Consider the following 52,243-nt stretch of genomic DNA (forward strand, 5'->3'; position numbering starts at 1 on the left):
TTTTAGACGAGTTTTGAAACACTCAATTCAACAAAAAGAATCAAATTCTCCAGGAATCACCATTTGTTCCAAAAACGGTCGTTTTATAGACTCCCGTGATTAGGAAAAGGCCGCGCCCTTTTTCTGGTCGCGGCCCATTTCTTGTGCTTTAAGACAATGACATCCGGAAGCAGGTCAATCTCATCATCGGGAATCTGCTAATCTTTTGCCCTTTTCCGCCCGCGTCTGGATGAAGTCCGCCAGGACGGAGCGAATCAGCGCCGAAGAAGAACCGCAGCGAATACTTCCGCATGCTCGTCCAGCGGGACGCCGAAACCCACCACACCGAACTCGTCGGCGCATGACAAGGGACTGCACCCGAACCGGCCGGATCACGGCGACCACGCATTATCGTTCCAGGATATCCGGCACTCCCCCCGCTTGATCATCCGCTGTCGAGGGAAACCCCAGCCGGCCATGTGCGCCATGATGGCCCAGCGGGTCCGCCCGATGCGGCCACCATTAAGCGGCCGTTTATTGAACCCGCATTTCTGCGTCACTTTTAATTTGCTTTTCTATGTCACTTTGATCTGACGAATTTAAGTGACTTTTCCGCACCGCTCTGACGTGACGAATTTAAGTGACTTTTCCGCACCGCTCTGACGTGACGAATTTAAGTGACTTTTCCGCGTCACTGTGCCGTGACGATTCTTTTTGTTTTTTCGGCGCCGTTTCGTGATAGTATGTGAATACACCAAAAATTGATCTGGCGTTTTTCGGAAGGTGCCCTTCAACCACCTGGTTACCCGAAAAACGGTGAAGGCCCCCGGTATCAAGCCGGGGGCCTTCTGCATGCCTTGGGGTTTAGGAGGTTTCGGACTCTTAGTCGTGGCAGACATATCTCATTGTTACCTGCCCATTGAAGCAGGCGGGCACCTTCTGGCCGTCGGTGGTTTTGTAACCGATGACCCGTCCGCCTTGGCAGTCGACTTCATATAGATTCTTGATAGCGAACCAGGCCTTTCTCTTTTTATACTGCTTCTCGTATGCCGGAGGATCGTATCCTTTCGGTGGCTGTACGCCGTTCCCATAGCCATAGGCGACAATTTCACCTACGGCCGCTTTCTTGCCTCCAGCATCAACCAGGAGGATTTCCCTGAGTTGGGGCTTGTTCTCGGCTAGCGGTGGTTTCCCGACGGTCATAAAGGTGCGTCCTCCATGACTCTGCGAGTTCTTCAGTTGGGCTTCAATGACCTCTTCCCCGCTGTAGGAACCACTGGAGGTCAGCTTGTAGGCCACGATTTCCTTACTAGAGGGGAGTGGATCGTTTTGCTGGTAGGACTGCAGCAGCTCCGGGTAATATTTGAGTTTGGCCACCGTCCGATAAGTGCGGCCGGTTTGGTCCATGACCCAGTCGCTAATGTGGGGGTTGATGTCCGACAGGACCGCGAGCATCTTATCCAGGTACTGGTCCGTTTGAATAGTTAGTACGTTCTCGCCATGGGAGACCCTGTTGCGCAGGCGACGAATCCTATCGATATCAAGCAGGAGTTTCACCCGTTGTTGATCATTGACCTTGTTATGGGTCATCCCCGGAAAGGCCTTATACAAAGCCTCTTTCCAGAGCTGTCGTGCCGCCGCCGCCCTCCTGAGGACTTTTCGGTCTTCGCTTTTGAAATCCGTAGGTCCGAGTAACCGTTGCCAACTTCCAAACGTCAATTGCGCGAATGCATCATCCCTGCTCGGGTATTGGCCATGCTTTTCGTGATTAGGATTCCTTTTCCATATCTTGTATGCCTGGCGGCATGAGGACCACATCTTCTGTATTTGGTATGCGCCCATTAGTTTCCGAATAAGAGGTGGAACCCCCCTCACAGGGGCAGGCGTACTACCTCTGAACCATTTGGGCGGCGGCGTTTCCCCAAGCCAGTCGTCGTATCCGTTATCATCAGCCCAAACTAACAGCTCCTTGTCCATTGCATTGCGCACACTCATCTCGACGAAGGAGATCTGCGTGACCGCCACCCCGGAGAATAAGGTATTCCAACGGTATAAGTCAGCTGCTTCCACTCCCGGGTGTTTCCGGGCCTCTTTCTCATAGGGCTTCAAGCGGTTCTCTGATATCGCCTGATCCATAATCGAGTGGGTTGCAGTCTGCATAAGGCCATGATAGTATATACGAGCAGTAAGTTCTTCGCCTCCACGTCGCAAGATGTGGGGGCGTCGTATTTTTAGGGATCATGGGGTTATACGCGCCAAAGCACACACATTAAGGCGGACCTGCCACAGCTATACCCATCACATATGCAAGATCCCGGCTTATCCTGCCGGGGTCTTAAGAAGAAGGGCGGAGGGGACGGGATTCGAACCCGCGGATCATTTCACCAAAAATTGATCTGGCGTTTTTCGGGCGCCTGCATTCGACCACTCTGCCACCCCTCCGTTGAGGATCCATACTGCCTAGCGGTCTTCTTTTTGGCTGGTTTCTACTATATCACGGCTCTACCACCATATGTAGTGCCTGACGTTTCAGATCCGGGAAACCGGAAGGACGGGTGGCATCCTCTGCAAGGAGGCCCATCCATCCACACATGAGGAAGAACCCTGGACATGGGGTTCAACGCCCGGCCTGGGGGCCCTCCTTGTCCATGCGCTCCTTGCACATGTCGCCCAGAAGCGTGGACATCGAGGTCTCGTGATCGAAGCCGTACAGCCTGAGCTTCCTGTAGAGGCTGACGGGCAGGTAGACGGTGACCGGCTTCTTGCGTTCCTTCCGGTAGCCGGCCACGAGTGTGCCTTCGTGCCGTCCTATCGGATGTTTAATGGTCGTTTTATAGACTTCCGTAATCAGGAAAAGGCCGCGGCCCTTTTACTGGGTTGCGGCCTGTTCCTTATGCTTTAAGACAATGACATCCGGATGCTGATCAATCTCAGCAACGGGAAGGTTGAACCTCTTTACCTTTTCCTGCCCGCTTCTGGATGAAGTCCGCCAGGACGGAGCGAACCAGCGCCGAAGAGGTATGCAGGTTCTCCTCCCGGGCGATGCGGGTCAGGGCGGCCTTCATGGTCGGCGTGACCTTCACGCGCAGTTCCACGTTGGCGGGTCGGTGCTCCTCTTCGCGGGGCCGGCCGGCGAAGATGCCCATCAAATCCTTATCCGTCAGGGCCGGGGCACCGGGGTCCCTGTACACCGCAGTCCCCGGCGCGGGCTTCAGCTCGCCCCGGTCAGCCATTGCATCAAGCTCTTCGCTTGTATAGCTCACCTGCGTTTTCCTTTCTTATTTATCGGGAGACCGCCATCCCAGGCCAAACGGTCCGAGATGGCGGGTCCTTCAGCTAACCGCCATCATTTGCGTTGCAGCAAATGCCTCCACCTGTCGGTGACGGGCATGGCGTGGAATGCATGCAGAAAGCCGTCCGCACGCTTGGCCACGATCACCTCGATGGCGTTATGGGGCGAGCCTCCTTCATGCCTGGGGCCTACGAACGCGATTGTCGGCTCTCCGGGATTGCCCAGAGTTTGTTGAAAGCCGAAGGGGTGATGGACGGCGTATCTGATCTCCTCATCCTTCAGGCCATGCTTGTGTGCAGATTCGTCGATCTTTACCAATGCGCCACTGCTCATTGTCTCTCCTCATCGGTTCGTATTGCGGGTTCATGATGACTCCTCTGTCGACTGTTTTTAGGTTTCCCGAGAGATTATTATAATTACTCCGTCTAAATACTCCGCTATTTTACTCCACAGCAGAATATTCTCTCCTGCTCTTTTTCCTCCGGATTGCTAAAGCCCGGACTCTCGGTTGCCCCGATGGCGCATATTATGCAGGCGATGGAGGCTGCTAGGCAGTGGGCCGTAGCGAACATTTCTCTTGCTACGAGACCCAGGGGTGCGCTGGTCTTGTCCCCGAACGTGGCAGTCCCGATGCCGGGCATGATCGTCGCAGCCAGGAGGAAGAGGAATAAAGGCGCTGGTTGCCGTGCTGTTTGGGAAAGCCGGTGAATTCCGCCTTGTGTTGCGTTCTCCTGGTCAGCGAAATTCCTGTAAGTCTCTGCGCCAATGCGCATTTTCCTGTTCTTCTGTCGGTTTTTGCCGTATCCCTTATCACTTGTCTGCTTATATGGATGCCATGCGGTACCCTGCCACCATATAACTATATGACTATTTAACTGCATAATTATTGCTGAATGTAATTATGTAACTATGTTCTTATTTAGTGTTTTTCTCCAGGCTTTCCCTGACGAGGCGCGAGACTATTTTGCTCATGCTCTCCCCTGTCTCGATGGACTGCAGTTTCAGCGCCTTGTGTATGCTCTTCGGGATCAGCAGGGTCGTGGTGACGGTTGGTTCCCTCTTCTCCTTCTTGCCCTGGTAATTGGTGTCTCCGATTCTCTGCTGCTTTCCGCCTGTAGCCAGCTTGACCATTGCGTCTCCTGAACTGAATATAGATATGGTTATTGATGTGCATGGACATGCACCTATGCACTTATGTATTTATGTTGTTAAGTGGTTATGCTGCTTCCACGGCCTGGATCAGCTCGCCTGTGAACTCGATGAACCCGCTGTCAGAAGGTACTTGATTGCTCCCTGCTCCTGCTCGGTGCGTGGACTCGCGTTCTGGGATGATGGTGTCGAACCGGGGGAAACCCATCGCGTCGATCTCACTGATGGTCTCCTGTGTGGTTTTCTGTCTGATGTTCGCGCAGTTGATGAGCACGGCGCGCGCCTTGGCGAAGCTCTTGAACGTCTCCCTGGTTCTTTTGCTGTCCAGGTGTCCAGGCCGGGTTACTATCACGATCACGTCTGAGACGTTTTCGACGGCGTCGCCCAGGGTGTTCTGCATCACCGGGGGAGTGTCGATCAGGATGTAGTCGTATCCCGTTGTGACTTCCTCCTCTCCAAGTTCCTCGATTTCCCCTATGGCGGCCGTCTCCACCCGGAAAGGCAGGGGGGTGCCCTTGCCGCGTGCCTTCTTCTGCCATTCCCAGCTGCCTCCGCTGGGGTCGGCGTCCTTCACCAGGACATTGAACCCTCTTTTGGCCAGGGAGAGGCCGGTGAGAATGGTTGCGGTCGTCTTTCCCACGCCGCCCTTGGTGTTTACGAAAGCAATGCGTTTCATACCACGCTCCAATCGGAAATAGAATAATTACATAATTAATTATATACAGCATTATGCAGTTATGCAACTATGTAGTAGGTATGTGTCTCCGGCGTCCCTTGTATGGTCGTTTCAAATACGTAGCGCACCGAGAGGAATATGCCGCCCGGATGCTCGCTTCCCCCTTCTACATGGATCCTCCGGCATCCCCGTTGATGATCTTCGTTGTGTATGAGCAAAGGGGGTGGTGCGCTGTAGACGGTGCAGTGGCCGTGCCTTCTGGATTGTGGATAACTCCGATGCTGCATTTGCGATATAGGAGTTATCTAGAGTCTATAGCAACTATAGCTACTAGGTGTTTTGCTCAGCCCTACTGCCGCAAGGGTTTTCAGGTTTTGTGGTGTAGGTCAATTACGTTGCTGGTGTAGGTCAATTACGTTGCTGGTGTAGGTCAATTACGTTGCTGGTGTAGGTCAATTACGTTGGGCTGGTGTAGGTCAATTACGTTGCCGGAGGACTTTTGTATTGGTGAATGTGGATAACTTCGATGCATTTAGGGGGGTCCGCATCCTCCAGGCGCCTTTGGCTGGAGAATGGCGGCGGCTGCCTGCCGTGGCTGTAGGCGGTGGGCCTTGGTTCCTGGCCCTGGTCGGATCAGTTGCCGGTCTTGCGGGGTTTGGGTTTGACGCTGAGACTGGATCTTTGCAGGATGATGCCTTCGCCTCTGATTACCTTGTAGTGCAGGCCTCCGGGCCATGGCTGGGAGATTTTCTTGAGGCTGTTCTTGAAGTATCTGGTGAATTCCTTGCGGCTTCCGTAGGCGCCGCCGAACTGCCTGCTGAGGCTGTCCCAGGTGATGATGCCCGTCTGCATGGCGTTTGAGTGGTTGAGCGCGTACAGGCGCCTGGACAGCCACATGTAGATGTCGATGATCTGGCCGTGGCTTGTCGGGTTCATCTGGACCAGGACTTCGAGCATATCGTCGTCCAGGGGGATGCCGTGCCGCATCTGCTCCCAGGTTTCGTCGGTCAGCTGGAGGTAGCCGTTGATGTGCGACTCGTCGCCGGGTTTCCTGCTCCAGGAGATGTAGCTTTCCTTGGAGATGGTCAGCGAGTCCGTGCGGCGTGCGAACTGGCCGCTGGTGCTCAGGTCCTCGGTGATTTTGATCTGCATGGCGCTGACGGCATCGAGCTGGCGTCTGAACGCCTTGTAGTCGGTCCCGGTGGGACTGCGCATGATGTGCAGTTGCTTCATGAGGTCGCCCAGGTTGTCGGGCAGGTAGATGGTCCTGGTCGGGTTGTCCGGATCGCGTTTGACCTGGGTGGTGATGTAGATGAGCAGCAGGCGGGCGTATTTGCCGTATGGCCACAGTGTGAGCAGTTTCCCGTCCAATGCGTATTGCAGCGGGGTGACCTGGTAGGTGAGTGTGCCGTTGACCCGTATCCAGGGCTCGGCCGTCTTCGGCTCACGGTAGGGGAGCGAGAACCGGCAGAAGTCGGGCATGATGTACACCCTGCTCTGGGCGTTGAGCTGCCGCCATTGTTCGCCGGTCGGATGGCCAGTCGCGTCGATTTCCATTACGATGTATACTTTCTCCTGGTATCTGCTTTTGCAACGAGCCACATCCATTTGTCGCCGGTTGCAAAAGCCTGTGCCGCTGTGTTGTAAAGCTTCGGCGTTCTGGTTTTGGGTACTTTTGCGCCGTTTAGCTTTTCAAGTCTGGGCCCCCGTCCGAAGATTGTCGGACGGGGGTAATCCTTACCTGCTTGCAAGTATACGCCAGGCCAAAATCGTCGTGTCCCGACTCTGTGGCGCGCACGGTTCTTAGGGGGGAGGGCGGTTCTGGCGATCATACTGCTTTGTCCGCTGCGTCGCGGTGGTCTCTTCTTGCTGGCGGCTCGTCTCCTGCTCGTTCAGGTGAGCCCCGGTTCTCTTTCTGTTCGTCCGTTCCGTCGTGGGGCGGGGGTATCTCTTCCTGGTGGCTCGTATCCTGCCGGTAGGCGTTCAGGGCCTGCTGCATGTGTTCGCTGAGGCGCCTGCCGCCGACAGCCTCCTTCAGCAGGTGGGCATGCGCCGGCTTCAGGTCGTAGCCGCATTTGGTGAAGATGTTCATGCACTGCTCGGTCGGATCCTTGCCGAAGTGCTCACAGACCATGGCGAATTCCGCTATGGTCAGAGGAACGCCGGTCAGGTTCATGACGCTGTACATTTTTGCGGCAGAAAAGCCCAAGAGTTCCGCCAGGTCAGTGATCGAGGTGACGGAACCCGCTTCATGGAGCCAGGTCTTGATCAGAATGACCGACTCCTTATCGGCTTGACGCCATCTGCTAGATTTCATCAGTAGCCAGTTTACGGCACTGGCAAGCCTTTTTCGGACAATGGAGATCACGTCTCGGGCCCTTCTACAACAAGCTGGAGCAATTCTCTGTTTATCTTCTGAAATATCAGAATTACAGCATAATATGATGGGAAATTTGTGAAAAATAAGAAATTTGGTGTACTCTGTCCCGAGGAAGTAGCAGCGGCTGCGATCGAAGCCTGGATTGCAGCCGGCAATGACGTGGGAATCCACGGAGCCTTGTGGATGAAAAACAAGCCGGCACGTTTCGCGCCGGCATGAGGAGAGGGGGCGCAGCGCGGGCGGCGGCCGTTGTCGTTTGCGGCCGAGAGTGTCCTGCCGAAGAAAACCGTGCTCTTGAAGCGTCAGCAGTTTGGGCGGCCGGCGCGGCACGTTGGCCAAGGGCGTGCGCCGACTCCTCGTTCCGGGGGAGGACGGCAGAAAAAAAGAAGACCCCCGGCTTAGCCGGGGGGTACATATCCAGCCCCTGCGTGAGCCGGAGACTTATCAGCCAAGATTTATCTCCGGTTTACACCGACAGGGTTCTGAGGTAAGGATGACTGGACTATGTACAGGAGAACACCTTAGCACTGCGCGGGCGGCGGCGCCGGAAGAAGGCAGCCGCAGTCCTGACGGATAAGAAGAGGGGATTTAGTCATGGCGGACCATGATGACGAGGGCATGGCCCTGCAGAGCGTGTCCGATCCCGTCGAGGACGGGGATCCGGCGCCGCCGGCGATCGTGCCGGAGAACGGGGGAGACCCGTCGGGCAGGCCGCGCCCGAAGCGGCTGGTGCCGGTGATTGTCGCCGTGGCGGCGGTGGTGGTCGTTGTGGCCGGTCTTGTGGGCTGGCATGTGGTGGAATCCCGCCGGCATGATTCGGCGTTGGACTCCTGCAACCGGGCGGTGAAGGCCCTGCGGGGGAAGACCGGCTCGGCCAGGATGGCCGGCTACCGTGAAGCGGCCGGCGTGAATGCGGGCCAGGTCAAGGATGCGGGCACCGTGCTGGCCATGGCGCGCAGTGTGAAGAACGCCGAGGGGCTCAAGCAGCCGGCGATCCGGTGCAAGGCCTCCATGTCCACCGGTGATCTGGACGCCTTGGCCGGCCAGGCCAGGAAGCTTGACGGCAGATTCGCGGCCGTGGACAGGGCTGCCAGGGGGGTTGTTGCGTCCCGGGATGCGAAGGTCCTGGAGGACGCCAGGACGGCGTTGGACGGGAAGAAAGGCGAGGCGGCGAAGCTGCTGGCTGATTCCGATGGGAAGGTGGCCGATAAGGCGACCCGTGACGGCCTGCAGCAGGCCATCGACCAGGCCGGCCAGGTCAAGTCCGACAAGGCGAAGGCCTACCAGGATGCGGCGAACGCCTTGCAGGCGGCCATCGACCAGGTGAACGCCTCCGTGCAGGCCAAGAGCCAGGCCGACCAGCAGGCAGCCGAACAAGCGGCGCAGGCCCAGGCCGCACAGCAGCAGGCCCAGCAGCAGGCGCAACGGACGGCACCCTCCTATGGCAGCGGCCGAAGCGGCTACACGCCCGCCTACCGGCCGTCCGCCAACAGTGGCGGCGGTGGAGGGGGATCCGCGCCAGCGCCCGTTCCTGCGGCTCCGCAAGGCGGCAACAGCAGTGGAGGCTTCGATTGGAACCAGTGGATGCAGAATCACAAGCCGATTGGAAATCATGGCTGCAATCCAGATGGATCTTGTGGCATCGGCTGACTGATTAGAGAATTGAAGAATTTGCCAGCGGGACCGGTTGCTTGGAAGGTCTCCCATCCCACTGGCGTTACTCGTGGGCGGCTATGAGGCCGTCCCCTTCATAGTACTGGAAGGGAAATAAATGAAGACACCAGGAAAGATCGGACGGTGGGCCGGCAGGGCTGTGGCCGTGGTCGGCGCCGCCGCCATGCTGCTGATCGGCGTCCAGCCAGCGTTCGCCGGCGGCGGCGCCGGCAGCTCAAACGGCAATGGCAACATCGCCATGGATATACAGACGGTATGGTCCTACAAGGACAATAACGACGGCGCTTTCGGCTCCTCTGCTGATTTCAACAGCATCAACCGCGCTTTCTCGGCGATGGGGGCGACCATGCTGCCGGCCGGTGTGGCACATGCGCAGGAGGCCCTGAATGAGGCCAACGGCAACTGTGTGGCCCGGTTCAACGAGGCGCACCCCGACCAGTATGGCCAGGCCCAATGCCGCCTGGTGGGCGTAGGCATCAAGGCCGGCCCGGGCAAGGTATTCAGTGGTGAGGAGCACAGTCCGCGCCAAGACTGGATACAAAAATGGGCTGAAGGCCCAGGAACGGGCACATACAGCAACCATGGGGCCCAATACAATACAGCTGATACTTTCGCGGATCAGCCTAATACAACGGTTGATTCGTTTGTTGATCAGTATGCCCACGATGCGACGTCCATAATCGCGATTGCTTTGAATCAGTATGAGCCGAAGCCTGCGAATTATCGTCTTCAGGTGTCCACGGACCAGCAGTCGCCGGCGGCCATGGTGGTCGGTGGGGTCGATGAGGTGCAGGATGTAATCCATACGGATGCATCGGGCTCCCCGATCCGGGAGGCCGTGAATGCGACGGTGGTCATGCATTACGATGGCCAGCCCGACGGGTATGTGGGCGCGAAGCAGGCGGTGAAGAACGTCACCGTGCCCAACCAGGGTGATACGCGGGTCGGGTTCACCCCGGCCGATTTCGGCCTGGCGCATTGGCAGGAGGGCTCGTATTGGTTCGATGTGCAGGTGCCGCAGCAGGGTCGCATGGACGGGGCGGTGGATACCCCGGACCGTGATCCGCGTGAGTCGTTCATCGTCTCTTCGGTCCCTCCGCCCGCCCCTGTGAAGAAGATTCAGAAGGGCACTTCGGCCGATCAGATGGTCAACCGAACGACGATCACGACGAGCACGGGCCGTGGCGGCTATGAGCTGCATTTCCGTGAGCATATCGATCCGCACGGTGTCCCGTATTCGGTGGAGAACATCAAGCTGCGGGATCTGACCGACGGCCGCGACGTGGCCGGGGAGTTCTCGGTGGTCTGGGATAAGGCCACGGGCCTGTTGACGGCCGACCGGAACCCCGACCGGGGAGAGATGCCGTTGGAGCACCAGTATGAGCTTTCGTTTGACGTGCGGGTGTCGAAGCCCGATTTCAGCAAGATCAAAGATCATGCGACGGTGGGTTGGAACAAGCGGCCGGCCGTGGACACGGGAGCCAAGGAGTTCCCGACGTGGCGCCCCCAGCCTGACAAGTCCTGGATCAAGAAGGACCCGTCGACGGGCAAGTGGGCGGCGGCCATCGACCCGTCCCGCACGAACACGACCGGCGCCGATAACGCGCAGTTCCTCGATGGCGACAAGGTGGCGTCGGTGGTGAACGCCACGGTGGCGGCCGACCTGATCGAGGCGCCCGCCCGGTTCAAGATCGGGGACGACTGGTCGCGCGCGGCCTACATCTTCAAGGCTGACGATGTGTCGAAGATCCGCGTCTACCAGGCCAAGGCCGGCACTGACCGCGCCTCCTCGGTCAGCGACATCGCCAACCGGGGCCGGGACGTCACCGACCAGTTCGACATCACCATGGATGGCACACATGCCGTGGCCAAGGCCAAGCCGGCATACCTGCGCGGCCTGAAGGGCATGGCGGACCCCCTGCAGGTGACGATGCTCGTTCCCGGGTCGATCAGCTTCGCCCGTGGCAAGGGCGCGGCCCAGGTGCGCAAGGACTTCGGCAAACAGCCCGGCGACGAGCTGACCTTCTGCAAGGCGCCCGGTGCCACCGGCGCGGACCTGACCAACAGCGCCTACGAGCAGGTCAACACCCACAAGATAGACACCAACGAGCCGAAGATCTGCGGCTATGTGCCGCCGGTGCGCAAGGACGTCATTTCGGAGGCCGGCCAGGGCGGCGACCAGGACAGCGTGGACGGCAAGGTCGTCTACCCCGGCCAGAAGGTCGAATACCAGCTGCTCACCCAGCCCAAACTCCCCGCCGACCTGGCCTACGGGGTGTCCCGTGTGATCTTCACGGACACCTACGACCAGTGGCTGAACGTGGACAAGCAGACCCTTGAGATGATGGACCTGAACGCGGGCCGGGTGATCCCCAAGAGCAGGTACAGCACGAAGTGGGACGACGGGCACCATCTGGTGCAGGTCGCCATCACCGACCAGGCGTTGATCGGCCAGTGGCGCGCAGGCCGGAACCCGCGCATCCAGCTGCGGTTCGAGGGCACCGTCGGCGGGAAGGCCCCTGCAGGGCACAGGGTCAACAACCAGTGGATGCTGACCCTGAACAACAGCCTGACCCCGTCCAACGAGGTGTTCAACACCCCGCCGGACTTCAACCCGCTGAAGAAGGACGTCAGCTCCAAGGACCAGAGCGTCAGCATCGACGGGAAGACCCTCCTGCTGGGCGACGCCGGCTACTACCGGGTCACCCTGGACGCCCGGCAGACCAGCCAGGCGTACGCCGTGTGGCGGCTGGGCCTGGTGGACGACTTCGACGACGAGTACCTGTCCATCGATCCCTCCGGTGTCGAGGTGCAGGGTTCGGATGGCAAGGACTACACCAAGGCGTTCAACATCCAGGTCAAGGAAGGCGTGGTCTACGCCTTCGCCAGGACCGTGGACACCAGGGTGCCGGCGACCGGGGAGACCCTCAAGGGCGACCCGCAGCCGTCCGACCTGGCCGCCTACGCCGCCGCCAAGGGCCACAACCCGCTGCGCGAGCCGGCCATCGACCAGGGTCTGCTGGGGCGCGCCTATGACCTGGTGCTGCCCTACAAGGTCATCAAGGTCAAGGACGGATACACGGTCAGGAACAAGGCCACGCAGATCGTCAACGACCTGCGCAAGCAGACCGACCAGGTGTCCAACCCGCTCAAGCCGATCAACCCGTCCAAGGATGTGGTGGTCAAGGTCAACGGGGAGAGCGTGAACGGCAAGAGCATCTACAAGGACCGGCTCTTCCTCTACCAGCTGGACAGCAGCATCCTGCCGGCGGGCCGCGCCTATCCGCAGGCCGACCGGTGGCTGATCGAGGACCAGCTGGACCCGAAGGTGGACCAGTACTCGGGGCAGTGGGCCGTGTACGCCACCCGCGACCTGTACAAGGACGGGAAGGTGCTGGCCGGCAAGGGCGAGCGGATCGCCGGCTCCGGGTTCGAGTCCCCGAAGCTGGGCAGGCTGTTCGACCTTGAGCAGGACCAGTCGGGCAGGGTGACCATCGCGGCCACGCCCGACTATCTGGCGCTGGTGTCCGCGTCCGGCGACCGTGAGGCCGGCTGGCGCGCCTACATCCAGTGCAAGCGTCTGGCCGTCACCAAGCATCATGAGAACCGGTTCACCGAGCGCTACAACGGCAAGGCGATGCCCTCGAACGTGGTGTGGACCAGGACCCCGGACATGACCCCCAGGCTGCGGATCGTCAAGTTCGACACGAAGAGCGGCCTGCCCCAGGGTGACCGCAACGACCCCAAGGAGGCCCTGACGGTGGACGGCGACACCGACATCACGGTGCGCATCTACAACGATTCGGGCGTCGATCCCGACACGGGCACGGGCTACGTGTTCCTTGGCCGGGACCTGAAGCTGGAGGACCAGACCGTGGCCGGCGACGGCCAGGTCGCGGACTGGAAGTATCCGGACGGATGGGCCGAGTACCAGCTCAAGCCGGGCAAGTATGTGGATGTGCATGGCACCCTCAAGGGCGTCACCGAGCATCACACCAACCGCGCCAAGGTGACCGGCCGTCCGCTGGCTCCCTGCGTGGTTCCCGGCAACGACAAGCCCTTCGACCCGAAGGATCCCGACGCCAAGCCCGGCCAGGGGAAGCCGAAGGATGCGGTCATGGTCGACGGGGTGGCCCTGTGCGGGGACACCACCGTGGAGTCCAATACGGACGACTGGAACGGCGTGATGAAGCCTCCGGCCCTGCCCGCCACCGGCTCCCAGATCGCCCTGGTCGTCCTGGCCGCCGGTCTGCTGCTCATGGGCGGCTATGTGGCCGTCCAGGGCGGAGGCTGGATGCGCCGCCGGAGTGCGGAGAACCACGAGGCCGCCCTCGCGTTCAGCGAGCGGGTCATGGCCCAGGCCGGAGTGCCGGAGCCTGACGGTCGGCAGGACGAGCAGCCCCGCTGATGGTATACGAGCCGCGCCCCTTCAGGGGGTGCGGCCCCTTCCTTGCAAATGCTTCCCTGCCGGGCTTCTTTGGCGGCCAGCTGCCTCTTTTGGTTGCCTCTGTTTTCTCGGCCTGGCTGGGTGGTCGTCCCTTGTCGGGGATGATTCTGATGCGGTGGCTGACGGGCTGCCTTCCCGCCGCCGTCTGCATCCTCAATCCTCCGGTCCTGCAACGGGACCGGCAATGATTCTTCCCGTCTGCGTTCGGGCTGATGCGGATGGGATGGTGCGCGGAGGAGCCGACTGGTCCCCTCTTCTCGGTACCTCCGCCGTTACGCCGTCACGGATCCTCGTGGCGGAAAAACCGGGGCGGATTTTCCCTTCCCGCCTCGGTACATACTTTCGTAGGCGGTTGGGCGGCATGGCATTACAGATGGTCGGGCAGCGTGTTGTCGTCGCTGGTGGCCGGCGGCACGCTCCAGCCGCCTTGCGGCGCGGATGGGGCTGCCGGTCGGCTGGTCTGCGGGGATGCTGGTCTGCCGCCCGCACCTGCCGAATGCCGTGCTGGCGCGCGGCCGCTGCCATAGGAGGGTGCCTGCTGGGTCGCCGGCCGTTGCACGGCCTGCGCCTGGGCCTGCGCCGCTTGTTCGGCGGCCTGCTGGTCGGCCTGGCTCTTGGCCTGCACGGAGGCGTTCACCCGGTCGATGGCCGCCTGCAACGCATTCGCCGCATCCTGGTAGGCCTTCGCCTTATCCCCCTTGACCCGGCCGGCCTGGTCGATGGCCTGCTGCAGGCCGTCACGGGTCGCGTTGTCGGCCACCTTCCCGTCAGAATCGGACAGCAGCTTCGACGCCTCGTCCTTCTTCCCGCCCAGGGCCGCCTTCGCATCATCCAGGACCTTCGCATCCCGGGAGGCAAACACCGCCGTCGCGCCGGCTGCCATCCTGCCGTTGAGTCTGGTGCGGCTTGCTGCGGCCTCGCGCATTTTGTCGGCAATGCCGTTCAGAGCATCTTTTCCGTCGCCGGACTTGCAGGCGAGCAGCGGAGCCGGGCCCTTGTCCTTGCTGGCAAGGGCGTGCAGGTTCTGCACGGTCTTCGGGTTCTTCACTTGTCCGGCTTCTATGGACAGCGCGGCCTGGTAGGCCTTGGCGTATGGGGTCCGGTATGCCGATTCGACGTCCTGTCTGGCCTGGTTGCAGGATTCGATGGCGGAATGGTAGGCTCTCCGGCTCATGTAGGAGTGTGCGCCGCACGCCGTGAATGCGGCGGCTGCGGCTGCAAGAAGGATGCAGCAGGTGACGGCGGCCGGCTTGGCCCAGCTCTGCGTTCGGATGCCCCCGGCGTCCGCTTCGGCTTGTTCGATGGGCTCTGCGGCCCTGTCCTGCTTGGCTATTCTCGGCAGGGGGCGAGTGGGCGCATCGTCCAGGTCCGGCGACTGCCGAACGGCAGGCCGGTTTCTGGTCTTCGCGTCCGCTGGCTCTGGTGCCGCAGCCTTCCGCGGAAGGGGCACCGGCGAGGATGTGCCGAGGATCGCCGCCTGTATGCGGCGCAACGCCTCTTGCCTGTTTGTCATCCGCGGGTACTCCGTCCAGCTGTCGTCCCAGCCTTCCGGCGCGCTCATAGCTTGGCTCCGGTCTCAGGCCTTGCGGTATGCCTTGATGGCCCGCTCGATCCAGTCCTGCGCCTGCTCCTGGGTGAGCCCTTCGGGCAGGGAGGACATGGGGATGCGCACGAATTCGTGTTCGTTGTCCTTCGCGTGAGGACGTTCCAGGACGTGCTCGATGCCTTTGCGGTCAAGTCTGACTCCCTCCAGCTGGGCCTTGATGAGCCGGCGCGCGTGACGCGAGCCTATTTTTCTGTCCGGGTTCTGGTCCAGCCATCGCGCCACCCGCCGCTGTGTGCCTGGAGAGAGGCCGACGAGCGTGTTGGCGGCCGGAAGGTTTATGCGCCCGGCCACGAAAGCGTCTTGCAGGGTCGCATCCAGGTTTTCGAGACGGGAGAATCTCGGATCCGCTTGTTTCTTTCCATTGGCAGCCATTGCAGTAGATTCTACAGCCCGGTCCAAATGCGGAAGAAAAAACGATTATAACCCAAGTATATCAATGATAATATAAAAATTTGTATGAAAATAGGTATAAAATGGCGGAAATAATAGGAAAACCCGATTTAAAAAAGACTATAAGCGTTCACAGGGTGGATTCCTTGAGAAGGGCTCTGAATCTGACCGAGCAGGAGCTGGGCGACATCATGGGCATCTCTGGGTCGTCGGTGAGCCGTCGACTGCGTGGCGCGGTCCCGTTCAGCAGGGAGGAGCTGCGCAGGTTCGCCGCGCAGGCGCATACCGAGGAGGGATGGTTCGATGCGTAGAGGGCATGCCTTGGCCCGTGGTCGGGCATTCCGGCCGTATCTGCCGGAGTGGCTCGGCATGACCGTGCGGGCGTGGGCTCCGGTGCGCGGGTCGGGGATCCTGATGGCCCGCCGCCGCTTCTGGCCCGTGGTGGCCGTGCTGGTGCTGATAGGCCTGCCGGTCAACATTGCTTGCATGTTCTGCGGTTCCATGGCAGGCGAGTGGGTGCTTGGCGCATGGACTCTGGCCGTGGGGGTCCTGCTGGTCGTCGCGGCCATGCGCCGCGCCAGTGATGCCGGCCTCAGGCGGATCTTCATGGCGTGCCTGCTGGCGCCGCTGGCCGTGTCGGCGTGCCTGTGCCTGCTGGTGCCGCTGGTGTGCCTGGACGGCAATCAGTCCGACACGGCCGCAGCCGCCGTCACCAGCCTGTCCTCCTACCTGTACTTCGGTCTTCCTCTGGTTTTCGGTGGGTGCCTGCCCTCCAGGCGCAGCAGGGTGGTGCGGCTGTGAGCTGGACGCGGATGAGCGCGGGGAGGCGGGGCGCGCATGGGCGGGACTAAGTCGCACCGCGTGGCTGCGGTCATCGTGTCGGTCTTCGTGATGCTGTCGCTGTTCCTGGTGGTGCCCCTGTTCGGAACGGCGGTCACTGCCGCTGCCTGCGAGAACGGCGCGGACGGAGGAGAGGAATCCTCCTCGAAGGCGGCCGGGCCAGTGGACAATTCTTCATACAAGGCGCCCGAGCATTCGGACGATCCCGTGGCGGAGAAAATGGCCTCGTTCATGGAGGGCATCGCACTGGACGACTCCCACGGATACTCGCAGCCCCGCCGCATGGGCGACCCCGATTTCGATTGCAGTTCGGCCGTGTTCAGCAGCGGCCAGGCCGCCGGCCTGCCCCTGTCCGGATACCCGTTCACCACCTGGAACGAAGGGCCGGCCCTGCAGCGGGTCGGATTCCAGCACTTCACCTGGAGCGGGAACTACCGGGACGCGAAGGCCAGGCTGAAGCGGGGCGACGTGGTGGTCAACCCGCAGCAGCATACGGAGATCTACGTCGGCGGAGGCCTGTTCGCAGGGGCGCGGCATGCGTACCCCTCCGGCGTGGACGACGGGCATCCGGGCGACCAGGGCAAGGGCGACAAGCAGGAGATCATCATCAGCGGGTATCTGAGCCCCGGACTGACCGATGTGTACCGGCATGATCCGTCCTCGCATGTCACTTCCTCCGGCGATGTCACGACTCCCGGCGCGGCGGCTCCCGCCGTCTGCAGGCCGGAGGATCAGCCGGATGCGGGCGATGCGGGCGACGGCGTGAATGCGTCCGCAGGCCAGGCCAAGGCCATCGCCAAGCGGATGATCCCCGGCTATTTCCCGGGGGCTGACACGGAGAAGGAATACGGGTGCCTGGTGAGCATGTGGACCAGGGAGTCCGGATGGAGGATCCATGCGGAGAACGCCTCGTCGGGGGCGTACGGGATCCCGCAGGCGCTTCCCGGCAGCAAGATGGCGTCCGCCGGCCCCGACTGGAAGGACAACGCCACTACGCAGGTCAAATGGGGCCTGCAGTACATCAGGGCCCGGTATTCGACGCCGTGCGGCGCCTGGTCACGCTGGCAGGCAAAGGGATGGTACTGATGATTGCGTTAGCGGATGCCACGATCAACCCGAAGCTCGACGACTCGTGGATGCCGGACGGGCTTCCGGGCGTGGTCTCTTCCGTCTTGGGGACGGTCCTGATTGCGCTGACGATCCTGTTCATCGTGTTCGTCCTGGTGTTTGCCGCCAACAAGGTGTTCCCGTCGATGCGTTCCTCCTGGTCGTCGGATGGGCTCTACAGGATCTTGGGGGTCATCCTGGTGGCCATGCTGACGGTGGGCGTAGGGCCTGGCATCTATTGGGCGGACCACCATGTGGATCCGTTCCCTGGAGGGGTCAGCGCATCGTCCAGCAGCTGGGAAGCCGTGAGGATCGATCCGAGCATGGTCGAAAAATACGGCGTTGACGGCGCCACGGCGATAGCCAACGCCGGGAACGACTTTCACAATGCCGGCAGGAAGCTGGGCGAGGCCGGCAGGAAGCTTTCCAAGGGCAACGTGCCCGGGGCCATAGGCTCGGCCGCCTCCTCTGGAAGCTCCGTGATTTCGGGCCTCGTCAATGGTGCCCATGCGGTGGTCTCCAGCGTCAGGCACAGGGGCATCGCGCAAACCGTGTCCGACGGATGGAAGGTCCTGAAGAACAAGGCCGGTCAGGTCGGATCCTCCATCGCCTCATGGCTCAGGGATAGGAGGCGCCGGTGAAGTACCCGTGACAGGTTTCCGGCCTGCCCGTCAGCGCGGCCGGAGAGCCGACCTACAGCAACAATCAACCAATCAGCCAAGGAGTAGCAACAAATGCGTGTTCCATTCATCGTAACGGCCGGGGCCCCGCCCCTGCCCTCCGCAGCAAGCCTGCTGAAGCTGGCCGAAAGCGACAGCCCGCTGCACGACGTCAAGCCCAAGTACGACTTCCCCTTCAACCTGACCCTGCTGAAATGGCTGGCCAACATCCAGGGCACGGCACTGGTGGTTCTGGCCATCCTTTTCATCCTCGCGGCCGTGCTTGCCATAGTAGGCAAGTTCTCAGTCCACTCTCCCGTAATGCGCAACATCGGTATCGGCTTGCTGCTGGTGATCGTGGTTCTGGCCATACTGGTCGCGAATGCACCCAGAATCATCGAATGGGCCGGACAGCAGGACGTCCTGGAAGCGACCACGTCCATGGGCTCCATGCTAGTGTCCGGCCTGCTGTGACGGCCGGCTTAAGCGGCTGAGGGCATGAGCGAGGAAGGAGGCAGGCATTGGGTCCGTTGATTTCCGCGGCTATCAACGCCCTGCTCGACTGGATGATCGACGGGGCGGTGAAGGCCTGGGAGACGGCTTGCAAGTTCGCCCTGCAGGCTGGCTCCATGGACGACAACCAATGGCAGGTCGTGTCCGAGACCGTGGGCAAGGTGTCCATGCCTATGCTGCTGCTTACGGTGATCTTCGCGGCGATCGCCATGATCAGAGAGCTGATAGCCGGCAACATCGGCAATGTGTGGATTGTCTTCTTCCGGTCCGTCCTGGCCTGGCCGCTCACCCTGTTCTCCATCTGGATCGCGGTGATGACGTGCAATCTTGCCACGTCCATGACTGGCAAGATACTGCACGTCGACATGACCGGAGGCAGCGGGGTGATCTCGCTGCCGACGGTCGACAAGCCCAACCTGTCCTCCCTGATGACGCTCATGGGCGGCCTGCTCATGCTGTTCATGATCCTGCTGATGATCGTAGGGGCCTGCTCGATCATCCTGTGCATGGCGGCGAGGACGTTCATGCTTATCGTCATCCTGTCCTTTGCCGGGGTTGCGTTCATGTACCTGAACGACGCCAGCAACAAGATCGCTCGCCGGTACCTCAAGTACGTCATCGGCATCATCCTGTACCAGCCGTTGTGCGCGGTGTTCATCAACATAACCGGCAGGCTCATGTCCCTTGACGGCATGAGCAATCCCATCAGCTTCTTCACGGGCGTTGTGGGGATGATCCTGGCATCGGTCATGCCATGGGTGCTTGTCTCAATGGTGGCCAAGGCCGGCATCCCCGTCTCGGAAGGGACCAAGGGCGTCGCCTCGGCAGGCGCCAAGACCGTGGGCGCTGCCGAGAGTGCGGTCAAGGCTGCGGTCAAGGTGGCTGTGCAGGCTCTGCTGCACGGCGGCGGCGCTGTCGGCAAAGGCGGCGCGGCTGCGGGAGGCGGCGCCGGTTCAGCATCGAAGATCAGGGGACCCGCAGGCGCTGGAGGGTCATCCTCGGCAGCCCCCGCAGGGATCGGCGCGAAGCAGCAGCATCAGCCCGAGACTGCATACGGGGCAGCCGGGCCACAGCCGTCGGAAGGGGACGACAGCCGGCGGCAGCATACCGGCCCGGCAGCATCCCGGTCTTCCGGAAAGGGCGCTGCCGGAGGCGGCGTTCTCCCTGCCAAGGACCATGCTCCATCCCAGGGCGGCGACGAGGAAGAATCCGATAAGAAGGGGACCTCTTCAAGCAAGGCCCCGCGTCCGAAGTCCCAGCAGTCTCCGCTGCCTCGGCCCAAAGGCCAGGACGCTGCGCCCGATCCCGATACGGATTCCGGTACGGTTCAGCCTCCAGCCCCGGCGATGGGGCCGCGCACGGACTCGAACGCTGGCTCAGCGCCTGCCGCACCCCCCGCCCCAGGTTCGCCTCCCGTTCCGGCTCCCGCGGACGGCGGCGGATCATCGGGCGGCAGCTCAGCAAGCAGGAATGCCGGTGAGGGAAGCTATGGGCGACTGGCGGGACCGAACCACAACGGCGGGTAGCTGCGCATTGGACAAGACTTCAGACAGCCAGATAAGCAGGCGGGGCTTCCGCCCCGTCCGTGAACCATGAAGCGATATTGAAGACGGAAGAGGGGAAATGAGCGACGACAACAAAGGGGCTGAGCCTTACAGCGCGGCTTTCGCGCCTATGGTGCGGCAGAAGCTCCTATGGCATTGGGCGAAGCATCAGGTGGTGGTGGCGGCCGTATGCCTGGCAATCATCATGTTCAATGTCTCCTTGGCGCGCGTGGACATGTTCGCGCCGGTGAACCTCGTATGCCTGGCCTTGCTGGGCGTGGACCTGCCCATTGTGAAACGCATGAGCCTGTGGCAGCTTGCCGCTCTGCAGGCGGGATTCCTGCTGAGGCGGGCCACGGGGGCGAGCCGGTCGACCATCAGCCCCATCACTGCCGGCGATACTGTGGCCCTGCTTGACGTGCCCGGCCCGGAGGGGAAGATCGTCAAGCCGTACGAGCTCGTCAACGCGGGCGAGATGAACGGATCCTGCTGGATATGGGATGCGGAAAGCTGCGAGGCCACCAGCATAATCAGATTCCGTTCGGCAGGCTCGGAGCTGGCCAAGAACACGGTGAAGAACAGCCATGCTGAATCCTTCTCGATGGCCTTGCACTCCCTGGTGGATCATCCCGAGGTCGAAAGGGTCACCTTCCAGACCAGGTCACTGATAAGGCCAACCGACGTGACTGCTCCGGCCGGTGGAGGCTCGGAGGCGGAACGAGATGTGCGGGCTTTGGAGACGGGTGCCCTGCGGACGGCCATGTACCACGACTACACGGTGACGGTCACTATCTCGCCCGCGAAGCGGCTGGGCCGACGGCCAACCGTTCAGGACACCGGCGATGCGCTGTTCGACGTGACCAGCAGGTTCATCGACATGCTTTCACCCATCGTCGGCCAGGCGGGGCCTTTCAGGTGGCTTGATGCCCAGCAGGTGCGGGGCGACATGAAGTGCCTCACCGACCCGGATGCGTATACGCTCCTCGATAAGGACGGCAGGCTCGATGATGACCAGCCGGTTTGGACCTCCTATGAGGAGTTCGCCGACTACATCAGGGTCGGCTCGACTTATGCCAGGACGTACTGGATCGACCGCTGGCCGGAAGCCGAAAGCCCGGTCATCGCGGACTGGCTCGCCCAGATGGGCAGCTCTCCCGACACCCGCATGATCTTCACCCAGGCCTTCCACGCCCGCGATCAGAAGGAGGCAAAGACGGCTCTTGACATGGCCAGCAACGAAACCGGCGTCATGGACAGGTTCAACCAGATGCTGAACCGGCAGCCCGATACGCAGACTCTCGACGAGGCCCGCCTCATGGAGCGGCGCAAGCAGGAGAATACGAAGGAGCACGGGGATGTCGAATTCCAGGGGTTCGTCACCGTGCTCGCCAATTCACAGGACGACCTGGATCAGGCCTGCCAGAACCTGCATGCCCGAACGGGCGGGTATGCGATGCACCTGGACAAGCAGATCAACCAGCAGCTGGCCCGCTGGGTGGGCGCGCTGCCGCTGGGCATGGAGGGGCGCAGATGATCCGCGGGAGGAAAGGGAAGCCGCTGAACAGCGGTACCTATGGGTGCGTGCCCGTCAGGCCCATCCTCCCGGTGAGGACCTTGGCCGGCATCGATGCCGAAGGCGTAGTCGGCAGCGCAGGCATCACGACCCGATCGGGACGGCGCCTGCACAGGAAGGCGCTGCGCGCGGCGGAGCGCGAACGGATTTCATGGGATTCCGAGCTCGGGGAAAAGGGGCCCAGGCCTGCCGGCAATACGGAGGGCGGGGAGCGGCTGCCCATGACGACGTCCGCCACCCTGGGCCTGACGCGGTACTCCCCGAGGATCCCCTGGCACATGGCCAGCGTATCCGAGTCGGGCATGCTCAGCCCCCTGGGTGTCTCCGGCTGGTCGAGGCTTGACGGCCCAATCATAGGGCACAGCGTCATCAACGGAAACGTGTGGAGGTTCGACGCCTGGTCCCCGTACCGGTTTGACGGAACAAGCGTGAACGGCTGGATCATCGGCACCATGGGCTCGGGGAAGTCCACGCTGCTGAAGGCCTTCACCACGCGGGAGACCACACCGCCCTGGAACCGGCAGATACTCATAGAGGGAGACCCCAAGGGAGAATGGGCGGCCGTGGCCCTGGCCAACGGCGGGCAGGTGGTCGAAGTGGGCAACGGCAGGTACCTCAACCCGCTGGACGTTGCGGAGAAGCCGGCAGCCGTGACGGACGAGGACTGGGAGAGCACGGTCTTCGGCCTGCGCGTGGGGGCCTTGGAGTCCATAGCCTCCGTGCTCAGAAAGGGCCGTGTCTTCGACCCGGCAGAGCGGGCCGTGGTCTCGGCGGCGTTGGAGGAGCTGCAGCGCAGGACGGCCGTGCCGACGGTGGCCGGGCTGACGGATCTGCTGGACAGCGAGTGGAAACGGCGTGTGACCGTCAGAGGGATGCAGCGCAGCCAGGTGGAGAGGACGGCCAGCAACCTGACCATCATCTACAACACCCTTGTCGAAGGCGATCTGAAAGGCGGGTTCGAAAAGGAGTCCACCGTGGACCTGGACCCTTCCGCCCCGATGATCGTGTTCAACACCGGAAGCGTGGGAAGCGGCGAGGATCTGCGCAAGCGGCTCTACAACGCCTGCATGAACTCGGCCGTGGACCGGCTCTGCTACAGCCATGACGGCAGGTTCAGGATCATCGTCGCCGAGGAGGGCTACGAGCTCTTGCAGGATCCGGCGCTGGTGAAGGCATGGCAGAAGAGGATGCGCCTGTGCGGGGATCTCGGCACGTCAAGCTGGATGCTCATGCACGAGCTTCAGGACATCGAAAAATTCGCTCCGGAGGGGTCCGACCATCTCAAACAGATCAAGTCGATCCTCACCCTGTCGGGCGTTCAGATCATCTACAGCCAAAGCCCGGCCAGCCTGAAGGCCATGGGGTCGATCCTGGGAGACGACCTGTCGGAGACCGAGCTGCTGACAATAGAGGAGCTTCCGGCGCATTGGGGCCTGTGGCGGGTCGGCAAGCAGATAAGGGACATCATCCAGGCTGACATGGGCTTGGAGGCATTCCAGCTGTTCAGGACGGACGCGAATCGTGCGGGATAGGAGCAGGAATATGAACGGTAACGGCATTGCCCGCGGGGCCACCCGTCCCGACGACGGGCCTGGGTCGATGGACCGGAAGACGAGTGTCGTCGGCGTGTGGACGGGCTTCCTGGAGACGAAAGCAGGCCGCTGGGTCAAGGAGCGCACCGGATTCGTGGAGAATCTCGGCTCCGGCTCTCCCAAGGGCTCAAGGGCGCTGATCTTCTGGACGCTGGCCTTGCCTTCCCCCATAATGTTCCTGCTGCTCTTCGCTGCGCCAGGAGCAGCATTCACGGCGTATCTGCTGCTGGCCGCGGCCCTTGGGCTGCTGTTCATCATGTTCTGGCAGGCCTACAACGGCAGCGAGCAGCAGGACAGGGATGCGTTCGACACGAACCGGCATCTCATGGACCGGCGCGAAGCCGGATACCGGCTGAGCGGATGGTCGCTGTCCCGGAAAGCCGACAACGCCCTTCCCGCCACGAGGGCAGCGCTGGACGGGGACAAGCGCACCAGGGGGGAAAGCATTAGTCCGAGAAGGCTGGGCGTCCGCATAGGTGAATGCCATGGCAGGGATGCGTGGATCTCCACCGAGACGCCGCTGTATGTGCTTGCCTCCACCAGGACCGGCAAGACCACCAGCGTCATCATCCCGATAGTGATGGAGGCTCCAGGGCCGGTCATCACCACATCCTCCAGGATGGACGTGATAGAAGCGACCCTCGCCATGAGGCGCGACGGTTTCCGGACCAGCGGGCGCGAGGACTATGCAGGAGGATCCCCTCGGCATGAGCCGTCCGAAGTCTGGATATTCGACCCGACAGGCATATGCACGGATCCCGCCTACGCCCCCTATGCCATCAACTGGGACCCGGTGGCGGCCTGCATCGATGACCGAAAGGCGCTCAACCTGGCCAGCGCCATCGTCGGCACCGCCGATCTCAAGGGCGACAATGCGAACTGGGCGCACATCGCCACAACCATAGTGCGCAGCCTGCTGACGGCAGGGGCCGTAAGCGGCAAGGGGCTGGATGATGTCTACTTCTGGTCGCAGAGCATGGATGGCATCAACATCGCCGCGAACATTCTGAAGAATTCGCCGGACGCCGATCTGCGGAGCCTGGCGGCCCCCCTCCGGGCGCTGAGCGAGGACGACCAGCGCACGCGAAGCAACAAGATGCTCTCGGTGTCCACTTCCTTTGAGGCGCTGGGGATCAAGTCCATCCGGCAGTGGCTGCGCCCAAACCCCGGCAAGGAGCGGTTCGATATGAGAAGGTTCCTGTCCGGGCGGGGCACCGTGTACATGCTTTCTCCCCTGCGCAGCACCCAGGGCGAGGCGGCGGCGAACGAGGCTGTGTTCGCCAGCATGTTCCTGAGCGAGGCCAGGGACACAGCCAGGGAGATGGCTGCGGAGAGCGGGTTCGGCAAACTGGAGCCGCCGCTGTCGCTGGTCCTGGACGAAGTGGCCAACATCACCCCATGGGAGGGCCTGCCCCAGCTGTTCACCGCCGGGTCTGGCGACGGGATCTGGTCCGTGGCCGTGGTCCAGGCGCGCAATGCCGCCCGCGCCGCTTTCGGCGACGGCGAGGAGAAGCAGATGTGGGACAATTCGCAGAAGCTGATAGGCCCAGGACAGTCCACGTCTGAAGTCCTGCAGGGCATCAGCGACCTGGTAGGCGAGTACGACGAGAACCGCAGCGATCTGTCCTTCAACGGCTTCAGCGGTGCCGGTCTGCTCTCCAACCTCGGCATCCTGCCCAGGACGGAGCGCCGGAAGGCCCTCCCGGTGGATTCTGTGCGGAGGATCCCGATGGGCAGGTTCCTGCTTGTCTCGTCGAACGCCCGGCCGGCTGCAGTGACGACAGTGCCTTACTGGCGCAGGGGCTGGCATCGATGCAGCGACGAGGATGCTCGGTCGATCGGCCGCGGCCATGCAGAAAGCGTGTTGCGATGAACAAACGGGAAGCGCCCCGCTTCGGAATAGGCGCAGGACTTCATGAATTCGAACAGCAGCACAGGGTGCTGGCAGCATTGGCGTACACAGCTGGAGCCGCCATTCTTGTGGGCGTGCTGTTCCTGGTCGGGGTCATCCAGTTCCCGGGATCGTCCTCCTCCACGGAGGCACAGCCCGGTTCAAGCGCGCCAAGCACCGGCGCAGCGAAAACACGAAAGAAGCCGGTCCGCACAGAGTCGGCCCGGCCCAGCCGGCTGGCGGCGGGCGGCTGGAAGGAGCGGCCAGCAAGGAAAGCCAGGGAGCTGATGGGACGGATGACGGCCACGCTGGACACGCGCCTGGGCGTCAACGATGACACTCTGCGCACCGAGGTGGCCATCCAGGAGTGGGACAACGGATCCGCCTACTACAAGAGCGAACAGGCGTTCACGGATGCCGTCAAGCAGGCGGGGATCGACCTGCCCAGGGACGCAGCCGAAGCCGACGGGATGTGCAGCCGGCTTGAACGGCTCTACGGCATCTGGCAGGGCCAGGCCTGGGCGGCAGCGAACACGTCCCTCGACGACCAGATTAATCAGATGATGGCCTCGGCCGAGCTCGGCCGCTCCTACCTGAAACAGCATAGGGAGTATCCGGCCTCCTGCTCCTCGTACACGAAGCAGGACATCGCCACCGGCGGAGCCTCACAGGCGGACATCGAACGCAAGGTGGGGGCTATCAGGGCCTTCAACGAGGCCTTCAGCAGGTGCGCGGCCGACATGAGCCCGGAGCAGGCGTCGCGCATGCCGCAGCAGTGAACGGAGGGAGGCCGCTGATGAATGAGTCTGGTTCAGGGTCCCAACACCCGCAGGATCCCGGGCGGATGTGGAAGGCCGCCCAGTCGGCGGAGGATCTGGATATGTCAGCGCCGCCGTGGCGGTTCGACCAGAGGCAGAGGCATGTGCGCACTGCCGGCCAGGTGGCCGGCTTCGCAGAAATGCTCTGCCAGATCGACGAAAGGATGGATGGGGCGCTGCCAGCCTGCTGGATGCGCCACGGGTATCTGTTCGCCCTGATGGACGCTCTCAGAAGCGAGTACGTGTACGCCTACCTCGAAGCCCCCAACAAGAGCCCGAAGGATCCCCGCCATTCCTACATGCAGACCAGGTTCTGGATGGACGAGAACTCGATCCTGCAGATGGTCAAGGACTATGCCACAGCCAGGGCGCTGGGTAACCCGGACACGGACAAGCACGAGAGCAGCCAGTATTCGGAGAAGACCAGGAGCAGGCGCGAGAGCGAGAAGAGCCTGGGCATCGATGTCGCGGAATGCTTCCCCTGGGACGAGAACGGCCTGGCCGACCTGGCCGAGGCGTCCTGGCGGCCAGCTCGGCCAGGCGGCATGGGCGCCTGGGGCCAGGACGGTCTGGGCTTCGACGGCCGGCAGGATCAGGATATGCCTGGAGAGTCGATGCCCGGCTTTGAAAGTGGCGCAGGCCCGGAGGGCGGCGCATATGATTCGCCCTGGCTTGACGGGGACGACTTCTTCAGCCAGGATTCCGCCTGACGGCGGTGCTCGATGTCGAGCCCTTGAAGAATCGAACCGGCTCGGCCGGATCCGGCCGAGCCCTCCATCATCTCCTGCCATAGAGGCTTCATGCTCCCATCCTCGCCAAGGAATCGCATCCGTCCGCGCTCAGCTGGCGTCAGCGCCCTCCACACGCCCGTCAGATCGGCGCCTGGCCTGGCTTTCACGATGATTCTGGCTGGGGCGTCCGGGCGGATGTCCCTGATGCGGCGGATGGTCCCATTGACGTTGCGCGCATCCACGGGGATCCTGGTCTTCCCGGATGGCCCCCGGCCGCCGGTGTAGTCCAGGATGATGCCTCTTCCGGCTTTCACCGCCATCTCGGTGCCGTGCGCGATCCGCCGAGGGGGGTCCTGCCTGGCCGTCAGCGCATCCGGATCCAGCGGCCTGCGCCGGTAGTTGGCTATCTTGCGCCGGATGTCGCGCTGCCACCCGTCGGTGTCTCCGGATGCGCCGAACGGCCTTCTCGGGTCGGTGATGCGGTGCACGGCCCTGTATTCGATGATTTCGCCTGAGATCCTGGTGTATTCGCGGACCCGGGGTGAGCCGAGCGGCGGCTCGGGGCCGAGGGCTTCCTCCGACCAGAGGCCGTAGTCGCCGGCGAAGGCTTCGCTCAGGTCCGGCTTTGATCTGCTGAGCATCCAGCTGTTCTTGTAGAGCCTGCAGGTCTGGTTCATCAGGTCGATGACTCTGGCCTGATCCGGCGGCGCGCCCTTGTCGAGTATCAGGTGCGGCCGCGCTTCGCTGCGGTCGGCCGCGCCGGGCGAGAGCATGTTGGCGATGCCGATGGCTTCGCCGTGTTCGGAGGTTTTGGCTATGTGGTCGGCCTTGCGTGGGCCCAAGTCCTCCCTGGCCTGCGCGTAGGCGTCCAGCATGGTCCCGTACCCTGGGTCGTCTTTCAGCCTGGCCAGGTCGCCTTCGTCCAGGACGTCGCCGAGCTGACGCCCGGAGAGGATCCGCCGGTAGGCGTTCCATTCCGTCTGCAGCCTCTCCCCGGAGTAGCTGGCCTGCCTGTACTGGCGCGCCCATTCCGAGGCGAAGCGGCCCGTCTGCGTGTGCTCCATGACCTTGTGCAGGGTGAACATGGCCTGCTGATGCGGGGTGGGCAGCAGCTCCTCGGCCGTGTACCATTCCTTCCCCGGCTTCGGCCCGTTCTGCTCATCCCAGAACCTCCTGTGCTCGACCTTCTCGTAGCGGCTTTTGTTGCGCAGCTTCCAGGCGGCCAGCTCGTACGTGTCCTCGGCGCCGACCATCATCTCCTTGATGTCCTTGGTGGCCACGTACACGTCGTTGCCTTCGCGGCCCCGCGTCATGGCCACGTACAGCGTATTGGCGGAGGATATGCCCTCCTGGCCTTGGGGGATGTAGTAGTAGCCGCGGTCGACGGTCTTGCCCTGGCTTCTGTGCGGGGTGACGGCATAGCCGCCTATCACGTTGCGGTCCACGTAGCTGGCCGGCAGGATCACGCTGTCGCCTTCCCGGTCGGCGGGATGGCAGCGGATCGCCCCTCCGGAGGTTTCGTCGACGGTCCATAGATCGTTGTTGCGCACATATCCGCCCTGGCTGGTCCGGATGCGCCGGTCGTTGGTCCTGGTGCAGATGATGTCGCCTTTTCCGGCCGTGGACCCGTCCGATAGGATGATGCGGCGGCGCGGGTCGCTCTCCACGCTCCCTGATGCCTGGCGCTGGCGGCTGATCCGCTCGTTCATGTCCGAAATGCCTTCGTTGCTGCCTACGATCAGCAGTGAGCTGACGCCCGAATCGTAGTCGTTTGCCACCTTCCTGATCAGGCTTTCCTCGATGGCGTCGGCCTGGCCGGCATGGATGCGGCCTTCGGCATCATACGAGTGCAGGGCGTAGAAGTCCTTGGTGGTCTCGTCCTGGCTGCCGGATCGCAGAAGCCTGCTGAGCGAGGCCTCGTTCTCGTTCTTGAAGCGCCAGATGCTTTCCAGCTTGCAGGCCATGTTCTTCTGTTGGGCGACCCAGGCGAACGCCCCGGCGCCCCCGCCTACCGTGTTGAGCTGCTTGTCGTCGCCTACAAGGATCATCTTCGCATGCCTGATGTCGCAGAGTTCGGACAGCTGCTGCAGGTCGAACGTATTGGCCATGCCCGCCTCGTCGACGATCACGATGCCATTTTCGGGGATGGTGAGGTTCCTTTTCTCCGCCTGCAGGCCGGCCAGCCTCTGTCTGGCTCGTTCCCGCTGGCGGTATCGGCTGATCGTGTTCCTGGGGTTGAGCCTTATCAGGCTCTTCCAGTCCATTGCTCCCAGGCTCCGGTATTCGGCCTCGGCTGCGCTGATCCGTTCGTCCAGGCGGCCGTGCCTGTCCTCGTACAGCAGCTTTGCCAGGGTGTCGGCGGGCACGCCGAGGCTTGCTCCGAGCTCCTGCGCGGCTACCGCCGTCGGCGCGAACGCCACGACCTGCCTTCCGCCGTTCCTGGCCGCCACGTCGGCCAGACAGCGCAGGGTCGTGGTTTTGCCGGTTCCTGCAGGTCCTGAAAGGGCGACGATCGTCTTCGTGCTGGACAGCAGGCCCACCACGGCTTTCTTCTGATCGGGGGCCAGAGGATGCTTGTACCTCCGCCTGTCGGATTGGGCTTCCTGAACGGCCTTTGCCAGCATGGACTCGTTCCACCCCGTGGGCGGCTTGTAGACGCCGGCCTTGGCGTGCATCTTGAATCTTTGCTCGGCCGCCAGCAGCTCCTTCGTCGCATACACGTGGCCTTCCGGATCGTCGGTGACTGCCCGATCCCTGTTGACGGCTATGCCGGTGTCCCGCAGCTGATCGTCGCTGAGCGAGTATTTGCCTGGGTCGATCAGGACAAGGTTCTTTTTCTCCTCCTCAACAAGCAGATCCGTCAGCTGGTCTCGCTGCCCCTCCTTCAGACGGATCCCTCTGGTGAGCCGTTCGGCTGCGGACCGGATCATGTTCTCGCTGATGGTGGTCGTGTTGTAGGCGGTCTCCTGGTGCATGGCGGTGAAGGGATCCTTGCGGCCGCCCAGTTCCCATTTGCTGTCCCGCTGCATGCTCTGCAATGCGGCGGTGTCGGCTATGGAGGAGCGCAGCAGTGTGGCCAGCCATGCGGCCGGCTCCTGCCGGGCTCCGGCTGCCTCCCCCTGCTCGATGATCCTGCGGGCCTGCTCCATGATGTGCGGCTGTTCCAGCAGGGCCTTGATGTCCATGTTCAGGCCGCCCCGCCCGATGGTGTCCTGCACGATGCGCTGTGGGTCGTAGCCGAGGGTGACCAGCTCCTCGTTCCATTCGTCCATCAGCTCATGCAGCGACTTGGGCTCCTTGGGCTTGGCTTTGCGCGACAGCCTCCAGGCTCGCTGGTGCAGCTTCTGGAGCATGGAAGGCGTGGGCTCGATGCCGTCGGCTCGCAGCTGATCCACCTCCTTGCTGAGCCGCTGGTTGATTTCGGCGTTGCGGCGGCTGAAGGCGTCTATCAGCTGGTCGTCGATGCCGGCCAGATCGTATACGCAGCTCTTCGTGCCGGGCATTTCGCGCTGCCGCCATTGCACGCCCAGGCTTTCGGTCATCTTGTCCATAAAGAGGTTGGTGTGCCGTTCGCTGATGGCGACTGCGGCCCTGTACAGCGCCTTGCCGTCAAGGGTCCCGGTGCTGCCGTCTGCTCGCTTGACGATGTTGGAGATGAGAACGTGGTCGTGCAGGTGCGGATCCCCGTCACGGCTGTCCCAATGGGTGAAGTCGGCGGCGATGATGCCTGCGGCATGACGCTTTACTATGCCGTCCTTGCCTGTCCTTGAATAGGCTTCACGGCTTTCGAACCAGTCGATGCTTTCCTTGACGGCCTCCTTGTGGCATCGCATGATGGTGCGGCGGACGTAGGGGTCGCCCGCCGCCCATAGGATATCCACGCTCTTGGGAAGGGTGAAGGTCAGGTCGTATCCGGCTACGGCTTCGCCGGCCTCGATGCTCTTGCGACCGATCCTGCTCAGGCTGCGGCCGGTGTCCGGGTCGCAGAGATTGTCGTAGACGCGGCTGATGTCGGGCTTGGTGGCGTTGAAGCCTGCCTGCCTGTGGATGACGTCGAGGCCCCTGCCCATCCACATGCCCGGAGGGGTCCCTGGGGTGTTGTAATAGCCGGCCATGCCTCCGCCGTGGTCGGTGGCCACGTCCTCCACCGTCTGCGTGTAGTACTTGGTGCTGGTGCCGGCCATGAGCTTGGTGAGGCTGGCGCCCATGTCAGATCACGGGTTCTGCTTGGCCGAGGAATCCGCCCTCCGGCATGGCGGACTGTTCCTGCTGGACGGACCCGGCGGGAGCGGCGGCCTGCCCTTGGGCGGGCTGCGGATCCCCGCTTCCTTCCGGGGCCTGCTCGTCGACTGATTTGCGGCATTGCGTGATGACGGCTGCAACGCCCCTGAACCCGTTGCGGCTGGCGGTGCCTTTGCTCCAGCTGTGCCGTTTCAGGATCTCCTGGTACAGACGCTCGTAATCCTGCGCGTCGCGGATCATCTGGCGCGCCTTCTGGCTGAGCTGGTCCCTCTCCTTGTCCAGGGCGCGCACCGCCGCCTTGCGCTCCTCCACCTGCTGGAGCAGTCTGGCTAGCACCGGGTCATTGTTGGCTGATGTCATGGTTCCTTGTCCTTTCCTTACCTTGTTCTTGGGCAAAACTTCGCAGAGCCATGCGCAGGGGCTCGGCCTCCGTGCCGTCCAGCGGCAGCTCGGTTCCGGTCTCCTGCATATGGTCGTCTTTCATGTCCTCAAGCGCCAGATATGCGGCGTATTGGGTGTACTGGTCCATGAGGTTCTTCAAGCGCGTCTGGTAGTCCTGGTCCAGGTCGCGGATCCATTCGACAGACCGATGCTGGGCTATGGCCTTGTCCCGTTGCTCGCGCCAGCGTTGCTTGATCTGCTCGACCTCCGCGCTTTGGCGTTCTATCGTTCCGCGGTTCTTGCTCGACCAGTCCTCCATGATCCGCAGGAAGGAGTCGTGCCGGTTCAGCATCCTCGCGGATGGGCTGCGCCTGTTGATGACCAGGACGCCGGCGCCCATGAGTTCGCTCAGGTCATCAGCCATTGTCTGGATGGTTCTCCGCAGCATGGAGTTTTCGCGGGAGATTCGCCGTCGTTCGGCGGACTCGTACTCAATGGTCTCCTCCTGACGGCTGACGGTGTTCCGGAGGATGCTGTTGTCGGCGTCTCTGTCGGCGGACCGGTTCAGGGCGTCCTTGTCCTTGTTTCGGTGGTAGCTGTTCCTGCACTGCGTCGAGCAGAACCGCTGGATGTTCCTTTTGCCTTTGGCCGGCAGATACGGCCTGCCGCACCACAGGCAACGGCCGACATAAAGGCCGTTCATCTCGCTTGTTTCGCGCATTGGCTCCCACACAGATTTCCGACTTAGCGCTTGTCCTTGCTGACGAATCTTATCAGATTCGCGCATCGTGCGCAGAATTTGGCGTTATTGCAACGATAACTCCGGATTTTCCGCATTTTAATGCAAGAGGTCCATCTCTTGATTTCTTTCATTTTGTGGCTTGCCTGGATGGGGTTTTCTGTCTGTGCTGGTTCGTGTGGGTCTGGGCTCTTGGGTGCACTCAAGGGTGTGGTGATGGATGGCTGTGTCGGGGATGGATTGTTTGCCGGTTGCTGGTTGCTGGTGGGTCTGGATTCTTGGGTGCACTTAGGTGTGGTGATGGATGGCTGTGTCGGGGATTGCTGTTTCGGGTCCTTTCGGGGCTGGTTGGGGGATGCTTGCTTCTGACGGCGGCAGTCGTTCCGGCGTGTACGCCGGGCTTGGTCTTTTTCCGCTGGCTCCGGCAGGCCTGGGTCGTGTGTGAGGCGGGCTGGGGCGGATAAGTGTTGTGGCAAGCGTTCCGGGGGGCGCGTTGTTTGCGCCCCCCGGAACGCGCGGCAGTTGATGATCGACCTGATTCAGGTCGCCGGGGTGCGGGGCGGGAGCCCTGCCGTCATTGGCGGGTGGGTATGCGGAGGCGCCCCCGTTCCGGCGGTTGGCCGGGGCGGGGGCGCCTGTGCTCGGAGTCAGTCCGCGATGTCGGCGAGGATGTTTGTGGGGCGTGGGTAGTAGGGGTTTGTGGCGTCCCTTTCGGCGACCTTGGCGGCGGGCCGTTCGTCGCCCCACACCAGATCCATCACGTTGTGCGTGGCGAAGAGCCGGCGGGCGGTTTCGGAGTTGTTCAGCGCGGCGCGGGCCGTGTCGGGTGTGCCGGCGAAGACGGCCTGCCAGATGTGGCCTCCGGCCAGGCGGCGGGCCTCTGCCCTGCTGACGGTTCTGCCGGCCTTGCGCATGGCGTGGATGCGCCTGCGCAGTTCGCGGACGGCGTCCAGGCGGGTCTGCTCTCTGACCGTGCAGTCGGCCGGGTGGGACAGGTAGGCGATGTCGCCCATGCTGAGGCTGGCGAGGTACTTGCTGCGGACGTTGCTGGCGTGTTTGGCGAAGATGCTCATTTCGGCTCCTAATGCTTGTGTTGCGTTCGGTCTGCTACGACCGGCGGCCTTTCCCTGGCCACACTTCTATATTACCACAGCTGTGGTAATTATCAAGCCGGACAGGACTTTCCCCCGGACTTTTTGCGCGGGGTCGCGCCGGACTGCAAACGGAACGACCGTATCGGCCCAGCCGCCCAGCTTCCTCCCCGGTGATATGTTTCGGACCCGGCGGGCGCACGACGATCCATCCTCCGCTCGGCCCGGGGACCCTCCCCTGCTCGGTCTGCCTCGAACCCTGGCGCGGCCGGCCAGGTGCATGGGTGCCGGGCCGGGTGCCGCCGGCTTATCTCCTTGAGGGGCCGGCGAGGGGCTCAGAGCAGGTCCTCGATGGTGCAGTCCAGCGCCCTGGCCAGCTTGAGGGCCGTGGACACGCTGCAGGAGAGGATTGACCGCCAGCCCGTCTCGAAATTGCTGATGGCCTGGTACCGGACTCCGGCGCGCTCGGCCAGCTGCTTCTGGGTGAGGCCGAGCGCAACGCGCCTGCGCGCCAGCTCGCTGCCCTCGGTCCTGTCATGCTGGGTGCCCATTGCGAATCTCCTTGTCTGTCGCGCCAGTCCCAGATTACCACGACTGTGGTAGTTGCCTTTCCGGGCGGGGCATCTATGATGGTGGGTGGCTCTAATGCTGAGGGTCGGGCGTGCTACCGCCCGGCCCTTTTTGTCGCCCCGCGCTCAGGCGAGGCTCATGCGGATCAGGGCCCCGGGCACGTCGGGGATGGCGTCCGCCGTCCACCCGTTCACGCCGGCCTGGCTCATGATGCGGGCGATGTCGGTGGCGTGGTAGGCGCCGAACTCGTAGATGACCCCGCAGCGGTTGACGGTGCGGCCGATGCGGGCCGGATCGTCGGCCACGCGCTGGTCCATCTGCTGGCAGAGGGCGCGCAGGGCGCGCATCTGCGCATGGTCGTCCTCATCGATCACGGTGCGCCGCCGGCGGGCGCTGACCTGCTCCCAGCCCAGTGAGTCGAGGCGGTCGTCGGATTTGCTGATTTCCACGGTGATGGTGTGCATGGGGTCCCTGGTCCTTTCAGATCTGGTAGGAGATGCGGCACAGGAGGGCGCACAGCCCGATGACGGCGATGCTTTCCACTCTGTCGGCGAAGAGTGCCCGGGGGGCCGGCCTGCTGAGCAGGTCGGCGTGCGGGCCGGCCCCGTTGGGGGCGCTACGGACGATTCTGCGTGCGGTTGTTTTCTTGTTCATGTCAAGCTCCTTTGTCTTGTCGGCTGGGTGGCCGTATGTGGTGTGGAGGGCGCTGGCACGCCCCGCGCCTGCCTGGCGCAGTACGATGGTCATGTCGGCTCCGTTGGATGCGGCTGGGTGGCCTTTCCGAATGCCCCGACGGTGGCCGCGCGCTGGCACGCGCGGCCTTTTTCGTTCATCGCATCCAGTCGGGCTGGGCTCCGGCGGGGCCGGTGGCTGCCGGCCGCTGCCGCTGGGCGGGGGCCTGGGCGCCTGGACGGGTCGCCGTGGGCCAGTATTCATTGCCCGCCTGCTGCTGGCTGTCGGCGGGGGCCTGCTGGGTCGCCGGGCTCTGCTTGCGTTCACGGGCCTGGGCGATGAAGCTCTGCCTGAGCGGGTCGGGGCACAGGCTTCGGCCGTCCACCCGGATGCGGGCGTGGGGCTGCTGGTCGTCCCGGCCTATCCAGGCGTCGGGTTCGTCGTCGAGGTAGCCGGTGCCGACTACGGGATCCTTTTCAACGAGCTTCTGGCTGGCGATGAGCTGGTGGATGGCCTGGGCGGTGCGCCCCCAGTAGACGACGGTGATGCTGTCGTAGTTCTCGGACTGCCGGCGGTTGCCCTGGGCGTCCTTCCAGCTGTGCCGGTCGTAGACCCTGATGGACAGCCTGGCCTTCCGGTCGCCGGCGGGCTCGCTGTATCTGACGTCGTTGAGGAAGCCGCTGAAGCTGATCAAGCCGCTGATGGTCGTTGCCATTTTGTGTACCTCTGTTTTCGTGTTCCGGGCCTTGGCCGCCCGGCGGGGAACCCTTCCCCTGACCACACTCACAATATTACCACAGCTGTGGTAATAGTCAAGTCGGAATCGGCTGAATTCCAACGTTTTTCCGGGGGCGGGGCGCGGGCTTGGGCGGCCTGCCGGAGTCGGCCCGGTCGCTTCTCCCCCTCCTCGATGACATGCTTCGGACTCGGCGCATGTGGGGGGCGGTCCGGCCTTGTGCGGTGCGTGGCGTGTGCTCGGCTCGGGCTGTTCCCCGGGGTCCGTGTGCGGATCGGGACGCGGCAGGCGCAGCCCTTGTGGCATGCTTGTCGGGCCGCAAGGGCGTAGCCCGGCGTGGCCCGGGACGCTCCGGCCCCGGGCCGGCTGTGAGTGGCCCCCTGCGGGGGCCGGGAGCAGTCGGCTTTCGCGCCCTCCTGCCCGGCCGGGTCCGGGGGCTGGGCGCGCGCCGGACTGGCAGGGCAGGGCTGGCTAGCGGATTCTGCTCCACGGGGAGGGGGCGCCGAAAGCGACAAGCTCGCGGACGAGGTCGGCGAGTCTGTTGCTGGGGTCGTCGTCCAGGGCGGTCAGGGCCTTTTCCTGGGCTTGCGCGTAGCGTTCAGCCAGCCAGTAGAGGGCGGCCTGGATGGCGTGGGGCTGGGCCTGCTGGGCCGGCCGGGCGGCGGCGATGCGGTCGAGCTGGCTGGCGGCATGGTCTATCCGGTCTGAGGGGACGGGCTGTGGCGGCCTGCTGAAGCTGTCGCCGAGCCGCATGCCTAGGGGGGATGCGGGGTCGGGGTTGGCCAGGTAGGCGTTGATGTCCTCTTCGGGCAGGCCGGGGTCGATGACGAGGTCGACGAGCATGTCGCGCTGGGTCAGGTTGGTCTGGATGGTGAGGCTGATTTGCTTCGCCTGGCCGGCGGTCAGGGGCTCGCTGGTGTCGAGGGCGTGCCGCCATGCGGCGAGGGCCTTGAGGTCGTCGGCCAGGCTTGGGTTGGTGTCGGTGTTGGTCATGTCTGCTCCTTGCTGTGTGTGGCGGGCTCCTCCCGCCTGACAACCTCCACCAGGCACGGGCTGAGCGGAGGGCGCGGCCCCCCGTGTGGACCGGGACTCGCCAGGCCGGAGGCCCGCATGGCATGCTGTTCGGCCATGCGGGCCGCAGGCCCGGCGAGGATCGGGACGCCCGGGGGCCGTGACCGGAGCGACCCATGCCATGCTGGAGGTGGTCAGGCGGGAGACGTCGACAAGCCCTGAGCCCGGGACGGGCGCAGGGCGACGGGAACCAGCCGGCCGGCCCATGGCCGGCGTCCGTCTCCCGTGCTCCGCCCGATCCTCTGCGGGCGGGGCGGCGGCGAGTGGCCCCCATCAACAGGGGGCCGGGAGCCGTCGCCTGGGGCCGGTCCCGGGCCTGCCGGCCCCTGGCCGGCAGGGGCAGGCTCCTCTTGGCGGAGTGGGCGCCCCCGGCTGGAGCCGTGCCGGGGGCGCGCAGGGTTTTTAGTCCTGCTCCTCTTCGTCAGGCTCGTCCTGCTCGTCATTGGGCAGGTAGGCGCCCTTCAGGGCGGCTTTCTCGTCGTCGCTGGGCTTGTAGCCGGTCTGGGCGAGGATGCCGTAGTACTGCCGGAGCAGGGGCAGGCCATGGTCGGGGTCGGCCCAGTCGGAGGGCTTCTGGGCGAGCTGGCCGGCGCTTAGGAGCAGCCAGATGGCGGTCTGTTGGCAGTGCTTGTCGTCGGGGCTGAGCACGTCGGTGCCGGCCCCCCAGACATCCTCGTAGGCGGGTCCGGGCTTCACGCTTGTGAGGTCGGCTTTGCAGGCCCGGTCGTGCATGAGCGCGCCGGCCAGGACGGCGGCGGAATTCTTCAGGGGGGCGGCGCGCTTGGTGATGTGCTCGATGTGGTCGAGCACCAGCTTCTCCGTCATTTCCACGAAGGCATAGAGCTTGGCCTGCCGTTCCCATTCGGCCCGCTCGGCCTCCTCCTGCTGGGCCTGCCGGAGGGCTTCCTGCATGCCTGTCCGCTCCCGCTCCTGCTCCTGTTCGTCGAGCTCGGCCTGGGTGTACCTGTGCAGGAGGGCCAGGCCGCGCCCCCATTCGGCCGCGTCGGTGATGATGTCGGCGGTGGTCAGGCTCTGGCGTTCGGCCAACTCCATGCCGGCCAGGACGTGGGCGATGTTGATGCCGGAACGGATGGTTATGACTCGGTGGTATCCCTCCGGGTGGTCGTAGATGTCGTCCATGTCGTCGATGGTGTCCAGTCCTAGGGATGCGACGGTGGCGCGGGCCTTCTCCAGCCACTGCTCGTCCTTTACGCTCTTCTTGCACTTGGCCAACTGGGCCGACCAGTTGTTGGTGCCGGCGGCCGTCATGAGCTGTTTCTGCAGGTCGGGCCGCCCGTCGAATTCGGCTATGCGGTCGAGCTGTTCGAAGCTGACCTGCCGGTCGGGCAGGATGCTGGGGTCGAGGCTGGCCGCCTTGAGCCGCCTGCGCACGGTGGTGCGGCTCCGGCCGGTGGCCTTGGCCATCTGGTCCTCGTTCTCCCCCAGGTCGAGCAGGCGGGCGTACCCCTTGGCCTCCTCGATGGGTGTCAGGCCTGCGCGCTGGATGTTCTCCACCAGCATGAGCTCGGCCTGCTCCTGTTGTCCTGCCTTGCGCACGATGCAGGGCAGGGTGTCCAATCCTGCCTTGATGGCGGCGGCGTAGCGCCGGTGGCCCATGATTATCGTGTGGCGGCCCTGCTTGTCGGCCGGGGTCACCACCAAAGGCTGTTGCACGCCCTGGGAGGCTATGGAGGCCGACAGCTCTGTCAGGTCTCCGAGGTCGCGCCTGGGGTTGTCAGGGTTGGGGTCGAGGTTGGCGGCCTTGACCTGCAGGAGGATGGGCTGGCCTTCCGCGGGCATGGTGGCCCCTTCGGCCTTGGTCGCGGCTGGGGTAGCGGTTGCGGTGCTCATGATGTTGGCTCCTTGTCTGTCCGGCGGGCCTCTCCCGCCTGACACCGGCATCAGGCCGCCGGGAGGGCGGAGCGCCGTTCCGCGTGCGGATCGGGACCCGGCAGGCCGGAGGGGGCATGGCATGCTGTTCGGCCATGCGGCCCGCAGGCCCGGCGGTGACCGGGACGCCCCGGATGGCGCGCAGCCCGAGCGGTGGCAGGATGATGGGGTCAGGCGAGCTGGTCGCGGCTGTGTCCGGGCGGACACGGCCGCCAGGCATCCAGCCGGCCGGCCATGGGCCGGCGTCCGTCTCCCGGCGCCTCCGATCCGCCGGCAGCGGATCCTTCCGGACATGGACATACCAATGGTATAGTCATGAACATATCAGTGATATAGTCATGGACATACCACTGATATAGTCAAGGAGGGATTGTGACTGCAAGAAAGCCGATGGAGAGCCGCACAGGCGCCGATTTCAGGATGCTCAGGGACAAGCTCGGGGTCAGCCAGCAGTGGGTGGCCAGCCAGGTGGGGGTGACCAAGCTGACGGTCCTCACCTGGGAGGACCCGAACGAGTTCGCCCTCCCCTCCCGGAAGGCCTGGGATCTGTTGGAGGGCATGTGGCGCAAGGCCGATGAGATGGCCGCCAGGCTGGTCGGCATCGCCAGCGAGGCCGCGAAGGCGGCCGAGGAGGAGGGCCGCAGACCGGCCGTGCTCCTGCTCCCCTACTGGCGCAACCGGGCGGACTATCTGCGCTCCGGACGTGACGGGTGCATGGAGGTGGAGAATCTGTCCACCAGGATGGCCCAGGACCGGCTGGCCGTCCTGGGCATGCCCTGCGGGATCACCTATGCGCAGCCTCTTCCCGACGCATGAAAAAGGGCGCCCCGGGAGTTCCACTCTTCGTGGATTCCTGGGGCGCCCTTGCGTCCTTCGGCGGCGGCCGTCAGACGGCTGCCGGCTGCCTGCCCGTGCCCTGAGCATACCAGGCGACGGCTTTGCGGATGATGGCGGACTTGTTTGTGCCCTCCTGCTTGGCCAGCTGGCTGGCCGTGTCGTCCAGATCCTCGGGCACCCGGATCTTCCAGGTCTTCCGTGCCACCTGGGTGGCTTCGGCCCGGCGCAGGCGCATCTGGTCGAATTCCTCCTGGAGTTCGCGGAAGAATTCGTCCTCATTCACCTCGCGGTTCGGATCCTTGCGTCGTACGGAGCCTGGTACGACGTCCAGACGCTCCCCGTGTTCAATCTTGGCGGCCAGCTCGTCCATCTGCCGGCGTTCCTCTTCCGTCTTGGGTTCGTATTCATGTGTGTCCATATTCCCTGCCCCGGTTTCCTGCACTATATGTCTTTGTTTCTTGTCTTTCTTTGAGTTATATGTTTCTTTGAGTCATGTGTTTCGCTTAATTATTTATTTTTTAATTATTGGTCTTGTTTGGCTGTTTGTTGGCCGGACAGGCGTCAGCCGATCAGATAACGCCAGTGGTCGGTTACAGTCATGGCGTGGAAGGCGACGAATTCACCGCGTCCGGCATTCTTGACTACGACCTCGATATAGTCCTCTTCGAGCGCCCCCAAGTGCCTGGGCCCCACGAACACCACAGCATCCAATCCATTGCGATCCCTGATTTCCTCTTTTCCTGCATAATGCAGGACGGCATAGACGATTTCCTCGTCGCTCACGCCATGTTTGCCGGCGCTTCCAGTTACCTTGAACATCTCGACTCCTCCATCGGCACTCCTTTCACCTGGCTCGGCCAACATCTAAATAGTACCACACTGACGACCTACAATCAAGGGCCACACTCTTTTTCCTCTGGGTATTCATTGGATCTTCCAGCCGCAGCCCTGCTGTGGCGGACCACTCCTCGATGATTCGCCTCGGCTTCGGATTCTTTGACTGAAAACCCTGATATGCCCTTCCGGGGCTCCGGCAGGCCGTCCTCGCGCACGCCCGGCCCTGCCTTTCCGCCTGGTTCCGGCAGGCTCCCCCTTATGCACGCCAAAAGCTGCCAGATCCGTTGTTTGGCAAGCGTCCTATGGGGCGCGCCTTTTGCGTCCCATGGGATGCGCGGCAGCCGATGATCGACCTGATCCAGGTCGCCGGGGTACGGGGCGGGAGCCCCGCTCTCATGCCCGGCCTTTTTCCATGGGCGTACACCCCTATGTGTCTTTACCATGAGGGCCATGGCAGGCGAGGAAGTGTCTCCGGAGGACAGGGCCAGGGCCGAGCAGGTGGCCGACAGCGTCATAGGACAGCTGCTGGCGGGCCAGCGGATGACCCTGATCGACGAGGACTCCCCCAGGGGCCGCTACCTGCATGCCCTGATCGAACGGGGTCGGCAGGAGCACCTGATCGACATAGGCCGGTCCATGGGGCATCTGGCCTGGGTCACCCGCGAGCAGGCCGAGCAGATCAACGAGTGGTATGCCAGCCGGCGGGCCATCTACGCCAGACTCCAGTCCAGGGTCCGCCGCTGGTGACCGGACGCAGGCTCCCGGCAAGGCCTGCATGCCGGGTTATCCACATTTCTCACGCCGGGCCCTGGCGCCTTGCCTCCAGGCTGTAGGCTGGCCTTGCCGTGCCGTCCGGCTCCCCCGAAGTATGCGGGCGGCATGGCGTTTTTTCAATCGGCTGGGGCCTGCTTCCTGCCCCTGCTCTGGCGGCGGCCGGCGGCCTCGATGGTGGCCAGGGCCTGGGCCTTGTAGCCCAGGTAGAAGGCGCTCCGGGCCGGGGCGTCCAGATGGTCCGGGTAATGGTCGCCCACCGGGGTGACGGCCCGTGCCAGATGCAGGTACCATCTCCGGTCGGCCTTGGAGGGGCTTGTGCGCAGGCGCCGATCGAGCGCGGGGATGCCGTGGGACGGGCGGGCGGCTGTGCTGCATAGCGTCTGTCTGAGAAGGGGTTTGAACGTTCCCGGGCTGTTGAGCCGGCGGATCTGCGCCGCGTACATGTAGTAGACCCTGCCCAGCCGGTAGCCCAGGCAGTCGGAGTCCTCGTGCGTGCCCGGCCCGAGGATCCCATGGGGGCAGGCCTTGTCGGGCCTCCTGGCGTAGTAGGCGCGCAGGAGCATGGCATCCGTGCCGCTCACATCGCCGGCCCTGCGGATGTCCTCCTCCACCAGGCGGGGCAGCTCGGCCGGGTAGGGGCCGCCGGCGAACATGGTTCGGAGCATGGCCACGGCCAGGCCCTGCTCCTGATCGCCGAGACTGTCCAGGATGCGCCCCATGTCGGGGGCGGGCCCGTCCTCGTCGCCGGTCATGTCGGATGCCGTCCGGCGCAGTCGGCTGCGCATCCGGCCGTATGAGGCGTCCTCGTGCATGAGGACGATGGCCCGCCCTTTGGCCGAGCTCAGGGCCATCACATGGCAGGGCATGCTCTCGTCCAGGCCGTCGGCGTCTTCGGGCGGCGGGGTCTGCCGAAGGCCGGCCTGATGCAGGAGGGCGTCAGGGTACCTGGGGTCGGCGTCGTCGGACCAGCAGACCACCGAGGCGGCCCTGCCGATGGGCGCATGCCATCCCGGCGTCGCCAGCATGTAGTTGAGCGCATCCGCATAGGCTGTCGCCTCCTGGTCGCCGACCGGGGACACCAGGCCCCGCTGCTTGCCGTATGACCATGAGGATTCCGGGGCGGCGGACACCAGGGAGGACCCCATGCCTTCGCCGCCGGGCAGGCCCTTGATCTTGGGATGGGACCGGACCGGGGAGACGATGCGTCCGGATACGAGGCTCTGCGCCTTGCCGGAGTCCGGGCCCTCCTCCTGGGATCCGGCCATGGCCTGGTCCCAGGCCCGTCGCAACGCCGGCGAATCGGTGAGGGGCTGGCCGCCCCTGCATAGGACGATGCTGCCGATCATGGCCGACCGCCAGACGGCCGGATCGGTCGCCTCCTGCAGGCCGGCGCCCTGGGGCCCCTGGTCGAAGAAGGCGAGCACCAGCCCGGCATCCTGGTCTTCGGACCCGTCCAGCAGCTCATGGTGCAGCTTCGCGGCCGCCTGGAAGCACCGCCGGGCCCTGGCTCCGCCGCTGCCCAGCAGATAGGGGGCGCTGTCGCACAGATACATGGGCTTGACGTTGCTGGTGCGCAGCCCGTGGGCCGGGATCTCCAGCAGGCGCGCGCCCTTGCCGTCCGGCGCATCGAGTCTGACCAGGCCTTCGGCCGTGCCGTCCGGCCCCAGGTCCAGCCCCCATTGGATCCTTGCGAACTCGTAGCCTTCCGTCGCCATCAGGCCGCGCCCGGTCAGGCTTTCGTGCAATGATGCCAGTTGTTCCAACATGATGTTTCCCCTCGTCTTCCTGTGTTGATGTTCGTCCGTCCGGGCCTACCATTCGGCGATCTCGTCCTTGTACTGCTCGACCTCGGTCCCCGCGAAGACGCTCCCCAGGCTGTCGTACGGGAATTCGACGCAGTCCAGCAGCTCGGGGTCCTGCTTGTCCCACCAGTCCTGCACGATGCCGTGCACGTCCAGGGCGACCTTCATGTCGCCGATGCCGTGCCGGCCCTGCCCGGCCAGCCTCGCCAGGGCGGCCATGCGGTGGCTGCCGGTGATGCAGATGCCCTGGATGCTGTCGACCAGGATGGGCGCGCCCCGCCACCCGTGTTCGAGTATCGACTGTTCGATTTCGTCGACGTGGCTGCCGTCGGTAGGGTTGGGGGTGGCGTAGCAGCTGATCTGCCTGTAGGTCATTTCGTCCATGTCCGAAGCCTCCTGCCTGTGCGGAGCCTGCCTGGGGCTGCGCTGCTCACGTCTTCATTTATACTACGGTATCGTAGTAATATAAGGCGCGTCCGGTTTTCTCCCCGCAAAGCGCCTATGCCTCCGGATGCTGCTGGCCGTCGTGGAAGGCGTCGGCCAGCAGGTCCACCATCCAGCCCAGCTGCTCCGGCGTGAGCGTGTCCGACAGCCCCCGGGGGACCCGCTCCAGGCTGCGGGCGAAGCTGGCGCCGAACCCGCCGATCCTGCTGTACTGCTTGGCCTGCGCGATCTTGAGCTCGTGCTCCAGGTCCTCGTCGTCCAGGCTGTCCCTGGCCACCTTGGTCATGGCCTCCTTCATGCTCTTGCGCCTGTCGGGGTAGGGCTCGTCCTCGTCGATCACCCAGTTCCGGCCCAGCTTGCGCGCGGTGCGGAACCCGCCCCGGTTGGCCATCTGCCGGGCGCTGTCGGGTGTGCGCCCGTGCTGCTCCGCGTACTGCGTCAGCGCTATCTCCGCCATGACGATCTCCTTTCGCCCGTCCCTGCATCATCCATTATACTACGATACCGTAGTAATACAAGGGGGGCGGGGATCGTTCCGCGACAGGACCGCCAGGCCTTCACGCTTCTAGCGCCGCCATATGCGCACGGTCTCCTTGCGGATGAGGGGCTTGTCGGCCGGCCCTTTCACGAATGGGGGGATCCACTGCCGGCGGCGCAGGGCATGGTTCTTGCCATAGGGCTGTTCGCGCCAGAAGCCGCGCACGATCCACCGGTGCGTGTACTCGCGGGTCTTCTCGCCCGGCTCGGCCGGCTCGCCCGGCCGGTGCAGGTTCTCCCGCAGGAGCAGCATCCTGACCTGCGGGATCTCCGTCCGCTCGTACCTGGCGGGCACCCGGTCCAGCGGGGTGACCTTGGGGGCGCGGGTCTCGCTGATCGTGGGCTGCTGGCTGAGCGCCCAGGCGGCTTTGAGCACGTCCTCCAGGATGCCGGGCCTGCCGCCATGGGCGAAGGTCACATAGCCGATGGGCAGGCGCGGATCGCACTCCCTGACGAAGGCCGGCTCCCTGCTGAACACCTCGGTGACCAGGGTGGTGCCCTGGTCGATGGCGAATCTGGCCCATGAGATGGCGTCGACGCTGCATGATCGGCCGTCCGGGTAGTCCTGCAGCCGGAAGGGCAGGCCGTCCTGGAAGACCATGAACCCCGTGTCGCTGGGCGGCTGCACGTCGGGCAGGTCGCCGGCCTCGGCGGTGTCGGCGGCCAGGGTCGCCATGTCCCGGCTCACCCACCAGATGGGCGAGGATCGCAAGGGCTCCCCGATCCGCCATGAGTCGTCCGGGGGCAGGCCCCCGGCGATGGCTGTCCTCCGGCCCAGGTCGTCCTTCCAGTCGGCCAGCTTATCCCTGATCCAGGGCAGCCAGATGGGCGTGAGCTTCGGGGTGCTTCTTCGGCGGCTCATGATCGCTGGCCTCTGGCGCCCTTGGTCCGTCTGAGGCTGCCGTAGATGGTGCCGGCGGATACGTGGTACCGGACGGCGAGCTCGTGGACGGTGGCCTTGCCCTGGCCGTAGAGGCTGGCGATCATTTTGTCGTCATCGGCGTCGAGCCGCGTGGGGCGGCCCGGTCGGCCGTGCAGGGGCTGCCCTTGGCCACGTTTCAGGCTTTCCGTCCTGGGCTGCAGGCGCCATTCGGTCTGGGGAAGGATGCGCAGGCCGCTGGCGCCGTCCCGGAGGATCCTGGGCTGGTGTTCCCATGTCCCAAGCAGGCGCGGCAGGCGCGGCTCGCCCTCGCCTGCTGCCATGGCCGAGGCGGCGAGGGCGGCGGCGTGCGGTGCCAGGCCTTCGGCTCCCTGGTTTTCGGGCATCCAGACCCGCCATGCGTCGTCGGGGTCGCCGGCTCCTTCGGCCGGCCGGGCCAGGCGGCGGTGCAGGGTCATGTGGCTGAGCCCGGAGGCGGATTCGAGACGCTCCCTGGATGCCCCTTCGTGCTCGCCGGCCCGGCACAGGCTGATCAGCAGCCCGGACAGGGTCTGGATGCAGGCCCTGGCGTCGAGCATGGCCGGCCTGGGGTCGGCCGTTTTGGGCCCGCCGGCAGTCTTGGCGCCGTCCCGGAGCCGTCTGAGGGCGGCCTCGCTCATGCCGTAGGCGCGGGCCAGGCTTGCGGGGGTCCAGCCGTGTCTCATGGCTTCCCTGGCCGTGTCGTCCAGCTTCCGGTTGCCGGCTTCGATGGCCTGGGCAACGTCCGTGAGTCGGGACAGCCCCGGCCCCAGGATGGCCTGGGACAGCCGTCCATGCAGGACGTCCAGGGCCTGGACCGGGTCCTGTCCGCCTTGATGCAGGAAATTCCTGGGCTGTTCGGGGACCGGGCGGCTCTTGATGCGCCCGGCCATGTACTCCAGGATGCCCACCGGGTCAGTGCGGCCCTGGAGCAGCAGGCTCATGGCGTTCCGCATGTCCAGGGCCCCCTCGTCGCGGGCGGCGGCCCTTACGGCGTTCAGACGGTCCAGTCCTCCTCCCTCCGGCCGGCCTCCGGCGGCGCGCATCGTGCGGATCCGGTAGTTGGCCCATGCGTCGTCCATGTCCGTCAGGGCGCGGGCCGTATGGGCAAGGATTCTGCCGCCCAGCGGGGTCAGCCAGTCCGGGATGATGGGTGTCGAGCGGGCTGCAATGTCCGTGATGCCGCTGGCCTGGCGGCCGTAGGAGACGGTCATCGTGTGCAGGGAGAGCCCCAGGTCGGCGCCGGCCGTGTCCAGGGCCTGCGCATCCCATGCGATGCCGGCCGGGCACACGTCGGGGTTTTCGGCGCTGGAGGGGATGATGCCGGTGATGGCGCGGGCCAGGGTGGGCTTCGGTCCGGAGGGGATGCCGGCAGGCCTTGGTGCGGATCCCTTGCGTGTGCGGGCCGCCCACCGGGCCATGGGCTCGATGCCGTGCAGGGTGGTCGGGTCGATGATGTCCCCGTAGGTGACGATGGCCCCGTCCACCCCGCCGGGGCCTCCTTCGAGGAGCACGCGCCGCCCGGTCCAGGTCAGGCAGTCGGCCGGCCCTTCGGGCCTGCGGCCCAGGACGGGTCCCGGCGACGGGGGCAGGGGACGCTCCCAGGCTGCCCGGTCGCCGTTCCGCCGGCATGGGGGCGCCCAGTTCAGCAGGAGCGTGTGGTACAGGTCGGGGCCCTCCAGCCAGGCCATGTCCAGCAGGCCGCACATTCCCTGGCCCGGCAGGCCGTGGGGCGGGTATTCGTGTCCGTTTCTGGCGCTGGGCGAGCCCTCGGCTGCAGGCTTGATGCCGGCCGTGTCCCAGGCCTGGATCGACAGGAGCATGAGCGCCGCCCTGGCCGGGTCCACGCCGTCCTCCGGAACGAAGACCTGCCCCGGCCCGATGCCCCGCGCCACTGGATCGGCCAGGACCAGGGGCCGGGGGCCCTTCCTGGTGGCCAGCCCCGGATACTGCATAAACGGACGGTCCCGGCCGAACAGGTCGAACCGGTCATGCCACCGGTCCAGGTAGGCGTCCACCAGGTCAGGGTCGAAGCCGTCCCGGCCATACAGTCCGCGCCACTGCTTTACCGGGTCCTGGCCGGTTTCCGGGCCTGGAAGGATGCGGTAGGCGATGGCCATAAGCAGGCGCAGGACGGGCACCCGGTAGGCTTCCTCGGCCTCGTCCAGGCCCCTGATGTTGCCGGCCTCATGGAGCACCTGGAGGATTCCCCACTCATGATGCGTCCCGTCAGCGCCGATGACCCCTATCCAGGGCTGGTCGACCAGATTGTATCCGCCGGTCACCGTGCCTGCCCCTCCCCCAGCATGGCCAGCACGTCGCTGCGGTCCAGGCCGGTCAGTTCGGCCAGCCGGCCTACGCTCATGCCGTCGTCGGCGGCGCGCGTCATGGTCGCCCTCAGCTCCCCGTCGGCGATGATCTCCTCCTTGCCTGCCTGGATTCTGCGCAAGGGCTTGAGCTCGCCGTTGATGGCGTGCTCGTCGGCGTCGAGGGCGATAATGTCCGGATTGCCCGCCATGTGTTCGATGGCACGCTCCTGGCTGTCCGTCACATGCGCTTCGTCCGCCTCCACGCCGTCGGCCCGGGCCGCCTGCTCCTGGAAGACCCTGGCCAGGCGTAATGCCGACCCCGGCGCCAGATCATGCCTGTCCGCCAGGTCCTCGGCCACCTGCCCTATCGTCCTGCCTGCTGCCGTCATCATCGACTCCAATCCTCGGTCCAACTGATTACAATATAATTATACCATATTGAGCGGAAGAAGTGGTACATATTTTATGGATTTCTGGGTAGGAGGCGACCAATAATGTTATTCATGACAGCATGATGGGGAGGCATCCATGACGAGGAAAAGAACGAAAAGATCGAGGTCTGCAAGTCGAAGACGGGCCTGTTTTCACAAAAACAATGATCAAACGCGAACTTCTAAACAAAACCCTGAACAAGGCCAACAGACAAGCAACGACCAAAAGCAACCATCCCAACAAGCCCCTGGACAGGACCAGCAGACAAGCGACGACCAAAAGCAACAACTTCAATGGACCCTTGAACAGACTCAGCTGAGATACAACGAACTCCAGGATAAGCACGACAAACTGATGGATTCTGCCGAGCGCCTGCTGGGGCTCTGCTCTATATCCAGCTTCACCACCTTCTTAACGAAGTCCATTTGGAACGGTTTTACGGGAGGGACCAGGCTCGCTCTTCAGGTCTTCATTGTCCTTACGGTAGTCGTTGTGTTTGTTGTCATAGTATTGATCAATGGCCTTTTTATAACGTTTTCTTATAGGGATTGGGACCCGGATCTTCCGGATATTGCGCAACTGGAGCAGAAACAATCCAAGGAAGAAAAAACGACCTCCCTCGCTGAATCCCTAAACGTTCAAATAGGGGTGTTGAGAAGGTCGAATATCCGTGTCTCTTTTGCTCTTTACGTTATGTACTTGCTCTATGCGGGATCCCTTGAATTGCTCGTTCTAGCTATTATTCACCCTAATTTACCCGCTATTCTCTCTTATTTATTCTCTTTCCTCTAATTAAACAGCATGGTTTGCTGGTCGTAAGCAGGACGGTTTGCAGGGAAATAATACCCAGACGGTACGTTATGATGCTGGCTCTGGTCCTTCGAGTGTTCCAGGGCCTTGTAGATGGTGCTTCGGCTGACGTTGAACCTGTCGGCTATCTCCTGGACGGTCACGGTCCTGGAGTCGTACAGCTGGCGCACCATGGCGACGTCCTTGTCGGAGAGCTTGTAGGGGCGGCCGCCTTTCCTGCCGCGCGCCCTGGCCGCCGTCAGGCCGGCCATGGTGCGTTCCCGGATCAGGTCCCGCTCGAACTGCGCCAAGGCGGAGAAGATGTTGAAGACCAGCACCCCTCCAGGCGTGCTGGTGTCCATGTTCTCGGTCAGGCTGCGGAACCCCACCCCCTGTTTCCGGAACCTGTCCATCAGGTCGACCAGGTTCTGCACGCTGCGCCCCAGCCTGTCCAGCTTCCACACCACCACCGTGTCGCCCTCGCGCAACGCCTCCAACATCCGGTCCAACTGGGGACGGCTGGCCTTGGCACCGGAGGAATGATCGACATAGATCCTCCCGCAACCCGCCTTCCTCAGCGCATCGGTCTGCAGATCCTCGTTCTGCTCAAGCGTGCTCACCCTCGCATAGCCGATCAGCATGCACCCTCCCCCCGGCCGGCCGACGACGACGGCTTCAGCCGCCGTACATGGGCCCGCTTTGGAAACCGACGGTGATAGACCGGACGGTTACAGACCACCATATGGGTCTCTTTGTATGGGCCTTCCCTGGGAACGATGCGTTCATTGATGATCTGCACCAGATAGTCGACCGCCAGCACGGTAACAGCCACAGAGAAGATCAGCGAATAATCTTCCCCTCCGCCGCGATCCTCGTTCCACAGATTGAAGAACAGCAGGAAGATCATGCCTATGACGGGATAAGGCGTGGTGCGGATCCACCATCTGCTCGGCCGCATACGTTCCAGATCGAAAAAAACGTCGTGAAAACAGAGAAAACATGCCGTTAGCTCAACCAGGGTAAGAAGCCCGAGACAAACGGATGGCAATGCCTGGCCCTCTTCGATCTGGTTCTCATTCCCCAATCGAACAGGAACGGGCACCCCTGCAAGACCCCTATTAACAACCCGACCTATTAACAACCACCCAACACGCTTACAGCCACAAGGCCAAACCCCCAACATAAACAACGCGTTTAGTTCCTATAGCCCCATATTCCGCATAAACCGATTAGGAAAATGCAACGTTGTGGAGACAGATCACTCTGAGTTCTTTATAGTGGACTCAATTGGGGGTAAACCGAATACCCATGTATCTGCATTACCAGTCAGGTAATTGAGCAATGCCAATAGGCCGGCGGCACCTGTGGAATAATCACACGACATGGCTTGCCCGCCATTTCCGGTAATCAATTGGTTGCCATGTTTGTCGTCAAAGAGGTATAGCGCGAGATTGTCGAATCTTTGTTTTGTGTTTTCAGTCTGGAATCCACACTGCATGTCTATTCCTAATAGTCCGGCATAACCGTAGAAAATCCCGCTTTGGACACACAACCGAGAACCGCAGCTTTTGACGATTTTCTTTAGGAAATCCGCATTCCTTTTTTGGGTTAGCCTTGGGTCAAGTACCTTTATCGCTAATGCGACACCACCACTGCCCTCAGCCAGATATGGAAGTAACCTACTTCTATCCGGGACCATTGCTATTCCATCCTCAGATATCACGAGGTCGTCCAACTCCAGGTTCAGAGCATCTCTTGCTTGAGTTTCTAAGGTTTTATTGTTTGTGTCTGCGGCAGCGAGATGGAGGGCGATTGCGATGCCGCTGTATCCGTCCAACAGACCTGATCCGTTTTCATTTGCGATTCCATACAGCTTTGTGGATTGCAACTGTTCCTTGTCATAAGTGGACAAAGCAGCTAACACCTGGTCGTATGCCTTTTGGACCACATCACTGTGGTCAAATTGGCGTATCTTGCGTAATGCCAAATATTGGCCCGCCAATCCACTTCGCAGCGAAATGTTGTCCTGAGAGCGGTCATGCTCTAAAAATCGGTCAATAAGCTGATCCGTCGCGTCAGTTTCTCCGCGTTCTGCAAGAACGCAAGCAACCCCCAAAGAGCCACGATACAGTCCATAATCTTGGAAATCGCAATCCAATGCTGCCTTTTTAAGAGTTGCCAAATCAGCGCCGGCGTTTTCATCCGAGGGTCCTAATGCGAACATCACCCCTGCAAGTCCGTATTCAATATCAAACTGTGCCTGCTCGTTTTCATATTGCTCAACATCCCCATGATAATTGGGGTGATCATTCCTGCGTGACGAATGTAAACCGCCTATCAGCCGTGAACGCAACATCTCGATATGGTCATAGACCGGGTAGGCGATGGTTGAGGGTGTGACCACTTCGCTTTGCTTAAGTAGTGAAGGGCTTATTGACTTCCTCAAAGAAGTCAGCAGATCTGTTGCATTCTTCGAAAAATTGCGTGATACAAATTCCAACTCGGTAGACCAATAGTCATCTGTTAGACCTTGAGCAGATACAATCGGTACAAATAGCTGCATTGCCACCTGCATAAGGGAATAGGAATCGGACTCTGTGGGAGTGCAATCCACATGGGGCATGAAACCTGGGGTCCCGATTGGCATTTTTTCAGGATTCTCAGATTCAACCGAGGATTCCATATCAATAAGAGTGACAGTCAGATCATCACCAAGCATGATATTCCGAGGTTGGATATCACGAAGGCATATTCCCGCTTTATGCACGGCATCTACAACACGTCGCAACTCCTCGATTATCCGTATTGCCTGTTCCTCATACTCGACGGTACTGTTTGTCGCAGTAAATGGGTACTGCCTTGCCAGCCAATCGAATAGGCTTTGACCAGAAATGTATTCTTCGAATAAATAAGCGTTATCCCCTGCCGGGGATAGTTTTATTGGTTTTACAACACCTTTGACTTCTTGAAGAGCTTCAAGAACCGCATATTCATGGTTAATGCGATCCCTTCCATCACTACCCGAACCATCGATGCCCTGCAGCCCCCTTCCCTCTTTCATCACTGCAGCTCTGCCTGAATCTTTGCTTTTTAATTGATAAATTCCCCCAGCATTGCTGAAATGCAAGGCGTTTTCGACTTCATAGCCCTTTATGAGTTCGGATAAAAGGTTATCAGTAGGGTGCATGCAGTCTTTTATCAGTTGGACGATAGGTGCAGGCGGCACAACGAAATCCGGCATTGAAAACTGTGTCGACCTGATATCGGGGATGAGCTCGCCTTTATCGTTTCTAATGGCAGGAACGTGTTTGCCCTCATTGTCAAGCGTTTGCAGTGCTTGAAATCCGCCGTAGCGGAAAAATACCGGCGTCTCAGGGACATTAACGTCAGTGAGAATCGGTGGAGAAGGGATATTATGCAACCGTTCACACAAGATATGCAAAAGGTCAAGAAAGTCGTCATCGCTTTGAGGATAAATGGTTATGAACTTTCCCGCCTGGCAGCGGTTAGCATACTTAGCATGCTGGGATAGAAAAACTTCCTTGCTTTTAAGAAATTTGAACGCTGTTTGTCTTTGAGAACAGATACGGCCTACAATATTAAGAACAACTCCACAGTTCAAAACCGTGGATCCCACATGAATTTTCCATCCCTGCTCAGGCATTGATTTACCAAACTCGCACTGAGTCCACACCTCATTGCGATGAAAAGATGCACGATGTTCTTTTACCACAAGAGAAGGCTCAAAATAATGTTGTTTGCCGCTGAAAGGTTCTTCAAAAAAAGGCGAGTCTTGTTTTAAATACTTTCCAAAATCAACCAATTCCATTGCATACCTTTTCTGTATATGGCATTGCACTGATAAAATGCAGGGCCACCATGGTATGGAGGCCCTGCATCATCAATCAACTGCAGATAATGCTCCAGTTGCTGTTTTGGCACGCACAAATAAGACTAAACTGTGAGTTACTGAAAGTCTCCATGTGCGGAGTCTCTGCTTCCTGCAGATTTTGCAATGAGTTGTTCATGTTCCCCTCCTTCCCCTAAATTAGGTATGCCCTTAGCATACGAATCATACTTTACAATAATTTTTGACTTATTGCATCTTTTTGTCAATAATTTATGGAAGACTTTTAACCGTCACGCAAGCAATACTTGTATTGCGTCTCAGTGTAAAGTTCGCTGTAGCTTTTCGCGTTGTGGATTCGTATGGTGCTCGGGGTTTCGTCGGGCTGTGGATTGGGGCTGGGTATGGCTGGTGAGTTTCTGTCCCTTGAGGGTGTCTCCTATCATTACGGTTCGGGCGGGGCCGGCATCACCGACGTGTCCCT

The 52,243-nt window shown here is 62.5% G+C and carries 49 protein-coding genes and 1 tRNA gene; 18 read left to right on the forward strand and 32 right to left on the reverse strand.

Translation table 11 applies throughout. The annotated features are described in order from the left end of the window. Positions 1-861: 861 nt before the first annotated feature. The 9 genes from H3T89_RS08300 to H3T89_RS08340 all read right to left on the reverse strand — a co-directional run bounded on the left by H3T89_RS08300 (position 862) and on the right by H3T89_RS08340 (position 7,413). Positions 862-2,139: a hypothetical protein gene (locus tag H3T89_RS08300; RefSeq protein ID WP_198216807.1), complete on the reverse strand. Its 1,278-nt coding sequence runs from the start codon at positions 2,137-2,139 to the stop codon at positions 862-864. Positions 2,140-2,327: 188 nt separating this feature from the next. Then, positions 2,328-2,421: transfer RNA gene (locus tag H3T89_RS08305), tRNA-Phe, on the reverse strand. Positions 2,422-2,596: 175 nt separating this feature from the next. Beyond that, positions 2,597-2,767, reverse strand: a complete 171-nt coding sequence (locus tag H3T89_RS08310; RefSeq protein ID WP_198216808.1) for a hypothetical protein — start codon at positions 2,765-2,767, stop codon at positions 2,597-2,599. A 142-nt stretch (positions 2,768-2,909) separates the two neighbouring features. Further along, the gene (locus H3T89_RS08315) at positions 2,910-3,242 is read right to left on the reverse strand and encodes a hypothetical protein (RefSeq protein WP_198216809.1); all 333 of its coding nucleotides are present in this window, start codon (positions 3,240-3,242) and stop codon (positions 2,910-2,912) included. 83 nt (positions 3,243-3,325) lie between these two features. Then, the gene (locus H3T89_RS08320) at positions 3,326-3,604 is read right to left on the reverse strand and encodes a hypothetical protein (RefSeq protein WP_198216810.1); all 279 of its coding nucleotides are present in this window, start codon (positions 3,602-3,604) and stop codon (positions 3,326-3,328) included. 582 nt (positions 3,605-4,186) lie between these two features. Next, a complete protein-coding gene (locus H3T89_RS08325) occupies positions 4,187-4,402 on the reverse strand; it encodes a hypothetical protein (RefSeq protein WP_198216811.1) in 216 nt (71 codons plus the stop codon). 85 nt (positions 4,403-4,487) lie between these two features. Continuing rightward, entirely contained in the window at positions 4,488-5,096 is a 609-nt protein-coding gene (locus H3T89_RS08330) for a ParA family protein (RefSeq protein ID WP_198216812.1), read from the reverse strand. A 633-nt stretch (positions 5,097-5,729) separates the two neighbouring features. Continuing rightward, positions 5,730-6,653, reverse strand: a complete 924-nt coding sequence (locus tag H3T89_RS08335) for a replication protein RepA (protein ID WP_198216813.1) — start codon at positions 6,651-6,653, stop codon at positions 5,730-5,732. 271 nt (positions 6,654-6,924) lie between these two features. Beyond that, positions 6,925-7,413, reverse strand: a complete 489-nt coding sequence (locus tag H3T89_RS08340; RefSeq protein ID WP_198216814.1) for a hypothetical protein — start codon at positions 7,411-7,413, stop codon at positions 6,925-6,927. Between the two features lie 138 nt (positions 7,414-7,551). Here H3T89_RS08340 and H3T89_RS08345 point away from each other — a divergent pair, with 138 nt between their 5' ends. The 4 genes from H3T89_RS08345 (at position 7,552) to H3T89_RS08360 (ending at position 13,785) form a co-directional block, all read left to right on the forward strand. Continuing rightward, entirely contained in the window at positions 7,552-7,695 is a 144-nt protein-coding gene (locus tag H3T89_RS08345; RefSeq protein WP_198216815.1) for a hypothetical protein, read from the forward strand. A gap of 375 nt (positions 7,696-8,070) precedes the next feature. Beyond that, positions 8,071-9,126 carry a hypothetical protein gene (locus H3T89_RS08350; RefSeq protein WP_198216816.1) on the forward strand — a complete coding sequence of 352 codons (1,056 nt, stop codon included), beginning with the start codon at positions 8,071-8,073 and terminating at the stop codon, positions 9,124-9,126. A 121-nt stretch (positions 9,127-9,247) separates the two neighbouring features. Beyond that, positions 9,248-13,558, forward strand: a complete 4,311-nt coding sequence (locus H3T89_RS08355) for an LPXTG cell wall anchor domain-containing protein (protein WP_198216817.1) — start codon at positions 9,248-9,250, stop codon at positions 13,556-13,558. Continuing rightward, positions 13,558-13,785: a hypothetical protein gene (locus tag H3T89_RS08360; RefSeq protein WP_198216818.1), complete on the forward strand. Its 228-nt coding sequence runs from the start codon at positions 13,558-13,560 to the stop codon at positions 13,783-13,785. The genes H3T89_RS08355 and H3T89_RS08360 overlap by 1 nt, the downstream gene beginning before the upstream one ends. Positions 13,786-13,964: 179 nt before the next feature. Here the strand turns inward: H3T89_RS08360 and H3T89_RS08365 are convergent, their stop codons facing one another. Further along, the gene (locus tag H3T89_RS08365) at positions 13,965-15,110 is read right to left on the reverse strand and encodes a hypothetical protein (protein WP_198216819.1); all 1,146 of its coding nucleotides are present in this window, start codon (positions 15,108-15,110) and stop codon (positions 13,965-13,967) included. A 63-nt stretch (positions 15,111-15,173) separates the two neighbouring features. Next, positions 15,174-15,575 carry a hypothetical protein gene (locus tag H3T89_RS08370; RefSeq protein ID WP_198216820.1) on the reverse strand — a complete coding sequence of 134 codons (402 nt, stop codon included), beginning with the start codon at positions 15,573-15,575 and terminating at the stop codon, positions 15,174-15,176. Between the two features lie 155 nt (positions 15,576-15,730). Between H3T89_RS08370 and H3T89_RS08375 the strand changes: the two genes are divergently transcribed. The 11 genes from H3T89_RS08375 (at position 15,731) to H3T89_RS08425 (ending at position 26,840) form a co-directional block, all read left to right on the forward strand. After that, the gene (locus tag H3T89_RS08375) at positions 15,731-15,904 is read left to right on the forward strand and encodes a helix-turn-helix domain-containing protein (protein WP_198216821.1); all 174 of its coding nucleotides are present in this window, start codon (positions 15,731-15,733) and stop codon (positions 15,902-15,904) included. 64 nt (positions 15,905-15,968) lie between these two features. Beyond that, positions 15,969-16,394, forward strand: a complete 426-nt coding sequence (locus H3T89_RS08380) for a DUF805 domain-containing protein (RefSeq protein ID WP_198216822.1) — start codon at positions 15,969-15,971, stop codon at positions 16,392-16,394. Between the two features lie 36 nt (positions 16,395-16,430). Further along, positions 16,431-17,519: a hypothetical protein gene (locus tag H3T89_RS08385; RefSeq protein ID WP_198216823.1), complete on the forward strand. Its 1,089-nt coding sequence runs from the start codon at positions 16,431-16,433 to the stop codon at positions 17,517-17,519. Next, complete coding sequence (locus H3T89_RS08390; RefSeq protein ID WP_198216824.1) at positions 17,519-18,181, forward strand: hypothetical protein; 663 nt, start codon at positions 17,519-17,521, stop codon at positions 18,179-18,181. The genes H3T89_RS08385 and H3T89_RS08390 overlap by 1 nt, the downstream gene beginning before the upstream one ends. 93 nt (positions 18,182-18,274) lie before the next feature. Then, positions 18,275-18,673: a hypothetical protein gene (locus H3T89_RS08395; RefSeq protein WP_198216825.1), complete on the forward strand. Its 399-nt coding sequence runs from the start codon at positions 18,275-18,277 to the stop codon at positions 18,671-18,673. A gap of 47 nt (positions 18,674-18,720) precedes the next feature. Further along, the gene (locus tag H3T89_RS08400; protein WP_198216826.1) at positions 18,721-20,238 is read left to right on the forward strand and encodes a hypothetical protein; all 1,518 of its coding nucleotides are present in this window, start codon (positions 18,721-18,723) and stop codon (positions 20,236-20,238) included. Positions 20,239-20,335: 97 nt separating this feature from the next. After that, a complete protein-coding gene (locus H3T89_RS08405) occupies positions 20,336-21,790 on the forward strand; it encodes an SCO6880 family protein (protein ID WP_198216827.1) in 1,455 nt (484 codons plus the stop codon). Then, on the forward strand, positions 21,787-23,361 hold the full coding sequence (locus tag H3T89_RS08410) for an ATP-binding protein (protein WP_198216828.1): 1,575 nt from the start codon (positions 21,787-21,789) through the stop codon (positions 23,359-23,361). Before H3T89_RS08405 ends, H3T89_RS08410 begins: the two co-directional genes overlap by 4 nt. Before the next feature lie 10 nt (positions 23,362-23,371). After that, entirely contained in the window at positions 23,372-25,294 is a 1,923-nt protein-coding gene (locus H3T89_RS08415) for a type IV secretory system conjugative DNA transfer family protein (RefSeq protein ID WP_198216829.1), read from the forward strand. Next, on the forward strand, positions 25,291-26,091 hold the full coding sequence (locus tag H3T89_RS08420) for a hypothetical protein (RefSeq protein ID WP_198216830.1): 801 nt from the start codon (positions 25,291-25,293) through the stop codon (positions 26,089-26,091). The genes H3T89_RS08415 and H3T89_RS08420 overlap by 4 nt, the downstream gene beginning before the upstream one ends. 17 nt (positions 26,092-26,108) lie before the next feature. Then, positions 26,109-26,840: a hypothetical protein gene (locus tag H3T89_RS08425; RefSeq protein ID WP_198216831.1), complete on the forward strand. Its 732-nt coding sequence runs from the start codon at positions 26,109-26,111 to the stop codon at positions 26,838-26,840. Here the strand turns inward: H3T89_RS08425 and mobF are convergent. The 10 genes from mobF to H3T89_RS08475 all read right to left on the reverse strand — a co-directional run bounded on the left by mobF (position 26,723) and on the right by H3T89_RS08475 (position 38,214). Next, positions 26,723-31,069, reverse strand: coding sequence for a MobF family relaxase (mobF, locus tag H3T89_RS08430; protein ID WP_198216832.1), 4,347 nt, complete (start codon positions 31,067-31,069; stop codon positions 26,723-26,725). The two genes, H3T89_RS08425 and mobF, sit on opposite strands and share 118 nt — an antisense overlap. A gap of 1 nt (position 31,070) precedes the next feature. Then, entirely contained in the window at positions 31,071-31,463 is a 393-nt protein-coding gene (locus H3T89_RS08435) for a hypothetical protein (RefSeq protein WP_198216833.1), read from the reverse strand. Beyond that, on the reverse strand, positions 31,444-32,205 hold the full coding sequence (locus H3T89_RS08440; protein WP_198216834.1) for a hypothetical protein: 762 nt from the start codon (positions 32,203-32,205) through the stop codon (positions 31,444-31,446). Before H3T89_RS08440 ends, H3T89_RS08435 begins: the two co-directional genes overlap by 20 nt. Before the next feature lie 665 nt (positions 32,206-32,870). Further along, on the reverse strand, positions 32,871-33,296 hold the full coding sequence (locus H3T89_RS08445; protein WP_198216835.1) for a hypothetical protein: 426 nt from the start codon (positions 33,294-33,296) through the stop codon (positions 32,871-32,873). 353 nt (positions 33,297-33,649) lie between these two features. Continuing rightward, positions 33,650-33,865, reverse strand: a complete 216-nt coding sequence (locus H3T89_RS08450) for a helix-turn-helix transcriptional regulator (RefSeq protein WP_198216836.1) — start codon at positions 33,863-33,865, stop codon at positions 33,650-33,652. Between the two features lie 144 nt (positions 33,866-34,009). Beyond that, positions 34,010-34,348, reverse strand: coding sequence for a hypothetical protein (locus H3T89_RS08455; protein WP_198216837.1), 339 nt, complete (start codon positions 34,346-34,348; stop codon positions 34,010-34,012). Positions 34,349-34,364: 16 nt separating this feature from the next. Further along, positions 34,365-34,631: a hypothetical protein gene (locus H3T89_RS08460; RefSeq protein ID WP_198216838.1), complete on the reverse strand. Its 267-nt coding sequence runs from the start codon at positions 34,629-34,631 to the stop codon at positions 34,365-34,367. A gap of 82 nt (positions 34,632-34,713) precedes the next feature. Then, the gene (locus tag H3T89_RS08465) at positions 34,714-35,271 is read right to left on the reverse strand and encodes a hypothetical protein (protein ID WP_198216839.1); all 558 of its coding nucleotides are present in this window, start codon (positions 35,269-35,271) and stop codon (positions 34,714-34,716) included. A 492-nt stretch (positions 35,272-35,763) separates the two neighbouring features. Beyond that, complete coding sequence (locus H3T89_RS08470; RefSeq protein WP_198216840.1) at positions 35,764-36,570, reverse strand: hypothetical protein; 807 nt, start codon at positions 36,568-36,570, stop codon at positions 35,764-35,766. A gap of 195 nt (positions 36,571-36,765) precedes the next feature. Next, on the reverse strand, positions 36,766-38,214 hold the full coding sequence (locus H3T89_RS08475) for a ParB/RepB/Spo0J family partition protein (RefSeq protein WP_198216841.1): 1,449 nt from the start codon (positions 38,212-38,214) through the stop codon (positions 36,766-36,768). A 411-nt stretch (positions 38,215-38,625) separates the two neighbouring features. On the opposite strand from H3T89_RS08475, the gene H3T89_RS08480 reads away from it, so the two are divergent. Then, a complete protein-coding gene (locus H3T89_RS08480) occupies positions 38,626-39,069 on the forward strand; it encodes a hypothetical protein (protein WP_198216842.1) in 444 nt (147 codons plus the stop codon). Between the two features lie 70 nt (positions 39,070-39,139). Here H3T89_RS08480 and H3T89_RS08485 read toward each other — a convergent pair whose 3' ends face one another. Together H3T89_RS08485 and H3T89_RS08490 are read right to left on the reverse strand one after the other, a co-directional pair. Next, complete coding sequence (locus H3T89_RS08485; protein WP_198216843.1) at positions 39,140-39,508, reverse strand: ribbon-helix-helix protein, CopG family; 369 nt, start codon at positions 39,506-39,508, stop codon at positions 39,140-39,142. Between the two features lie 143 nt (positions 39,509-39,651). Further along, on the reverse strand, positions 39,652-39,909 hold the full coding sequence (locus H3T89_RS08490) for a hypothetical protein (RefSeq protein WP_198216844.1): 258 nt from the start codon (positions 39,907-39,909) through the stop codon (positions 39,652-39,654). Between the two features lie 468 nt (positions 39,910-40,377). Here H3T89_RS08490 and H3T89_RS08495 point away from each other — a divergent pair, with 468 nt between their 5' ends. Continuing rightward, the gene (locus H3T89_RS08495) at positions 40,378-40,674 is read left to right on the forward strand and encodes a hypothetical protein (RefSeq protein ID WP_198216845.1); all 297 of its coding nucleotides are present in this window, start codon (positions 40,378-40,380) and stop codon (positions 40,672-40,674) included. 143 nt (positions 40,675-40,817) lie between these two features. Here the strand turns inward: H3T89_RS08495 and H3T89_RS08500 are convergent, their stop codons facing one another. The 6 genes from H3T89_RS08500 to H3T89_RS08525 form a co-directional block, all read right to left on the reverse strand. Further along, on the reverse strand, positions 40,818-42,467 hold the full coding sequence (locus H3T89_RS08500; RefSeq protein ID WP_198216846.1) for a type I-C CRISPR-associated protein Cas8c/Csd1: 1,650 nt from the start codon (positions 42,465-42,467) through the stop codon (positions 40,818-40,820). A 45-nt stretch (positions 42,468-42,512) separates the two neighbouring features. After that, entirely contained in the window at positions 42,513-42,887 is a 375-nt protein-coding gene (locus H3T89_RS08505; RefSeq protein ID WP_198216847.1) for a ParB N-terminal domain-containing protein, read from the reverse strand. A gap of 115 nt (positions 42,888-43,002) precedes the next feature. Continuing rightward, on the reverse strand, positions 43,003-43,404 hold the full coding sequence (locus H3T89_RS08510) for a hypothetical protein (protein ID WP_198216848.1): 402 nt from the start codon (positions 43,402-43,404) through the stop codon (positions 43,003-43,005). A 108-nt stretch (positions 43,405-43,512) separates the two neighbouring features. Beyond that, a complete protein-coding gene (locus H3T89_RS08515; RefSeq protein WP_198216849.1) occupies positions 43,513-44,346 on the reverse strand; it encodes a hypothetical protein in 834 nt (277 codons plus the stop codon). After that, entirely contained in the window at positions 44,343-46,667 is a 2,325-nt protein-coding gene (locus H3T89_RS08520) for a type I-E CRISPR-associated protein Cse1/CasA (protein ID WP_198216850.1), read from the reverse strand. The genes H3T89_RS08515 and H3T89_RS08520 overlap by 4 nt, the downstream gene beginning before the upstream one ends. Beyond that, positions 46,664-47,083 carry a hypothetical protein gene (locus tag H3T89_RS08525; protein ID WP_198216851.1) on the reverse strand — a complete coding sequence of 140 codons (420 nt, stop codon included), beginning with the start codon at positions 47,081-47,083 and terminating at the stop codon, positions 46,664-46,666. The genes H3T89_RS08520 and H3T89_RS08525 overlap by 4 nt, the downstream gene beginning before the upstream one ends. A 136-nt stretch (positions 47,084-47,219) precedes the next feature. Between H3T89_RS08525 and H3T89_RS08530 the strand changes: the two genes are divergently transcribed. Next, positions 47,220-47,915: a hypothetical protein gene (locus H3T89_RS08530; RefSeq protein WP_198216852.1), complete on the forward strand. Its 696-nt coding sequence runs from the start codon at positions 47,220-47,222 to the stop codon at positions 47,913-47,915. On the opposite strand, the gene H3T89_RS08535 is transcribed toward H3T89_RS08530, so the two are convergent. The 3 genes from H3T89_RS08535 to lanKC form a co-directional block, all read right to left on the reverse strand. Then, positions 47,912-48,553 (reverse strand): recombinase family protein, encoded by a 642-nt coding sequence (locus tag H3T89_RS08535; protein ID WP_198216853.1) that lies wholly within the window; start codon positions 48,551-48,553, stop codon positions 47,912-47,914. The genes H3T89_RS08530 and H3T89_RS08535 overlap by 4 nt on opposite strands. Then, positions 48,547-48,870 (reverse strand): hypothetical protein, encoded by a 324-nt coding sequence (locus H3T89_RS08540; RefSeq protein ID WP_198216854.1) that lies wholly within the window; start codon positions 48,868-48,870, stop codon positions 48,547-48,549. Before H3T89_RS08540 ends, H3T89_RS08535 begins: the two co-directional genes overlap by 7 nt. 300 nt (positions 48,871-49,170) lie before the next feature. Beyond that, the gene (gene lanKC, locus H3T89_RS08545; RefSeq protein WP_198216855.1) at positions 49,171-51,741 is read right to left on the reverse strand and encodes a class III lanthionine synthetase LanKC; all 2,571 of its coding nucleotides are present in this window, start codon (positions 51,739-51,741) and stop codon (positions 49,171-49,173) included. Positions 51,742-52,243: the final 502 nt, after the last annotated feature.

Source organism: Bifidobacterium sp. W8114 (assembly GCF_016101165.1).
GTDB classification, from domain to species: Bacteria; Actinomycetota; Actinomycetes; order Actinomycetales; family Bifidobacteriaceae; genus Bombiscardovia; species Bombiscardovia asteroides.

Excerpts from the sequence above, each read along its gene's own strand:
- H3T89_RS08300 (WP_198216807.1), bottom strand. The coding sequence starts at position 2,139 with ATGCAGACTGCAACCCACTCGATTATGGATCAGGCGATATCAGAGAAC.
- H3T89_RS08320 (WP_198216810.1), bottom strand. The coding sequence starts at position 3,604 with ATGAGCAGTGGCGCATTGGTAAAGATCGACGAATCTGCACACAAGCAT.
- H3T89_RS08325 (WP_198216811.1), bottom strand. The coding sequence starts at position 4,402 with ATGGTCAAGCTGGCTACAGGCGGAAAGCAGCAGAGAATCGGAGACACC.
- H3T89_RS08330 (WP_198216812.1), bottom strand. The coding sequence starts at position 5,096 with ATGAAACGCATTGCTTTCGTAAACACCAAGGGCGGCGTGGGAAAGACG.
- H3T89_RS08335 (WP_198216813.1), bottom strand. The coding sequence starts at position 6,653 with ATGGAAATCGACGCGACTGGCCATCCGACCGGCGAACAATGGCGGCAG.
- H3T89_RS08340 (WP_198216814.1), bottom strand. The coding sequence starts at position 7,413 with ATGAAATCTAGCAGATGGCGTCAAGCCGATAAGGAGTCGGTCATTCTG.
- H3T89_RS08350 (WP_198216816.1), top strand. The coding sequence starts at position 8,071 with ATGGCGGACCATGATGACGAGGGCATGGCCCTGCAGAGCGTGTCCGAT.
- H3T89_RS08355 (WP_198216817.1), top strand. The coding sequence starts at position 9,248 with ATGAAGACACCAGGAAAGATCGGACGGTGGGCCGGCAGGGCTGTGGCC.
- H3T89_RS08360 (WP_198216818.1), top strand. The coding sequence starts at position 13,558 with ATGGTATACGAGCCGCGCCCCTTCAGGGGGTGCGGCCCCTTCCTTGCA.
- H3T89_RS08365 (WP_198216819.1), bottom strand. The coding sequence starts at position 15,110 with ATGACAAACAGGCAAGAGGCGTTGCGCCGCATACAGGCGGCGATCCTC.
- H3T89_RS08370 (WP_198216820.1), bottom strand. The coding sequence starts at position 15,575 with ATGGCTGCCAATGGAAAGAAACAAGCGGATCCGAGATTCTCCCGTCTC.
- H3T89_RS08385 (WP_198216823.1), top strand. The coding sequence starts at position 16,431 with ATGGGCGGGACTAAGTCGCACCGCGTGGCTGCGGTCATCGTGTCGGTC.
- H3T89_RS08390 (WP_198216824.1), top strand. The coding sequence starts at position 17,519 with ATGATTGCGTTAGCGGATGCCACGATCAACCCGAAGCTCGACGACTCG.
- H3T89_RS08395 (WP_198216825.1), top strand. The coding sequence starts at position 18,275 with ATGCGTGTTCCATTCATCGTAACGGCCGGGGCCCCGCCCCTGCCCTCC.
- H3T89_RS08405 (WP_198216827.1), top strand. The coding sequence starts at position 20,336 with ATGAGCGACGACAACAAAGGGGCTGAGCCTTACAGCGCGGCTTTCGCG.
- H3T89_RS08410 (WP_198216828.1), top strand. The coding sequence starts at position 21,787 with ATGATCCGCGGGAGGAAAGGGAAGCCGCTGAACAGCGGTACCTATGGG.
- H3T89_RS08415 (WP_198216829.1), top strand. The coding sequence starts at position 23,372 with ATGAACGGTAACGGCATTGCCCGCGGGGCCACCCGTCCCGACGACGGG.
- H3T89_RS08420 (WP_198216830.1), top strand. The coding sequence starts at position 25,291 with ATGAACAAACGGGAAGCGCCCCGCTTCGGAATAGGCGCAGGACTTCAT.
- H3T89_RS08425 (WP_198216831.1), top strand. The coding sequence starts at position 26,109 with ATGAATGAGTCTGGTTCAGGGTCCCAACACCCGCAGGATCCCGGGCGG.
- mobF (WP_198216832.1), bottom strand. The coding sequence starts at position 31,069 with ATGGGCGCCAGCCTCACCAAGCTCATGGCCGGCACCAGCACCAAGTAC.
- H3T89_RS08435 (WP_198216833.1), bottom strand. The coding sequence starts at position 31,463 with ATGACATCAGCCAACAATGACCCGGTGCTAGCCAGACTGCTCCAGCAG.
- H3T89_RS08440 (WP_198216834.1), bottom strand. The coding sequence starts at position 32,205 with ATGCGCGAAACAAGCGAGATGAACGGCCTTTATGTCGGCCGTTGCCTG.
- H3T89_RS08445 (WP_198216835.1), bottom strand. The coding sequence starts at position 33,296 with ATGAGCATCTTCGCCAAACACGCCAGCAACGTCCGCAGCAAGTACCTC.
- H3T89_RS08450 (WP_198216836.1), bottom strand. The coding sequence starts at position 33,865 with ATGGGCACCCAGCATGACAGGACCGAGGGCAGCGAGCTGGCGCGCAGG.
- H3T89_RS08455 (WP_198216837.1), bottom strand. The coding sequence starts at position 34,348 with ATGCACACCATCACCGTGGAAATCAGCAAATCCGACGACCGCCTCGAC.
- H3T89_RS08460 (WP_198216838.1), bottom strand. The coding sequence starts at position 34,631 with ATGACCATCGTACTGCGCCAGGCAGGCGCGGGGCGTGCCAGCGCCCTC.
- H3T89_RS08465 (WP_198216839.1), bottom strand. The coding sequence starts at position 35,271 with ATGGCAACGACCATCAGCGGCTTGATCAGCTTCAGCGGCTTCCTCAAC.
- H3T89_RS08470 (WP_198216840.1), bottom strand. The coding sequence starts at position 36,570 with ATGGGCCGGCCGGCTGGTTCCCGTCGCCCTGCGCCCGTCCCGGGCTCA.
- H3T89_RS08475 (WP_198216841.1), bottom strand. The coding sequence starts at position 38,214 with ATGAGCACCGCAACCGCTACCCCAGCCGCGACCAAGGCCGAAGGGGCC.
- H3T89_RS08485 (WP_198216843.1), bottom strand. The coding sequence starts at position 39,508 with ATGGACACACATGAATACGAACCCAAGACGGAAGAGGAACGCCGGCAG.
- H3T89_RS08490 (WP_198216844.1), bottom strand. The coding sequence starts at position 39,909 with ATGTTCAAGGTAACTGGAAGCGCCGGCAAACATGGCGTGAGCGACGAG.
- H3T89_RS08495 (WP_198216845.1), top strand. The coding sequence starts at position 40,378 with ATGGCAGGCGAGGAAGTGTCTCCGGAGGACAGGGCCAGGGCCGAGCAG.
- H3T89_RS08500 (WP_198216846.1), bottom strand. The coding sequence starts at position 42,467 with ATGTTGGAACAACTGGCATCATTGCACGAAAGCCTGACCGGGCGCGGC.
- H3T89_RS08505 (WP_198216847.1), bottom strand. The coding sequence starts at position 42,887 with ATGGACGAAATGACCTACAGGCAGATCAGCTGCTACGCCACCCCCAAC.
- H3T89_RS08510 (WP_198216848.1), bottom strand. The coding sequence starts at position 43,404 with ATGGCGGAGATAGCGCTGACGCAGTACGCGGAGCAGCACGGGCGCACA.
- H3T89_RS08515 (WP_198216849.1), bottom strand. The coding sequence starts at position 44,346 with ATGAGCCGCCGAAGAAGCACCCCGAAGCTCACGCCCATCTGGCTGCCC.
- H3T89_RS08525 (WP_198216851.1), bottom strand. The coding sequence starts at position 47,083 with ATGATGACGGCAGCAGGCAGGACGATAGGGCAGGTGGCCGAGGACCTG.
- H3T89_RS08530 (WP_198216852.1), top strand. The coding sequence starts at position 47,220 with ATGACGAGGAAAAGAACGAAAAGATCGAGGTCTGCAAGTCGAAGACGG.
- H3T89_RS08535 (WP_198216853.1), bottom strand. The coding sequence starts at position 48,553 with ATGCTGATCGGCTATGCGAGGGTGAGCACGCTTGAGCAGAACGAGGAT.
- H3T89_RS08540 (WP_198216854.1), bottom strand. The coding sequence starts at position 48,870 with ATGCGGCCGAGCAGATGGTGGATCCGCACCACGCCTTATCCCGTCATA.
- lanKC (WP_198216855.1), bottom strand. The coding sequence starts at position 51,741 with ATGGAATTGGTTGATTTTGGAAAGTATTTAAAACAAGACTCGCCTTTT.